This is a genomic window from Streptomyces sp. NPDC002446 (genome assembly GCF_053595675.1).
This window is the reverse complement of sequence record NZ_JBSFYC010000054.1, coordinates 1-53,580: the sequence shown is the minus strand read 5'-3', so window position 1 is coordinate 53,580 and position 53,580 is coordinate 1. Positions and strand designations below refer to the sequence as shown.

The window sequence follows — 53,580 nt, the reverse complement described above, 5'->3', positions numbered from 1 at the left end:
GCCGTGGCCGGGCCGACGCCCTTCGGCATACGTGTCGAGCCGGCCGAGCACCCGGAGATCCGCGACGTCGTCGAGGGGCAGGTCACGGTGCCGGTCCGCTCACCCGGTCCAGCGACAGCCCCAGCACCAACGGCGCGTCCACCGGGGCATCCTCCGTCCGTACGCCGGACAGCTCGTCCTCGGTCAGCGCCCGCCGGTAGACCCGTACCGCGTCGAGCGCCCCGGTGAACTGGGCGCGTGCGTCCGGCTTCTGGCCGAGGTGCACGCCGAAGACCGACCCGCGGCTGACCGAGCCGGGCACGTCGGGGACGACGGTGGTCTCCTCGCCGTCGACGGCGAGCAGCAGCCGGCCGCCGGTGCGGCGCAGCGCCAGATGGTGCCAGTCGCCGTCGTTGTAGGCGTCGTCGGTCGCGACCTGGGCGGTGGCGGCCGGGCGGGCGCCGTCGACGGCGGTGACGCGGGCGAGGATCCGGTCGTTGCGGGGGTCGCCCGCCACGGCGACCTGCGGGCTCCTGGTGCCCACACCGCCCATCCACAGCAGCGGCTGTTCGCCGGTCGTGGCGTCGTAGCGGAACCACAGACTGCAGGTGAAGTCGTGGGTTCCCAGGGGCAGGGAGTTGCGGAACGGGAGGCGTACCGCGTCGTCCCCGCCGTCGAAGGAGAGGGCCCCGCCGAAGCGGCCGCCGGTGGCGGCCGGGCTGCCCAGGACGAGGGCGGGCCGGGCGCCGGGAGCGGTGTCGTGGGTGGTGGGATCCGGGGCGCGGCGCGGGCCGAGCCAGTCCTCGGTGAAGCGGGCGAAGCGGATCTCGTCCCGGGCGTCGGCCGTGCCGCCCTCGTACATCAGGCCGGTGACATCGGGTGAGATGGCGACCAGGTCCGAGTAGCCGGACCAGTCGGTGGTGACCCGGGCGCCCCGGTCGACGCCCTCCCAGGTGCGGCCCTCGTCCCAGGAGGAGCGGATGGTCATGGTCCGCCGCCGGTCGGGGTCGGCGGGTGCCGCGAACAGGGTGCGGCCGCGGCCGGCCCGCGGGTGCGGCAGGCGCAGCGCCGAGCTCTGCACCATGGGCGCGTAGAGGTCGGGCAGGGCGCGGAACGGCGCGGCGAAGGAGTCGCCGCCGTCACGGCTGACCGCCGCGGTGCGGTGGCCCAGGTCGGTGCCGTCCTGTTCGCGGCCGTTGACGTAGATCGAGCCGTCGGAGCGCTCCAGGAGGGTCATCTCCGACGGCTTCTGACGAAACGTTCCATCGGTCGCGATGGGCCAGGTGTCCAGTGCGCCGACCTTCCAGGTGGCGCCGCCGTCGTCGCTGTGTACCAGTGCGGCGTGGTTGGCGGTGACCCGGTCGTCCGCATAGCTCTCGGAGTTGATGCCGAAGACCAGGCGGCCGGTGTGCCGCCCGTGGGCGAGCTGGATGCCGTGCACGGGACCGGTGGCGTACCAGGAGTTCCACTGCGCGGGGCGGATGCTGGGGGTCAGGTCCCGGGGCCGCGACCAGGTCGCGCCGTCGTCGTCGCTGTACTGGAGGTGCGGGGTGCGGTCGCAGGGGACATCGCAGCTGAGGCCGTCGTCGCGGCCCTTGTTGTAGGTCTCGGCGAGGACGATCCGGCCGGTGCGGCGGTCGACGACGGGTGCCGGGTTGCCGTGGGTGTCCCCGTTGCCGCGGTTGATGACCTGGAGCGGACCCCAGGTGCGGCCGCCGTCGGTGGAGCGCTTGAGGACGAGGTCGATGTCGCCCGAGTCACCGCAGTCGTGCCGGCGGCCCTCGGCGAAGGCGAGCAGGGTGCCGCGCGCGGACTGCACGACGGCCGGTATGCGGAAGCAGAAGTAGCCCTGTTCCTGGGAGGCCTTGAACAGGATCTGCTGCTCGAAGCCGCCCGCGGGGGACGGCGCCGCGGCGACCGGGCCGCCTGACGGCTCGTCAGGCGCGGCGTGCGCGGGGGCGGTCGGCAGCAGTGCGAAGGCCGAGGTGATCAGTGCGGCGAGCATGCCGGAGGCGCGGCGGCGCCGGGGTCTGCGGCGGGGGCTGGGGTGGTGTGCGCGGAGAACTGACGTCATGGTCCGGCCTGCCCTTCGAGGCATCGGCGGTCGGGTCATCAGGACATCCAACGTCCTATGTGCATCCCTGACGGAAGCTACTGCCGCGTGTGGACCGCGACAAGGAGCCTGCGTCGGTTCTCCGTGCCGCAGCCGGAATTCACCCGCCCGGCCCGCAGGTGCTGCGCCGGGTGCGCTGCGCGGGCCGGGTGTGGCGGGCGGGTCGTGCGGTGCGCGCCCGTCCGCGTCACGGCCGCAGCACCACCTTGCCGAGGTTCGCCCTGGCCTCGATGATCTCGTGTGCCTTCGCGGCCTCGTCCAGCGGAAGTTCGGCATGGACCACGGCCCGCAGCCGGCCGGCGCCGGCCAGCTCCCACAGCTGCGCGCGGTGCTGCTCGTACCGCTCCCGGTGGACGGTGGCGAACCGGCGCATCGTCAGCCCGGTGATGGTCTTGGAGCCCGCCAGCAGCGCGTACGCGGGGACCGTTCCGCCGCCCGAGTTGAAGAAGACCAGCCGCCCGCCCTCCGCCAGGGCGTCCAGCGCGCGCGGCAGCAGCTCCCCGCCGACGCCGTCCAGGACGATGTCGACCGGCTCGCCCCAGGACTCCTGGTCGTAGGTCACCACCTCATCGGCGCCCAGCGCCCGCAGGAACTCCGCCTTGGCGGCCGAGCCGACGGCGGCCACCACCCGTGGCACGCCCTGGAGTTTGGCCAGTTGGACGGCGAGATGCCCGGTGGCGCTGGCCGCGCCGGTGATCAGGACGGACTCGGCGCCCCGCGGTGCCGCGGTGCTGAGTGCGGCCAGCGCGACCTGCCCGCTGCGCACCAGCGCCACCGCCTCCACGGCGCTCGCCCCGTCGGGTATCCGGCTCGCCAGGAAAGCCGGTGCGAGGGCGAGTTCGCTGTAGGAGCCGTTGAGGGTGAGCGAGGTGACGCGGTCACCGACGGCGAAGCCGGTGACGTCCGGGCCGAGCGCGACGACCTCGCCGGCGATCTCCCCGCCCGGCGTGCCGGGCAGCGGATCGCCACCGCCGTTGCCGTCGCCGCGCACCCGCCGTACGCACGGCAGCGTCACACCGATCGCCTCGGTACGCACCAGGAGTTCACCGGGCCCGGGAACCGGCGCCTCGCCCTCCTCGACGCGCAGGACTTCCGGGCCGCCGTAGGCATGGAATCGGACTCGGCGCATGGGCCGGCACCTCCGGGAGGATCGAGCGGCCGGTGCACACCGGCCCGTTCATTGGTCCACCCAACGATAACCCAAACCATTGGGACCACCAATGGTTTTCTCGCTCGCGCGCCCACACTTTCGTTGGTGTGCCCAATGGATAGGGGGATTCTCGATACGGTGGCTCCATGGCCGACACCCCCCACGCCCCCTACACCCCCAGCCGTATCCGCGCGCTCCCCAGCTGGCTGCTGGGCCGCGCCGCCGCCCGCGGCCACCGCCTCGTTGCCGAAGCCCTCGCCGCCGAGGGCATGCGGATGATGCATCACGCCGTACTGTCGGCGGTCGCCGAACTCGGCCCCGTCTCCCAGGCGGAGCTCGGCCGCACCCTGGGCATCGACCCCAAGGACATGGTCGCGATCGTCACCGATCTGCAGAAGGACGGGCTGGTCACCCGCACGCCCGACCCCAAGGATCGGCGCAAGAACGCCGTAGAGATCTCCGCCGACGGCCGGCAGCGGTTGCGCCGCACCCAGCGGCTCGGCGACCAGGCCAACGCGGAGCTGACCGCGGCGCTGACCCCCGCCGAGCGCGAGCAGTTGATCGCCCTGCTGACCCGGATCGCGCTGCCGGGGGAGTGACGCCGCCGCTCAGTCCGCGTCGGCGGCCGCCGCGGGCAGGGCGAGACGGTGCTCGCCCGCGTAGACGTTCATGGAGGCGCCGCGCAGAAACCCGACCAGGGTCAGCCCGGTCTCCCGGGCCAGATCGACGGCGAGCGACGACGGGGCCGAGACCGCGGCCAGCACGGGGATGCCCGCCATCACGGCCTTCTGCGCCAGCTCGAACGACGCCCGCCCGGAAACCATCAGCACGCACGACGACAGCGGCAGCAGCCCCTGCTGCAGCGCCCGCCCGACGACCTTGTCCACCGCGTTGTGCCGCCCCACGTCCTCCCGGATGTCGAGCAGCTCCCCGTCCGTCGTGAACAGGGCCGCCGCATGCAGTCCCCCGGTCCGCTCGAACACCCGCTGGGCGGCGCGCAGCCGGTCGGGGAGGGCGGCGAGCACGGCGGGTTCGATGGGTGCCGGGCTGCCGGGGGAGGCGTCCAGCGTCCAGCGGGCGGTGGTGCGCACCGCGTCCAGGCTGGCCTTGCCGCACAGCCCGCACGACGACGTCGTATAGACATTGCGCTCCAGCGTGATGTCCGGGACCGGCACCCCGTCCGCGAGCCGCACGTCGACGACGTTGTAGGTGTTGCTTCCCTCGTCCGTCGCCCCCGCGCAGTAGACGATGTTCGCCAGCTCATCGGCGCTCGCCAGGACGCCCTCGCTGACGAGGAAGCCCGCCGCGAGCGCGAAGTCGTCACCTGGTGTACGCATCGTGATGGCCAGCGGCTTGCCGCCGAGCCGGATCTCCAGCGGCTCCTCGGCGACGAGGGTGTCCGGGCGGGTGCTCACGGCGCCGTCGCGGATCCGGATCACCCTGCGTCGCTCCGTGACTCGTCCCATGTCCGATCAGTCCCACTCATTCCGTCCAGCCGCTGCCGCACCCGCCGATGGTCCGCAGCGGCCCGTGCGAGCTCATTGTCCTGCACCTCACCACTGGCGCCCCCACCCGGCCCGTGAGCCACCGGGCGGCGGGGCGTCACCCCTTCAGCGTGCGGCCGCCGAACGCTCCCGACCCGTCGGCCGCGGCCCAGGCCGCCTCCAGCCCGGAGCGGTCCAGAGTCCGCCAGTCCGGGGTGTCCTGGACGAGCATCCGGCCCAGCCGCCGCCCCAGGTCGACCATGGTCCGGCCGGTCGCGCCGCGCGCCGTGCCGTACGCCTCCAGCGGGTCCGGCCGCCGCGGTCCCGCACGCAGCGCGGCCTCCAGGGCTGCGGCGTCCTGGAGCGCCTTGGCCGCGCCGGCGGCGGTGTGCGGACGGGCGACGGTGGCCGCGTCCCCCGCGAGCAGCAGCCGGCCCGTGGTGTAGCGGGGGGCCGTGAAGTCGTACATCGGCTGGATGAAGCGCTCCTGAGGCGCCGTCAGATGCAGCAGTCCGGCCCAGAACGGCGGCAGCAACTCCTCGGTCACATACGTGAGATGGGAGTGCAGCGCATCGGTGAGGGTGCCCGGCGGCAGACTGGTGGGGGTGTCCAGGTCCAGCGCGAGGCCGGCGGGCGGGGTCGTGTAGAGCACCCAGTTGGCGCGATGGCCGCCGCGGCCGTCCGGAATGCGGTAGATGATGACATGGCCGCCGGGGAAGACGACGTAGATGCAGTCCTCCTGCGCCCAGGGGCTCGACGGCAGGCCCGGGAAGTCGAGCGCCGCCATCCGCTCGGCGGGCACGGTGCCGCGCCAGGCGAGGTAGCCCGCGTACCGGGGCCGGATGCCGGGGAACGCGGCGGTACGGACCACCGAGCGGTAGCCGTCGGCGCCGATGACCAGGTCGAAGCGCTCCGGGCCGGCGCCCCCGTCGCCGTCGAGATGCAGCCGGGCGCCGTCCGCCGCGTCGGTGACCGCGCGGACCGTCACGCCCCACCGGAAGTCGGTGTGCGCCGGTAACCGACGCCGTAACTCCTGCCAGAGCGGCCCCCAGCAGTACGAGCGGAACGGAAAGGGCTGGGCGGCGATCTGCCGGCCGAGCGGAGCGGCGCCGTCGCGGACGTACCAGCGGCGGGTGGTCAGCTGCACCCACGGCATGGCCGTGTCCATGTACCCGGCCGCGGTCAGTTCCGCATACCGGTCGTTGTGCACCGCGAGGCCGACCCCGCGGTCCGCGAGCCGGCCGGCGGCGCGCTCGTGGACGGTGACCCGGCCCGCGCCGGACCGATGCGCGGCCAGCGCCATGGCGCACCCGGCGATGCTGCCGCCGACGACGGCGACCTCGGCCCCCTCGATCACCACGCGGTCCGTGCTCATGCGTCCTCCACCCCTGCGCACTCCGCGGCCGACGGTCGGCCGGCCGCTCTCAACCGGCGTCATTGTCACAGGAGTTGCCCGCCACCAGGCGCGGAACGCTCACCGCGACCTGATCGCGGCGGTCGCCGGGCGCGACGACCCTCGGCCCGTCCGGCGCCGACCGGCCCGGTTCCTCCCCCGGTCCGATCCGCGAGACCAGCCCCGGTCCAGGGCGCGCAGCCCGGTAACCTTCACCCGATCATGCACGAAGCACCGGATGACCGACCAAGAATGGCGAGAGGCACATGAGCGAAGGGACAGCACCGGCGGCCGGCGAAGCGGCCTCCGTCGCCGACCAGGCGGCCCGTGAGCGGCTGCTCTACCTGCGCAGCAGCATCGACAACCTCGACGCCGCCCTGGTGCATCTGCTCGCCGAGCGCTTCAAGTGCACCCAGCAGGTCGGCGAGCTCAAGGCCCGGCACAGCCTGCCGCCCGCCGACCCCGCCCGCGAGGCCGCCCAGATCGAGCGCCTGCGCCGACTGGCCGAAGACGCCCGGCTGGACCCGGCGTTCGCCGAGAAGTTCCTGAACTTCATCATCGACGAGGTGGTCCGCCACCATAAGGCGATCGCAAATCAGGGCGCTACCGGGGACGGATCTCGCGAGGCGGCGGACGCGGAATTCGAGAGCTGATCACTTGGGAGAATTAGCGCCCGGCGCATAGGAGAGGAATTCCCACTCCAGATGCGCTCGAATTCTTCCTGCCGCTATTCCGGGCTCGCGATCATCGACATCTAGGACTCCGACACATCGGGTGCCGCTCCTCGCATGCTTTCGATGATCCGCTCCGCATGCTCCAGGTCGGCCTCGTGTGCGGAAGTCAGAAGCTTCTTCTTATGCGAAGGGCTCTGGATGCTCTCGGCGAGCTTGATGAGCTGCTTCCTGCGGAGCATGTACTGCCAGTTCTTCAGTTTCGCGTCACCGACGTCCATCAGGACAGCGACGAGCCAGGGCAGGACGAGAACCAACCAGGGCGAAGACAACATGCAGATCCGCCCCGGCCATGTGCCGGCCCCCAAGTTGAAGCCGACCGTGGCGACAAGGGTCGCGATGCTCGCTCCACTGACGTCAGCCGACGTGATGACCGGCTTCCGCTTTTTCCTGTCACCCCCAGCCGCATTCCTCGACTCAGTCATTACGCCTCTCCCGTGGCTTTGGGGTGGCGTCGGGGCGAGTCGCCTTCCTCGCCCACTCAACCGAAGCGTCGAGCGACTTCTTCCTGGTGAGGAAGCGGTGAAGCAGCTCCCTGACCACCGGCACCACCGCCCCGCCCACAGCGATGACAGTGGCCAGGTGCCTCCAAAGGTCGTTCAACGCCTAGCTCCCGTCGCCCGGTACGCGATGCCAGCGACCCTGTCTCATGGCCATGTCCCTCTGCCGAGCCGGTTGTTCGGCTCCAGATCATGCCGCAGGTTGGTTCGTCACGTAGCCGGATAGGAAAGTCCGCGGCTCAGAAACTGCCGCGTCGCACATCCCCGGTCGCCTCATGGAACTGGCACACCTCGAATATGCACACAAATGCGAGGTTGGCTGTCCTGCGGGCCGCGCGACTCGGGGCCGCGGGGCCGGGCGCGTACTACTCGCTTCGCTCGGCCTCGCGCGGCCAGCGTGCAGTCGCGTCCCGCATCACCTGATACGACATGGCGAAGCGGTCCGCAGGCATCCGCGTCCGGTTGACCTCCACGACCTGATCGCCCACGCGCGACACGCGCGTGACCACGAGCACCGGCAGCCCAGCCCCTACACGCAACTGCTGCTGCTCGTGATCGTTCGCGGGCCGAGCCGACACCGTCTCCTCCCACGAGATCGGCGCGTCGTGATGCTCCTCGATGCGGTCGTAGATGCCGCCGGGTCCGGTGTCGGCCGCGCCGAGGACCGGGAGCTTCCCCACGAGGGACATGGGCAGGTACGAGGTGGCGAGCTGGAGGGGGTGCGCCGTGTCCGGCGGGCCCACGGCCCGGTCCCGGATCATGACGTGGTCGCCCTTGCCGACGCCGAGCAGCTCCGCCACGTCGGCCGGCGGCACGCCCACCTCCTGGGTCGGGGTGCCGACGCCGCGCCAGTCCTGCGCGCCGCGGTCGAAGTGGTAGCCGGTCTCGTCGCGATGGACCGTGCGCACACCGGCGACCATCGGCGCCGGGGCCGGCGGGCGGATGAAGGTCCCGCGTCGGCCTTCGCTGAAGAGCACCCCCTCTGCGACCAGGTGCTGAACGGCGCGATTGGCCGTCTGGCGAGCCACTTCGTAGCGGTCTTTGAGCCTGTCGATACCGGGGATCGGCCGGTCGGTCGGCCAGACGCCGGCCTCGACGTCACGACGAATGCGCGCCGCGACTTCCCTGTAGCCGCTCATCTCCGACTCCTCTCGACTCCTCTCGAACCCTCTCTCCACCTCCTATCCTATGCAGTGCCTGCTGCGTGGCGTCGTCAGTGCGCACCACACAAGTGGCCCCGAACCCACGCCGATTGCGCGGTACGGAACACCCACGCCGAGCACGCTGCCCGACTCCGCCTCGCCGCACGGGGGCAGGCTGAGCGCCCCACCCGCGTAGGCCCGTCACCGGCACCCGAACAGCCCCCCGCAGCGGAAACCAGCCCGCCGCGGGCGCAACGGCGCGGAAGCACCACGGTGGGCCGGCCGGCGACGTGGGGAGCCGGCCGAGCGGCCGGCGCCCCGGTGGCTGCTTCGCCCGCGAGGAGTGACACTCGCCGTGCACCGAGAGCGGAGACGATCGATGGCACCCACGCGCGACACCACCCCGACCCTCACCCTCAAGCCCGGTACGTCCTGGCAGGACGCCTGGCGGCGCAGCCTGGCGACCGCCCCCGAGGCGTTCCGCGACGATCAGGCCCTCAATCTCTGGGCCGCCACCTGGCACCCGGACGGCGATCCGCTGCCCGCCACCAGCCCGGTCGACGGCACCCCCATCGCGGGGCCGCCCCGCCTCGACGCGGACACCGCGCGGCAGGCCGTACGCGCCTCCCTCGACCAGCACCGCGCCTGGCGTCAGCTGCCCCTCGCCGAGCGCAGAGCCCGGGTCTCCGCCGCCCTCGACGCCCTCACCGAACACCGCGAACTGCTGGCCCTGCTCCTGGTCTGGGAGATCGGCAAGCCCTGGAAGCTCGCCCAGGCGGACGTCGACCGCGCCATCGACGGCGTCCGCTGGTACGTCTGCGAGATCGACCGGATGCTCGCCGGCCGTACGCCGCTGCCCGGCCCGGTCAGCAACATCGCCAGCTGGAACTACCCGATGTCGGTGCTCATCCACGCGATGCTGGTGCAGGCGCTGGCCGGCAACGCCGTGATCGCCAAGACGCCCACCGACGGCGGCCTGGTCTGTCTCACCCTCGCCTGCGCCCTGGCCGCGCGGGAGGGCGTCCCGGCCACCCTCGTCAGCGGCAGCGGCAGCGAACTCTCGCCCGCCCTCGTCCGCTCACCCGAGATCGGCTGTGTCTCCTTCGTCGGCGGCCGCGACACCGGCGCCCGGGTCGCCACCGCCGTCGCCGACCTCGGCAAACGCCACATCCTCGAACAAGAGGGCCTCAACACGTGGGGCATCTGGAACTACTCCGACTGGCCGGCGCTGACCCCGCTGCTGCGCAAGACCTTCGATTACGCCAAGCAGCGCTGCACCGCCTACCCCCGCTTCGTCGTCCAGCGCGACGCCTTCGCCGACTTCCTCGCCGCCTACCTGCCGGCCGTACGCAGCGTCCGCTTCGGCCACCCCCTGGCCGTCGCCGACCCCGCCGACCCCCTCCCGGAACTCGACTTCGGCCCCCTGATCAACGCGGCCAAGGTCAAGGAACTCGCCGACCTCACCACGGAGGCCATCTCCCGGGGCGCCGTCCCCCTGCACCGCGGCACCCTCGCCGACGGCCACTTCCTCCCCGGCCAGGACACCTCCGCCTACCTCCCCCCGACCACCCTCCTGGCCCCGCCCCCCTCCTCGCCGCTCCACCACGCCGAGCCCTTCGGCCCCGTCGACACCGTCGTCCTCGTCGACACCGAGGCCGAGCTGCTCGCCGCCATGAACGCCAGCAACGGCGCCCTGGTCGCCAGCCTCTCCTGCGACGACAAGGACACCTACGACCGCCTCGCCCCGCAGATCCGCGCCTTCAAGGTGGGCCACGGCAAGCCCCGCTCCCGCGGCGACCGCGACGAGCTCTTCGGTGGCTTCGGCAACTCCTGGAGCGGCGCCTTCGTCGGCGGTGAGCTCCTCGTCCGGGCGGTGACCGAGGGCCCGCCCGCCGAGCGCCTGCCGGGCAACTTCCCGGACTACCACCTGATGCCGTAACCGGCGCGGGGCAGGCCCGTCGGGGACGCCCGGGACGGGCCGACCTGCCCCCCTGGCCTGCACGTCCAACAAGATGGGGGATTTGTCCGACATTGCCCATAAGTGGTGGCTATGCCCTGTGTGGATACGCAGGTGAAGGGCGCTCCGAAACCTTGGTATTGTTATCCATGTCGCCGCGGGGAACGCCCCGCGAAGATCACACCTAGTCCGGGTGGCGGAATGGCAGACGCGCTAGCTTGAGGTGCTAGTGCCCTTTATCGGGCGTGGGGGTTCAAGTCCCCCCTCGGACACGTTTCATATGTACATGTTTGAGAGGGTTGTGACTCTACGGTCATGACCCTCTTTGGCATGTCAAGGGTCAGTGCGAGCCCGAAGCTCTCGTACAGGGGGCGCTTGCGTTCGGACGGGGCGGCGAGGAGTCGGTCGGTCATCGAGCCGAGCGCGGAGACCATGTGCGTGATCTGGTCTGTGGTGAGGGTCTCGGGCTGGGCTGTCGCTCAAGGAACGCTATGGGGCAGATCCCCGAGCACTCGAAGATGTGCTGCTCCTGACACCCATTGATCAGGTCGAAGACCGGCGGCAGGAGTTCCCCGGCATCGAAGTGCAGCCCCTGGCCTTCGCATCCAGCGAACTCCAGGCAGCCCACTGGCGATTCCTCGTGGGGGCAGTGGGTAACCAGTCCACCTACATCCGCCAGCTGACCCGCATCATGCGCGCCCACCGATGGCGAACACTTCAACAAACTGGTCGTATTTGACGAGGCGCATAAGTACATCGACAGCCCGGACCTCGTGGCCGGACTCGTCGAGACGGTACGCGAGATGCGGCACAAGGGCGTGAGCATTCTGGTCGCCAGTCAGGACCCGCCCTCCGTGCCGATCTCACTGATCGAGCTGTCCGACCACGTGATCCTGCACAAGTTCACGTCCCCGGCCTGGCTGAAGCACCTTCAGAAGGCGAACACCGCTTTCATCGGCCTTCGTCCGGAGCAACTGGCCCAACTCCAGCCCGGCGAGGCCTATGTGTGGGCGAGTGAAGCCACAGATCCCGCGTTCACCCACGGCGCAGTACGCGTCCGATGCCGCCCGCGCGTGACGAAGCACGGAGGTGCGACCAAGACGGCGAGTGGAAGCTGACTGAACGTGCGACGCACGGCTGCCACGCAGAGTGCCGGGGATGCGCTGACCGAACTGCGGCCACTTACGTCGGCCCGACGTCCAGCGTCGCCGTCTGTGGCCTGATCCGTGGGGTGTTGGTCCAAGTCCCCCTCGGACACTCACGCAAAAAGTGCACTGACCAGGCTTTTTGCGTGAGGAAGTCGGATGGGTGGTCGAAATGAGTGTGTGGGCTCTTGACGGAGCAGTGCGCTGACCTGGGGTTTCTCCCAAGCTCGGGTGTGGGGGTTTTCAGGCAGCGCCGACACGGGCCTGGCTACAGAGCGACCGGTAGGGCTTTGATTCCGCGCATCAGGCGTGTTTGTCGCCATTCCAGGTCTTCGCCGTTGGCGGCGAGGAGGATGCCGGGGAAGCGCTCGATGATCGCTCGGAGTGCGATCTCCGCTTCGGCTCGGGCGAGCGGCGCCCCCAGGCACCGGTGGATGCCGTGGCCGAAGGCCAGGTGGGCGTTGGCGTCCCGGTCGAGGTCGAGTTCATCGGGCTCGGTGAAGCGAGCAGGGTCACGGTTGGCGGCTCGCGGGGCGATGAGTACGGGCACGCCTGCGGGGATTTCGGTTCCGCCAAGGGTGAGCGGTTCGGTGCTGTAGCGGACGCGTCCGAGTGTTCCCACGTGCGCCGGTAGAACCCGACGATCTGATCGCGGGTCTCGTCCTCGGTCGCCCACGGATCGCTGCCGTTGTAGTCCTGCCACCGGGGCAGCGGTTCCGGGGAAGGGCGGTCGAAGACCTCGCCGAAGTACCTGGCCTCGACGGTGCCTTGCGGTCCCGCCGCAGTCTCCCGTGCAGGTTGTCTTTCGCGAATTCATCGATCGTGCAGCATGAGCCTGCCATGGGCTGCTCATGGCCTCAAGATCCCGTACGTGGTCCGCGACGACTGGCAGAGCCGAGGCCTGGCCATGGCCGCCGCCCTGACCTGCTACAAGAAGCTCGCGAAACGTGCCACGTGAGACAACCTCTTAGTCCTTTGAAACCATGGAGATGCCACCCGAGGCGATGGAGAACATTTTCGCAAGCGCCTTTCGAGTCTGCGGATCTCGATCAATTCTTTCCATTGATGCGAGCGCCTCTGGGGCGATGTCGATTGTGGTCACGCCTCCTGCGGCGTCCCCCTTCGCCGCCGGGAAGAGCACGAGGCATCGGTACGCGTGAACTTCGCCATTTCGCTCCTCCCGCAATATGGTGCAGAGAAATACGGTATTCTCCTTCACCTGTCCACGCAGAGATTTCTCAGAGGACCACCGCGTTGCCCATCCTTCCCTCTCTGCCCGCGACTGCAGTTCGAGCAGAGCTGCGAAGTGGACCTGGCACACGCGAAAATCAGGGTCTGAAGACCGGACGACTGACATAGGTGCTAATCCCCGCCAAGAACGTCGACACGGATGGGAGTTTCGGGATCGATACGGCCATCGCCCACCCTGGTCATGAGCTCATCCCATCGGTGGTGCCCACCGAGTACTTGCCCTCCCGGTGAAACAAAGAACCCATCCCCTAGTCCAGCATTGTTGAATGAAGCCACAAGCTCATCGTTACTCAGGTACTCGTGATACCACTGCGAACTCGGATCGCGAGTACTCTGTCCTTCAGTGTACCGGGCAAGATCACGCGCTGGTTCATGGTGGCTTGAGAATTCGTCATCGTCTTCGCAGCCGAACAGGCCAAGGGGATCCCGCCAGCGTGAGGGGTTCAGCACATAGCTGATCGGGTTGGGAGCCGGTCTGAGCCCGAGTGGGTCCGGGCTGGCGTACCGCCCGGTTTCCGGGTCGTAATGCCGGAAGAAGTTGTAGTGCAGTTCCGTCTCGGGGTCGGCGTACTGCCCGGGGTAGCGCAGGGGCGTGTACGCGGTGGCGTTGTGGTTCCAGGCGGTGGAACCCCAGGTGGTGGGGCGGGCTTGCCACGCGACGTCGCCGTCCTCGCTGATGAGCTCCGTCGGCATACCGGTGAGGTCGGTGGCGATGGCGAAGAAGCGGGCGTCGACTTCGTCCTGGGAGAGGTGTTTGCGTTCGTACTGGGCGAGAGGGGTGTGTCCCTTGTGGTCCCAGGTGATGGTCGTTTGTGTGGAGTGGCCGTGGATGATGCTGGTCTGCTCGCACAGCCTGGCGCCATCCCAGGTGAAGTTCACCTGCTCAGTGACGTTCTGGCCGTCGTCGGTCAGGCGTAGTTTGGCAGTGCGGCGGCCGAGGGGGTCATAGGTGTAGCGCCAGGTCGTACCGTCGGGGGTTGTGCAGGCCGTTAGCCGGTTCTCGGCATCCCAGGTGTAGCGCCAGGTGTCGGGCTTGCGCGACAGTCGGGTCTTCTGACGGAGGGTGGTGCGGCCGGCGGCGTCGTATTCGTAGCGGACGGTGCCGGCGCGGTTGAGGCGGGTCCCGGCGTAGGTGCGATCGCCGCGGGCTTCGGGGGCGGGGTGGCGGTCGGGCCAGGTGGCGTGGGTTTGGTTTCCGGCGGTGTCGTAGGCGTAGGTCTCGGTCCAGTTGTGGGCCGAGACGGTGGTGACCCGGCCGATGGTGTCGAGTTCGAAGCGACGCGGACCATTGAGGTGGTCGTCGATGCCGGTGAGGTAGCCGTCGGCGCGGTAGGTGTAGGCGCGGTGCTGGAGGGTTTCGGCGGCCGAGGTGACGTGTTGGTCGGTGAGGCGGCCGAGGGCGTCGTAGGCGTGGGTGAAGGTGATGTCGCCGATGGTGCGGGAGAGTTCCTGGCCGACTGCGTCGTGGGCGAAGGCCAGGGTGCGGCCGGAGGCATCGAGTCTGGTGCGCCGCCCCGCCACGTCGTAGGTCCAGGTGCTGACCGCGCCGGTGGGGGTGGTGCGGGATATTCGACGGCCCAGGACGTCGTAGGTGAAGGTGGTGGTGCGGCCGTTCACCGTCTCGGCGACGACCCGGCCGACCTCATCCCGGCTGTAAGCGAGTTCGCTGTCCGGTCCAGTGATCCGGGCCGGACGGCCCGCGTCGTCGTAGGCGAAGGTGGTGAGCTGGCCGTCGACGTCTTTGGTGACGATCCGGCCGAGCGCATCGTGCTGGAAACGGGTGGTGTGGCCCAGCGGGGTGGTGCGGGAGGTCAGTCTCCCGGCCGCATCGTGCGCATAGCTCTGAGTGCGGTTGTCGAAGTCCGTCTCGGCGATCAGACGCCCGGCCTCGTCGTACTCATATCGCCAGGTCAGGCCCTGCGGGTTGGTGACCTTCATGAGCTTGAGTTCGGTGTCGTGCACGAACTCGTGGCGTGCCCCGTCCGGGTCGGTGCGCGCCTTGAGCCGGTCGAAGTGGCCGTACTCGAAGGTGGTGACCTGGCCCAGCGGGTCGGTGTGGGCAGTGCAGTTGCCCTCACCGTCGTAAGCCCAGGATTCCTCAGTGCCGTCCGGATTCAGGCGGGTGGCAAGGTGCCCGTCGGGTGTCCACGTGTACCGGGTGGTGTTGCCGAGGGCGTCGATCACGGAGGTGGTGCGGCCAAATCGGTCGCGGCGGAAATGGGTGACGGCGCGGAGAGGGTCGGTGATCGTGAGCGGGAGACCGGCTTCGTCGCACTCGATTCGGGTGGTGTTTCCCAGCGGGTCGGTAACCGAGGTGAGGTGGCCGCGTCCGTCATGGGTGAAGCGGGTGGTCTGGCCGGCCGGGTCTGTGATGGAAGTACGGTTTCCCTTGGCGTCGTACTCCTGACGGAACGTCCGGCCATCAGGGCCGGTGACCTCCCGTGGCAGCCCCAGGTCAGAGTACGTGGCGGTGGTGCTGGTCCCATCCGGGCGGAGGATGGAAACCAGGTGCCCGTCCTCGTCGTAGGTGAGGTGTGTGGTGTTGCCGAGGGGGTCGGTGGTCTGGACGGGCCGGTCGTGCGGGTCGTAGGTGGTGCGGGTGGTGTTGCCGAGCGGGTCTGTGATCGCGATGACCTGGAGGCGGTCGTTGACGAGGTACCGGGTGGGGAAGCCTTCGCCGTTGGTGTGGGTGGTGGTGCGGTGCCCGGTCTCGGGGTCGACTTCGCCGTAGGTGAACCGGTTGGCCAGGTGGCCCTCGGCGCCGGACTGGGTGATGCAGCGGTGGCGGTCGTCGTAGGTGTATTCGTAGCGGGAGTTGTTGGAGTCGACCCAGGCGGTTATCCGGTGTTCGGTGTCGTACTCGAACCGGATCACCGCGCCGGTGAAGGTGGTGACGCTGGTCAGGTTTCCGGCCTCGTCGTGCCCGTATGACCGGATCAGCTGGTCGGAGCCGTCCTCGGCCGCGCCGGCCAGGTGCACGGCGGTCAGTCGTCCCTGCTCGTCGCAGGTCAGCTTGAGCTCGTAGCCGGCGCTGTGGCGGATCGCGTACGGGATGCCGGTCTCGTCTGCGTAGTCGAAGGTGATCCGGTGTCCGTTGCGGTCCGTGATCTCATCAGGCAGGGCGATGCCAGGAGCGTGCAGGGCGTCAGTGAAGTAGCGGGTCTGACCTGTGTCGGGGTCGTCGACGGCCCAGTCGCCCTGATCGGTGCGCGTCAGGGGCCAGCGCGGGCCGTTTTTCGGCAGTGCCCGCTCGCCGGTCTCCGGGATGGCGTAGCGCAGCAGCATCCCGGCCTCGGTCACGAAGACGACCTCGTCGCTGTCGATCTCCAGGCGCTGGTCGATGGTGGAGGACCACGATGGTCCAATGTGGCGTCCGATGCGGGTCGATGACTCGTATTTACGGGTGAAGACCAGCGGCAGGGCGCCGGGCAGTGCGATGTCGGTTTGGGTCAGGAACACCTTGCCCGTGGCGAGGTCGACCGGGTCCGTGCCGTCGGTGCATTTGCCCTCATCCTTACGGGTCTTGTCGTTGGCATGGTCGGCATCCGCCTGCTTGGCGGCCTCGCTCTTCGAGGGTCCCTTGGACTGGGGGCCCTTCGCGTTCGGTGACTTGCCGTCGCCGCTGCCACCCGGGCCTGAGCCACCCCGAATAGGGGGCTTGGGATCGCCCTTTCCATCCTTCCCAAGGCTTTTGAAGTGGTCGGCGAGGCCCTTGTCGTTCTCGTGGTGGTTCTTGGCCATCTGCTTGATGCCGCGGGTCATGTTGTCGTCGAGGTGCTTGGCGGTCTTCTTGACGGCGTTCTCGATGCCTTCGATGACCTTGTCGAGCATGGTGTTCGCCGCGTCGGCGATGAAGTCCTTGCCGCGGGTTCGGCCGTGGTGGCTCTTGGCGCGGCTGATCTTGCCACCGGCCTTGTTGCGGAAGGTGCCGCCGGCGCTCTCCAGGCTGGTCACAGCGCGGTCGTGCTCGTCCTTGTCGAAGCTGAACCCGTCACCGCCGCCGGAACTGCTGCCCCCACCGCCACCGTGGGAGCCGCCTCCGCCGAGCCCGCCCCCGCCTCCGCGGCGGCCACCAGCGCTGAGGAGTTCCATGGGGTTATCGGCGGCTGATTTGGCGGAGTCCTTGGCGTCCTTGACGCCCTGATTGAACCCGTCCTTGCCGGCCTTGGCCGCGTGCCCGAGGTCCACTCCGTCCTGCACGCCGAGGGCGTTGGCGCCGAGCTGGACGACGAGGTCGCCGACCATCGCGGCGAGGGCTTCCTCGACGGGTGTGAGCGCGATGCTGATGACCTGCTCGACGACCTGTTGGCATACCTCTTTGAAGAGGCGTTTGACGATCATTCGGGTCGCCTGGGTGGCACCGAGCGCGCCGACCTCGGAAAGTCCCAGAGTGAACGGGGCCGCCGCCTGGGCGGCGATGACCTCGGCCGCGAGGATGCCGAGTTGGACGAGCGCAGCGATCTTGGCGCCCTCGATGAGGATCGCGACGCCGTCCATCGCAGTGCCTGCCATGCGGCCGCAGTCGGCCAGGCCCTTGAGATGCTGGCCGTTGATCTTCCCCCAGTGGGCGTTCAGCGCCTCAACGGCCAGGGAACCGCCTGCCGACCCGACCAGGCTCTGGATCGCGGTGTGGGCCTCGTTCGCGCCTTCGTCGATGTCGTCGGCGAACTCCCGCATGGCATTGGCCATTTCGCGGTAGTCATCCTCGTCCACGTTCGGCCACGAGACACCGATCAGGTCGAGCAGTTCATCCGCCCAGCCCGGCAGCACAACACCCATGCGAAACACGCCCCCCGTAAAACACGTGCTAGATGATCGGACTATTCCAGCGGGGCGAACGGCTCCTCAAGTGCACTATGAGCCGCATGCGGGACCGTACCCGGCCAGGCCGCCGCTTTGTCTACCAGTACCAGGACGCTCACGATCACCTCGGGCCATTCGGCGATCAGCCACTGCGGGCTGGTGACGCCGTTGACGCGGACGGGCTTCAGGCGCTGTTCATCCGGGAGCGCGCGTCTGGGTGTCGTGATCATTGGGCAGCCGGTTCCGCCTTCCTGCTGACCCTCGGGACCCACGACGCTGGTGCCGGGTGAGTGGGGAAGTCTTTGGTGTCGCCAACGATCCAGCGTAGAAACCCGATGCCGAACCCGAACCCGTAGACCCGCGCGGTGTCGAAGACAGTTTCGGCGCGGTCCAGTTCATCAGTCCTACGTTCGCGTGACGAGTTGGGGCAGTGCCAGGCTTGTGACTGGGCATGGGTTCGGGGTTGGGGGTTGGGGGTTCGAGTCAACGCCCAGGTCTGGGAGGGGGTGGACGAGGCGCGTTGCGGGTCTATGTGGCGGAACTGGTAGGCGGGGCCGATCTGGCGGAGGACGCCGCGGTGTTCGTGGGCGTCAGCTTTCATCAGGTCGCGGGGGAGGTAGTCGAAGACGTCGGTGATATCCGCGCCGGTGCCCGAGAGGGCGGAGGCGTCGGCGTCGGGTCGGTAGACGGGCTCGGCTGGGCCCCCTGTCCCCTGGTCGCCAGCCTCGTTGCCGGAGTTCGGGACGCTCCTCGGGTGGGGAGAGGAGGGCAGCGCGGTGCCGGCTCCGGACCACCACCGCACCGAGGGGGCAGAGGCCGTGCGGGGCGCGACGGTCCTGCAGCAGTTCCCGCCGCCTGTTCGACCTGTCGGCTGCCCTCAACCGCCGAGCGGCGCGGCGACGCGCTACGGGCAGGGTGACCGAGGCCGATGCAACTCCGCTGTGGTGCGGGTCGGTTGATGCGCTCGCGCGCGTGTGCTCAGATGGGAAGCCCGCTGAAGCCCACCACCTCGCCACCGCTTCCCCATGCGCGCACCACGCTGCGCTGCCCGGCAAACCGCGTCGACCGCACCCGCCGGCCGACCAGCGGAGGCCAAGATCGCGAGCACATGAAGGCCGTCCGGAGCGCCCCGGCGGCCTTCACGCATTTAATTCATTTTGAACCTTTGTTGCGGTCAGTCGTCGGCGCTGTGGGTGAGGCCGTCGTCCAGGACGATGCGGATGGTCTCACCCTGGCCGGCGACATCGGCGAGTTCGGCCGCGATGCGCTGGTAGGCGGTCGTCGCCAGCGCCCAATCGGCCTCCAGCGGGGTGGCGGTGGAGCGGGTTTTCCACAGCTCGATCAGCAGGGCGATGAGAGAGCGTCCGGACAGGACGGTCTGTACGCGGCCCTCCTTGATGTCCGCCACCGCGGGCGGGGTCCGGAAGTGGCCGTGGTCGACGGCCAGGGCGGCGAGCCACTCCCAGGTGTCCCGGTGCGCGATGAGCTCGGCGGAGGCGACACCAGCGGCCTTCAGCAGCAGGACGCCGTGGGCGACCCTCGCATCCTCGGGTCGGTTCCCGGAGGCCTGCGGCGCGGCGGGCGCGGCCGGCGTGGGGACGTCTGTGCTGTGGTAGGCGGCCTCGATCGCGCTCTTGAGGGCGAGATCCTGGTCGTCGCTCCCGGCCTCGGGCCGCGACTGCCGCTGGGTGTTGTCCATGCTCTCCCCCTGCTGGTTGCTGCCGGGCTCGGTGTGCTGGTGCGGTGCGGTGACGGCGAGGACGGGCTCAGGCCCGTGGTCTGCCGGCGCCCCGGAATCCGCGGACGGCTCATGACGGGCGCCTTCTGGAGGCTCCGGCGACCCATCGCTCCGCTCCGGACCCTCGACCCGGTCCAGAGCGGCTACACGAAGGACCTCGGCGAGGTCCAAAAGCTGCCGGAGCTCGCCCCGGGTATCGTTCAGGTCGTTGATCATCCGGTCCTGGCGCCGGCGTACTTCGCGGTTCTCCTCGCGCAGCCCGGTGACGCCCGCCTGGACGGCCTCCTGGATCTTCAGACGGCTCTGCGTGATCTCCCCGTGCAGTGCGGACAGCCCGACCGTCGGATCGTCGAGGCGCTCCAGCTGTCTGCGGGCCTCCCGCAGCTCGCCCATCGCGTCATCGAACGCCCGTTTCCACCCCACGTGACCCCCTGGTTACTCTAAGTTGACGATCGCTCGTATCTCCCCACAAGAGCTTCGTATGACGCGGTGATTTCCAGCCCTTTGCCGGCTGGAGTCCGCCTCGCAGGGGGCGGCCGGGCAGCGGAGTGCAGGGGCGGGGTGGCATCGAAGCCGTAACGAGTCACGCCGCTGGTCGGAGGCGCTACGCCTACGGCAACCGCAGCTTTCCCCGCATCACCGGCATGTGCGTATGGTTCAACTCGGACCTCGAGCACCAGCGAAAACCCCTGTTGATCAGGGGTTTTCTTCGTTTTGGGTGGCGGTGCGGAGGCGTGCGGGCGCCCCTCACCGCCCCCGTCGGGTAAATCTGAGAACTTGCCCGATTTGACTGTTCCATTCCCTTTGTTCGGGAGTATCCTGAAGACCGGCCTACGGGGCGAGCGAGGGAGTTCGACCGGACTGGCCTCGGGGAAGGGAGCTCTGGCTCTCGCCGAGGATGTGAAGGAAAGTCGGGCTGAGAGGCTGAAAGGTCGTGAGACCGGACGGCGACCCCCAAGCACCTGATCCGGACAATGCCGGCGAAGGGAGCCCACCTCGTAGGTCTTTGTTGTGCCGTGATCCCGCCTGTGCGTCCCGCGGTCAGGGCGTCCGGATCATGTCTGCGCACTTCTCGCCGATCATCATGGTCGTGATGCAGGGGTTCACCGTCGTCAGGAACGGCATCACCGAGCCGTCGGCCACCCGCAGGCCCGTGACGCCCTCGACGCGGAGTTGCGGGTCGAGCGGGGTGGTGGGGTCGCCGGCGGCGCCCATCTGGACCGTGCAGGCCGGGTGGTAGACGGTGTTGTGGGTGTCGCGGATGTAGGCGAGCAGGTCGGCGTCGGAGGTGGCGGAGGGGCCGGGGGCGAGTTCGGTGCCCGCCCAGTCGGTCATCGGGGGCTGGGAGATGATCTCGCGGGCGAGGCGGAGGCCGTGGGTCATGACCCGTACGTCGTGCTCATGGGTGAAGTAGCGCGGGTCGACCTGGGGCTTGTCGCGGAAGTCGCGGGTGCGCAGGCGGACGGTGCCGCGGGAGCGGGCGCGGGTGACGTTCGGGGTGAGGCAGAAGGCGTTCTCCGAGGTCGGGTAGCCGCGGCGGTAGGTGTTCATGTCGAAGGGCACGGAGCCGTAGTGGAACATCAGGTCCGGGCGGTCCAGGCCGGGCTCGGTGTCGGCGAAGATGCCGATCTCCCACCACTGGGTGGACGAGGTGACCATGGGCTGTCTGGCCTCCCACATGATCACGCCCTCGGGGTGGTCCTGGAGGTGGGAGCCGACGCCCGGGGAGTCGACGAGCGGTTCGATGCCGACCTCGCGGAGGTGGTCGGCCGGGCCGATGCCGGAGAGCATCAGCAGCTTCGGCGAGTCGATCGCGCCGCAGGAGACGATGACCTCGCGGCGGGCGTTGACGGTACGGCTGTGGAACAGGTCGGGGGAGAGGTAGTCCACCCCGGTGCAGCGCCGGGAGGAGTCGAAGTTGAGGCGCTTGGCCTGGAGGCCGGTGCGTACGTCGAGGTTGCTCCGGGTGTGCATGACGGGGTGGAGATAGGATACCGACGCGGAGGAACGGGTGCCGTCCGGGCGGCAGTTGATCTGGAACCAGTGCGCGCCGCGGATGACGGTCTTGCCGGTGTTGAACGGGGTGGTGGGGATGCCGGCCGCCGCGCAGGCCTCGAGGAGGGCCACCCCGCACGGGTCGTCGGGCGGGATGGTGCGCAGGGTGACCGGGCCCGAGCGGCCGTGGTGGTCGCCCGGGGCGTCGTTGGACTCCAGGCGCTGGTAGAGCGGGAAGCAGTCGTCCGAGCTCCAGCCCGTACAGCCCCTGGCGGCCCACTCGTCGAGATCCTCGGCGGGGGCCCAGAAGGCGATGCAGGAGTTGTGGGAGGAGCAGCCGCCGAGGACCTTGGCGCGGGCGTGCCGCATGAAGCTGTTGCCGTTCTCCTGGGGCTCGACGGGGTAGTCCCAGTCGTAGCCGGACTCCAGGAGGCCCATCCAGCGGTCCAGGCGCAGCACGTTGTCGTCGCCGACGTCGGAGGGGCCCGCCTCCAGGAGGCAGACGGTGACCGAGGGGTCCTCGCTGAGCCGGGCCGCCACGACGGCGCCGGCCGTGCCGCCGCCGACCACGACATAGTCGAACTCGTCCACGGGGGTCTCTTGGGGCATCGCGCCGTCTCCAGTCAGGTGGTGGGGGACCCCGGGCCGCCCGGGGTGTCGTCGTCGGGGCGGACGGCGGCGTGCATGGCCAGGACGCCCGTCCGCTTGCGCTGGACGAACCAGTAGTAGGCGAAGCCGCCGACTGCCACGATGCCGATGAACAGGAACGCTCCCCAGCGCAGATACCAGTGCTGGGGGCCGGTCGCGTTGTAGACCGCGGCGCGCGGCCAGGCGAGGTTGAGGGACATTCCCAGGCCCCACAGGACGGCGAGGATGTTCACCGGGAGGCCGAGTCTGCCGAGCGAGAACTTTCCTTCGAGCGGGGTCCAGTTGCCGCGCAGCCGCTGGATGAGCATCGGCAGGGTGACCGACAGATACGCCAGATAGATCATGATGATCGCGATGCTGGTGATCACCGAGAAGATCTGCGGCTGATTGACGTTGATGAGCAGGATGCCGATCGCCACCAGCCCGATGACGACGGCGGGCAGCACCGGCGTCTGGAAGCGCGGGCTGACCTTGGCGAGCAGCGAGGCGGCCGGCAGGTTGTTGTCCCGGGCCATCGCGAACGCCAGCCGGATGCCCGCGGTGTGCACCGCCAGCTCGCAGACGGTGATCGCGATGACCACGCACCAGAGCACGACCTGCCCCACCGTCGAGCCGAGGGTGGCGAGCACGACGTACTGCAGACCGTCCACGGACAGCCGCTCGTCGTGCAGGTCGGGCACCGAGAGCAGGGCGAAGAGCAGGATCAGCCCGCCGATGAGGAAGGACGCGATCAGCGCGCGCAGGATCGCCCGGGGTGCGTTGCGGCCGGGGTCCTTGGACTCCTCGCCGAGCGACGAGGCCGTGTCGAATCCGTACATGACATACGCGGAGGCCAGCGACGCGGTCAGAAACGCGCCCAGGTAGCCGAGGTTCTCGCCCTTGCCCAGGCCGAAGGTGTCGGTGACGGCGTCCGGGCCGCGGGTGATGTGGGCGGCGAGCAGCACGACCAGGACGATCGCGGCGATCAGCTCGATGGCCACGCCGGCCGAGTTGATCCGCGCCATCAGCTTGACGCCGAAGGCGTTGACCAGGGTGGTGAAGGTGACGAGGACGGTGCCGAGCACCACCGCGTTGGCGGCCGCCGACTGCCCGGTGCCGTCACCGATGAACTGGAACCACGAGGAGATCTGCGGCAGCGTCACCTGGTACGCCAGCGCCACCGCGGACAGCGAGACCATGGTCGCGGTCAGCATCATCCAGCCGCCGAGCCAGCCGATGTGCGGGCCGCCGAGCTTCTTGGCCCAGTTGTAGATCGAGCCGGCCACCGGGTAGCGGGCGGCCAGCTCGCAGAAGCACAGCGCCACCATCAGCTGCCCGAGGAAGACCATCGGCCAGGACCACCAGTACGCCGGGCCGCCGTGCGCGACACCGAAGTAGAACAGCTGGAAGGTGCCGGTGAGGATCGAGATGTAGCTGATGCCGGCGGCGAAGGTGTGGAAGTTGCCGAGGGTGCGTTTGAGTTCGGGCTTGTAGCCGAGTTCGGCGAGCGAGGCGTCGTCGTGCGCGTGGTCTTCCCCGCCGCCGGGGTGGGAGGCTCCGGGATCCGTCACTCGAACCACCTCTGCGGCCGTGGCGCGGTATTGCGCCAGACGTGCTTGGCCTCCTGGTACTCCGACAGCCCCGCGGGCCCCAGCTCACGCCCGACGCCCGACTGCTTCATCCCGCCCCACTCCGCCTGCGGCACGTACGGATGGAAGTCATTGATCCACACCGTTCCCGCGCGCATCCGGGCCGCCACCCGGTGGGCGCGCTCGGCGTCCTGCGTCCACACCGCCCCGGCCAGCCCGTACACCGTGTCATTGGCGAGCGAGACCGCCTCGTCCTCGTCCCGGAACCGCTCGACGGTCAGCACCGGACCGAACGACTCGTCGCGCACCACGGACATGTCCGGGGTGCACTCGTCCAGCACGGTCGGCAGGTAGTAGAAGCCGTTCGCCAGCGACGGGTCGTCGGGCGCCGAGCCGCCGCAGAGCAGTACGGCACCCTCGTCGAGCCCGGCCGCCACATACGCCTCGACCTTCGCGCGGTGCGCGGCGGAGATCAGCGGTCCGGTACGGGCATGCTCGTCGAACGGCCCGCCGAGCCGGATCCGCTGGGCGCGGGAGACCAGCTCGTCGACGAACTCGTCGTGCAGCTCTTCCTGGACCAGGAGGCGGGCGCCGGCCGAGCAGACCTGCCCGGAGTGCAGGAAGACCGCCGTCAGCGCGTAGTCGACCGCGGTGTCGAAGTCGGCGTCCGCGAAGACGATGTTCGGGTTCTTTCCGCCCAGCTCCAGGGCGATCTTCTTCACCGTGGGCGCGGCCGCGGCCATGATCCGCCGGCCGGTGACCAGACCGCCGGTGAACGACACCATGTCCACCCGCGGGTCCTCGGTCAGCGGCGCGCCCACCTCCGGGCCGGTGCCCAGCACCAGGTTGGCGGCGCCGGCCGGCAGCCCGGCCTCGGCCAGCAGCCGCATCAGGTGGATGGCGGTGTGCGGGGTCAGCTCGCTGGGCTTCAGGATGAACGTGTTGCCGGTGACGAGGGCGGGCGCGACCTTCCAGGCTGTCTGCAGCAGCGGATAGTTCCACGGGGTGATCAGCGCGCAGACGCCGACCGGCTCGTGCCGCACCGTGCTGTCGGTCTCCGCGATACCGGTGTCCACCACCCGGTCGGTACCGCCGGCCGCGCCCAGGTTGCCGAAGTAGCGGAAGCAGTTGGCGATGTCGTCCATGTCGTAGGCGCTCTCGACCAGCCGCTTGCCGGTGTCCAGGGACTCCGCCCGGGCCAGCGCGTCCTTGTCGCGCTCCAGCAGCTCGGCGACGCGCAGCACCAGCCGGCCGCGCTCGGCCGCCGGGGTCCGCGGCCAGGGCCCGTCGTCGAAGGCCAGCCGGGCCGCGGTGATCGCCGCCGCGGCGTCCTTCGGGCCGCCCTCGTCGACGGTCGCGACCATCGTGCCGTCCGCCGGGCAGCGGATCTCCCGCACCTGCCCGTTGGCCGCTGCGGTCCACTGACCGCCGATGAACAGCTCCGGCATGGGGGTGCCTCCGGTCTCCGGGCTCGTACGAGGCGGCAGCGAGCAGGCGCGGCGCCTGGCTGACGGCACGGCCACCGGCCCTCGGTGACGATCACTGCACCGAGCGTAAGGCGGGCGCTGCGGCTCCGCACGGTACGAGGGGCCGGGGGACGCGGGAGTGCCGCGCGGGTGGGGCCGATGGGGTGACGGTGGGGCGGGAGAATGCCGGTGGGAGCGGGCGGGAGAATGCCGGGTGAGGAGAGGGAAGGAAAGAGGGGCCATGTCGGGGATGTCGTCGCAGGAGCGGGTGACGGAGGCGGGGGCGGGCCGCGCGCCGGAGGCGGACCCGTACCCGGTCGCCGATGTCGCCGCCTACCTCGCCGGCCGCTGGAGCATCGAGCGCACCGTGTGCGACCTGCGGGCCGGCGCCGAGGGACGCTTCCGCGGGACCGCCGGGTTCCGGCCGGACGCGGCCGGGGAGCCGTCGGCGGGGGAGGGGCTGCTGCACAGCGAGGAGGGGTTGCTGACGTGGGGCGGTACGACGTCCCCGGCGAGCCGCACCCTGCGCCTGCGGCCCCGCCCCGACGGCACCGCCGAGATCGACTTCGCCGACGGCCGGCCCTTCCACGACCTCGACCTGAGGACCGGACGGTGGACCGCCGTCCACCCCTGCTCCCAGGACCGCTACGCGGGGACCTTCACCGCCGTCGCACAGGACGAGTGGCACCTGGAGTGGCGGGTCACCGGACCGGCCAAGGACCAGCTGCTGCGTTCGGTCTACCGGCGGATCCAGCGCCTGTCCGATGAGCCATAGCGCCTTCCCTGCGGATCACCCCGGGCGTATGGCGTTCCGGGTGGCCGGCCACCGCCTCCTGGCCAACGGCTCGCTCTCCCACGCGAGTTGGACGGAGGGCGGGCCTGCGCGCGGCCGGCCCGTCCCGGTGATTCCCTCGTCGCTCGTCTGCAACATCCGCCACTCGGTGGGTATGTTGGACGCTGCGCCGCGTGGTCGTTCCGACACGGAGCGGCTTCGTGCGGCGGCATGGCCGATGGCTGTCGAAGCGACGGGAAAGTGTGGAATGAGCCAGGAAACCCAACCGCAGTCCAGCGCCGTCGATGTCACCATCCCGAGCGTTGCGCGGATGTACGACTACTACCTGGGCGGCAAGGACAACTACGCCGTCGACCGCGAGGCCTGCGAAGAGCTCAGCAAGGTGGTGCCGAGCACACAGGTGCTGGCGATCAACAACCGGCGCTTTCTGCAGAGGGTGGTCCGCTGGCTGGCCACCGAGCACGGCATCCGGCAGTTCATCGACCACGGATCAGGCCTGCCGACGCAGGACAACGTCCATCAGGTCGCGCAGCGGGTCGATCCGCAGTCGCGTGTGGTGTACGTCGACAACGACCCGATCGTGCTGGCGCATGGGCGGGCGCTGCTGGAGGAGAACGCCCACACCGCCGTCATCCAGGCGGACATGCGGGACACCGACGGCATCTTCGGCAGCCCCGAGGTGGAGCGGCTGATCGACTTCGACCAGCCGGTCGCCGCGTTGTTCGTCTCCGTACTGCACTGCATCCCGGACTCCGACGACCCGGCCGGACTGATCAAGCGGGTCGCCGACCGGCTGGCGCCCGGCAGCTTCCTGGTGGTGTGTCAGCTGGTGAGCGAGGACGCCGCGACGCGTGACTTCGTCACCGAGTTCATGCGGGTCCAGACGCACGGGCAGTGGGGACGCGTGCGGCAGGCGCACGAGCTGGCCGGCTTCCTGGAGGGGCTGGAGGTGCTGGAGCCGGGGCTGGTGGAGGTCTCCACCTGGAAGCCGGACGCGGACATCGGCCCCAAACAGCTCACCCTGGAGTGGATCGAGTACGGGGGCGTCGCCCGCAAGTCGTAGGCGCGGGGCCTCAGTTCTCCTTGAGGAGCCGCTCCAGCATCGCCAGAGACTCGCGCGGTGACTCCGACTGCGCGCTGAGCCGGTCCATCACGGCGAGGTAGTGATCGACGTCATCGCGCTTGTCCAGATAGAGCGCGCTGGTCAGCTGCTCCAGGTAGACGATGTCCGGCAGGTCCGGCTCCAGGAACCGCAGGATCGTGATCGGACCACCGGCCGCCGCCAGACCGCCGAGGCTGAACGGGGCGATCTGCAGGGTGACATTGGGCAGCTCGGAGAGTTTCAGCAGATGTCTGAGCTGCCCCGCCATCACCTCTCGGCCGCCCAGCGGACGGCGCAGCGACGCCTCGTCGATCACGGCCCACACCCGCGGCGCGTCCGGGGTGGTCAGCAGCTCCTGGCGGTGGATGCGCAGCTGGACCCGTCGCTCGATCTCGTCGGGCGTGGACCGCGGATGGCCGAGCTGCGCCACCGCGCGGGCGTAGTCCGCCGTCTGCAACAGCCCGGGGACGAACTGGACTTCGTAGGTGCGGATCACCGAGGCGGCCTCTTCGAGACCGAGGTGCGTCTCGAACCATGCGGGCAGTACATCGCCGTACTGGTGCCACCAGCCGGGGCTGCTGGTGCGGCCGGCGAGTTTGAGGAAGTCGGAGCGGACCGCGTCGTCCGTGACGTTGTAGAGCGTCAGCAGGTCGGCGACGTCCCGCTCCTTGCAGCTCACCCGGCCGAGCTCCAGGCGGCTGATCTTCGCATGGGAGCCGCGGATCGCGTCCCCGGCGGCCTCGCGGGTGATGCCTGCCGCTTCCCGCAACCGGCGCAGCTGTGTGCCCAGCACGATGCGCAGAACGGTCGGGCCGCCCCGCGGGTGCTCCAGATAGCGGCGCAGGGACGGTTCGCTGCTCGGCTGCGCGGCAGGCATGCTGACTCCCCTGAGTGGTCGGGCGAACGCCCAGTGTCCCATCGCCGCGAGTCCTCGTACAGGCGCGGCGACTATACGGACGACATATGCGCCAATCGCGGCGGCATATGCCTCCGGTTTTCTCAGTCGCGGGCGACGAGGTCGTCGAAGTCGCCGTCCTTGGCGCCCTGGACGAAGGCCGCCATCTCGTCACGGGTGTAGATCAACGCCGGCCCCGAGGCGAATCGGGAGTTGCGCACCGCCACCCCGCCGTCCGAAAGGACGGCCAGCTCAACGCAGTTGCCGCTGGGGTTGCTACGACGGCTCTTGCGCCAGACGGCGCCCTCGATGCTGGTCGCCTGCATGCCGTTGGTCACCGGCTCCATAACAGCTGCTCCCTTGCTGGAGGAGAGTCCTCCGACCGATCCCGGGCCCGCGATCACGTTGGCGTGAACGGGCCCCTGTGCGGCCGTACTTGCCGATGTAATTGCAGATGCACTTGCATCAGCGGACGGCCGACGAGGATATTAGCTCTCCGAGGCAGTCCGGCCCAGACCCGAAGTCCCTTGCGGAGATGGTGATGACCGCACATCCGGCAGAGACCGTGCACGACGCCCTCCGGGAGGAACCGTGTGAGGAGACCTGGTGGATGCCCGGCCCCGACGGCTTCGCCGCCTGCGCGCTCAGCAGCTCCGCGCACACCGTCGCGGAGGCCCGGAAGTTCACCAGGGCGACCCTGACGAACTGGCGGCTGTGTGCCGGGGTCACCGAGGACGCGGCGCTGGTCGTCTCCGAACTCGTCAGCAATGCGCTGCGCTACGGCACCCGTCGCGCCGAGCGGGGTGGCGCCCCCGCCGTCCCGGACGCCCAGGACGGCCCCGCCGACGACGAGCGCTTCTGCCCCGCGTGGCTCGCGCTGACCCGGCAGGAAAGCGCCGTGCTGTGCGCGGTCTCCGATGCCGGTACCAGCGCCCCCGTCGTCCGGCCCCAGGACCCGCTGGCCGAGTCCGGGCGCGGGCTGCACATCGTCGACCGGCTGAGCGAAGCCTGGGGGTGGACGCCGCCGGACCCCATGGGGAAGACGGTGTGGGCGACGGTGTCGCTGCGCGGCTGAGCAGGTATGTGACGATTCCCGGGTCGCCGACGTCCGAGCGGGAGGCCCGAGAAGCCGATGGATCTGCTGTCCCTGCGCTACTTCCGGGTGGTCGCGCGCCGTGAGCACATCAGCCGGGCCGCCGAGGAACTACGGGTGGCCCAGCCCTCGGTGAGCCGTACGGTCGCCCGCCTGGAGGCCGAGCTCGGTGTGCCGCTGTTCGACCGGCAGGGACGGGCCATCCGGCTCAACCGCTACGGCGCCGCGTTCCTGACCCGCGTCGAGCGTGCGCTGGACGAACTCGACGACGCCCGCCGGGAGGTCGCCGACGCCGCCGGACTCGATGACGGCAGCGTCGCCGTCGCCGCGGAGACGCTGCTGCCGCTCACCGAGCTGCTGGCCGGATTCCGGGCCGCGCACCCCGGGGTGACCGTCCGCTGCCTCCAGGCCACACCGGAGGTGATGCTGGAGCGACTCCGCGCGCGGGAGGTGGACTTCTGTGTGGCCTCGCAGCCGCTGGCCGGGCCCGGGCTCGGTGCGGTGCGGCTGCTGCGCGAAGAGGTGCTGCTCTGTGTGCCGGCCGGGCATCCGCTGGCCGGGCGGGGACGGCTCGCGGTGACCGACATCGCGGAGGAACCGTTCATCACCACCCGGCCCGGCCACTGGCAACGCACCTTGCTGGACCGGCTGTTCGCGGGGATCGGGCGCCGCCCGGTCATCTCCTGCGAGGGCGACGAGCCCGGCGCCACCCACCATCTGATCGGTGCCGGCCTCGGCATCGGCCTGATGCCCTCGCTCGCCCGTCCCGATCTGGACCGGGCACCACTGGCCTGGCTGAGGCTGGATGCCCCCGACTGCGTACGGACCCTGAGCCTGGTCCGCCGCGAGGACAGCTACCTCTCCACGGCCGCCGGGCGGTTCCGTGAGATGGCCGTCGCGCACTTCGCCCAGCGAAGGCATGTGGAACGGCGTGACGAGGCGGGCTAGTTGGGGGCCCGCGGGTGAGTGGCACGCATCCGGTCACTCCTGGGATTCGGCGAGCAGCCGCAGGGCCAGTTCCCTGAGCCGGGGGTCGGCTTCGGCCGCGTTGCCGGAGTCGAAAGGGGGCTGCGGGTCGTATTCGACGGCCAGTTGGATCGCCTTCGCCGTGGTGTCCCCGGCGATCCGGGCGGCCAGGTAGAGGGCCATGTCGATGCCCGCCGAGACCCCCGCCGCCGTGATGATCTTCCCCGACCGCACATAGCGCTCGGGCAGGTAGGTCACCGGGAACTCGGACTCCAGGTAGTCGGCGGAGGCCCAGTACGTCGTCGCCCGCCGGCCGTCCAGCAGCCCCGCCGCGGCGAGCACCAGCGACCCGGTGCACACGGAGGTGGTCCAGCGGCTGCGCCGGTCGATCCGCCGGATCCAGCTCAGCAGCGCCTCGTTGCGCATCGCCCCGGTCGTGCCGCGGTTGCCCGCGCCCGGCACCAGCAGGACGTCCAGGTGCTCGACCTCGGAGATCGCACGCTCGGCGAGCACCGCCACGTCCCCGGTGTCCGTACGGACCGGACCGCGCCGCTCGGCGATCATCGTCACCCTGGCGCCCGGCAACCGCGACAGCACCTCCGCGGGCCCGGTGGGGTCGAGCAGGCTGTAGCCGTCGTAGAGGAGGATGCCGATGTCCGGTCCCGGGCGGGGCGGCCGCTCGGCGTGGGCGACGCCGGTCTGGGTGCTGCCCGCGGTGGCGAGCGCGGCGGTGGCCACGGTCCCGCGGAGCAGCGTGCGCCGGGTGGTCGAAGGGGTGCCGGATGTCGTCGGATGCGTCATGGCAAGGGAGTCTGCGCCGCCGACGCCCCGCGTGCCCGCGGCATGTCCGGCATCCTGCGAATCCTGTCCCCGCTGACGCCGTAGTGGTCCAGGAACGCCTGCCGCAGGGTCTGCGCGGACCGGAAGCCGCAGCGACGGGCGATCACGGCCAGCGACAGCTCGCTGGAGCGCACCAGATGCGCCGCCGCCTCCGTGCGCGCCGCCCGCACCGCACGCGCCGGGGTCGTCCCGAGATGCGCGGAGAACAGGCGGGTCAGATGACGGGTGCTCACTCCCGCCCGCGCCGCCAGCGCCGCCGGCGTCAGATCCTCGGAGAGATGGCCGGCGATATGGCCGGCGAGGTCCCGCACCAGCCGGTCGCCCGGCGGCGGGGCGGCCAGGAACATGCTGATCTGCGCCTGGTCGGCGGGGCGGTGGAGGTAGGAGACCAGCTCCCGGGCGACCGAGCGGGCCAGCGTCGGCCCGTGGTCGTCCTCGATCAGCGACAGGGTCAGGTCGAGCGCGCTGGTGACCCCGGCGGAGGTGTACACATTGCCGTCGCGGATGTAGAGCGGCCCGACGTCGACGGCCACGGCGGGGTGGCGCAGGGCGAGCTGCTCGCCGTACGCCCAGTGCGTGGTCACCCGCCGGTGGTCCAGCAGCCCGGCCGCGGCGAGTACGTAGGTGCCGGTGCACACCGAGGCGATGCGGCGGCTGCGTGCGGCCAGCCGCCGTACCTGGGCCAGCAGTTGCTCGTCGGCCGACGCGCCCTCGTACCCGACGCCGCCCACGACGATCAGCGTGTCCAGCGCTCCGGTCACCGCCGCCAGATCGCGCCCCGCCCCGAGCACGATGCCGGCCGAACTGCGGGCCGCACGGCGGCCGAGGGTGCCCAGCTCGATGGCGTACGCAGGAGCCGCGCCGTAGCGGTTGGCGATGTCCAGAGCACCGCTGGGCGAGGCGATGTCGAGGATCTGCGCGTCGTCGTAGGCCACGATCAGGACGCGCCGCCGGTCGTCAGGCCTGCGCACCGTCCGCCGGCCCGAACGCCGCCAGCAGCCGCTCCGCCGCCAGCGTCGCGGTGATCTCGCCCTCGCGGACCGCACGTTCGACGTCCGGGCCCAGCCGCCGGACCTCCGGGTGTTCCTGGAGGCGGTCGATGAGCCGTTCGCGGACCATCGACCAGGTCCAGTCGACCTGCTGGGTACGGCGGCGCTCGGCCAGCGCGCCGGTGGAGTCGAGGAGGGCGCGGTGCTGCTCGACGCGCTCCCAGAGGGCCTTCAGGCCGGTGCCCTCGCGGGCGCTGCAGGTCAGCACGGGCGGCGTCCAGGCCGCGTCCGCCGGCTGCAGCAGCCGCAGCGCACCGGCCAGTTCGCGGGCCGCGGAGCGGGCGTCCTTCTCGTGCGGACCGTCGGCCTTGTTGACGGAGACCAGGTCGGCCAGCTCCAGTACGCCCTTCTTGATGCCCTGGAGCTGGTCGCCGGTGCGCGCCAGGGTCAGCAGCAGGAAGGTGTCGACCATATTGGCCACGGTCGTCTCGGACTGTCCCACGCCGACCGTCTCCACCAGGACGACGTCATAGCCGGCGGCCTCCATGACGACGATGGACTCGCGGGTCGCGCGCGCCACGCCGCCCAGCGTGCCGGACGTGGGGGAGGGCCGGACGAACGCCGCCGGGTCGGTCGCCAGCCGCTCCATCCGGGTCTTGTCGCCCAGGATGGAGCCGCCGGTGCGGCTGGAGGACGGGTCGACGGCGAGCACCGCCACCCGGTGCCCCATGCCGGTCAGCAGCGTGCCGAGCGCATCGATGAAGGTCGACTTGCCGACGCCCGGCACCCCGCTGATGCCCACCCGGCGCGCCGAACCGGAGTACGGCAGCAGCTCGACCAGCAGCCGCTGGGCTGCCGCCCGGTGGTCGGGCCGGGTCGACTCGACGAGGGTGACGGCGCGGGCGATCCAGGCCCGGGAGCCCGCCCGGACCCCCTCGGCGTACCGTTCGACATCGATCGTCGCAGGCATGACCCCCCGCTCTACAGCTCGTGGCCGAGGACCGACGCCAGGTCCCGCACCAGGTCGTGGGCGGCCTCGGGGATGACCGTGCCAGGCAGGAAGACCGCGGCGGCGCCCATGTCGCGCAGCGGCTGTACGTCCTGCGGCGGGATCACCCCGCCCACCACGATGGTGATGTCGTCGCGCTCCTCAGCGGCCAGCGCCTCCTTCAGCGCGGGCACCAGCGTCAGATGCCCGGCCGCCAGCGACGACACCCCGACGATGTGCACATCCGCCTCGACCGCCTGGCGGGCCACCTCCGCCGGCGTCTGGAACAGCGGGCCGACGTCCACGTCGAAGCCCAGGTCGGCGAAGGCCGTGGCGATCACCTTCTGGCCGCGGTCATGGCCGTCCTGGCCCATCTTGGCCACCAGGATGCGCGGCCGGCGCCCCTCGGCGCGCTCGAACTCGGCCACCAGCGCCCGGGTGCGCTCCACACCGGAGGAGGGGCCCGCTTCGTCTCGGTACACACCGGAGATCGTACGGATCTGGCCGGAGTGCCGCCCGTAGACCGACTCCAGTGCGTCCGAGATCTCGCCGACGGTCGCCATCGCGCGGGCCGCGTCCACCGCCAGCGCCAGCAGATTGCCCTCAAGTCCCGTGCCGGGACCGGCCTTCGCCGCCGCGGTGAGCGCCCGCAGCGCGTCCTGGCAGGCGGCCTCGTCCCGCTCGGCCCGCAGCCGCTTGAGCTTCTCGATCTGCTGGGCGCGCACCGCGGAGTTGTCGACCTTGAGGACCTCGATCTCCTCGTCGGTCTCCACCCGGTACTTGTTGACCCCGATCAGCGCCTGCCGCCCCGAGTCGATCCGGGCCTGGGTACGGGCCGCGGCCTCCTCCACGCGCAGCTTCGGGATACCCGCGTCGATCGCCTTGGCCATCCCGCCGGCCGCCTCGACCTCCTCGATGTGCTGCCAGGCCCGCCGCGCCAGATCGTGGGTGAGCTTCTCGACGTATGCGCTGCCGCCCCACGGGTCGATGACCCGGCAGGTGCCCGACTCCTGCTGGAGGAAGAGCTGGGTGTTGCGGGCGATGCGGGCGGAGAAGTCCGTGGGCAGGGCCAGCGCCTCGTCCAGCGCGTTGGTGTGCAGGGACTGGGTGTGGCCCTGGGTGGCGGCCATCGCCTCCACGCAGGTGCGGGTGACGTTGTTGAAGACGTCCTGCGCGGTCAGCGACCAGCCCGAGGTCTGCGAATGGGTGCGCAGGGAGAGGGACTTGGGGTTCTTCGGGTCGAAGCGCTGGACCAGGCGCGCCCACAGCAGGCGGGCCGCGCGCAGCTTGGCGATCTCCATGAAGAAGTTCATGCCGATCGCCCAGAAGAAGGAGAGGCGCGGGGCGAAGGAGTCCACGTCCATCCCGGCCGCCATGCCCGCGCGCAGGTACTCCACCCCGTCGGCGAGGGTGTAGGCCAGCTCCAGGTCGGCCGTCGCGCCCGCCTCCTGGATGTGGTAGCCGGAGATCGAGATGGAGTTGTAGCGCGGCATCTTCTGCGAGGTGTACGCGAAGATGTCGGAGATGATCCGCATCGAGGGCTGCGGCGGGTAGATGTAGGTGTTGCGGACCATGAACTCCTTGAGGATGTCGTTCTGAATGGTCCCGGCCAGCTTCTCGGGCGGTACGCCCTGCTCCTCGGCGGCCACGATGTAGAGGGCGAGTACGGGCAGCACCGCGCCGTTCATCGTCATCGACACGGTCATCTTGTCCAGCGGAATGCCCTCGAAGAGCTGCCGCATGTCGTAGATCGAGTCGATGGCGACGCCCGCCATGCCGACATCGCCGGTGACCCGCGGGTGGTCGCTGTCGTAACCGCGGTGCGTGGGCAGGTCGAAGGCGACGGACAGGCCCTTCTGGCCGGCCGCGAGATTGCGCCGGTAGAAGGCGTTGGACTCCTCGGCGGTGGAGAAGCCGGCGTACTGCCGGATCGTCCAGGGCTGGTTGACGTACATCGTCGGGTACGGACCGCGCAGATACGGCGTGACCCCCGGGTACGTCCCCAGGAAGTCCAGGCCCGCCAGGTCCGCCTCGGTGTACAGCGGTTTGACGTCGATGCCCTCCGGCGTCTCCCAGGTCAGGTCCTCGACGCCCTTGCCGGTGGCCTGCTGGACGGCCTCGGCCCACTGTCCGGCGTCGACCGGGGCGGCTGCTTCGATGGGGTCTTCCAGCTCGATCCCGCTGAAGTCCGGGATGTTCACCATCACGCCACCTCCATGACGTCCAGGGCCGAGGACAGCACCTCGACCGCGTCGCAGCCCGCGAAGACGAAACCGTCCACCCCGGCAGCCGCGAATTCCTCCCGGCGCTCACCGGGCTTGCCGGCCAGATGCACCCGCAGCGCGCCGGCGGCCTTCAGCGCGTGTGCCACCGGCGCCGCCTGCTCGGCGTACACCGCGTCGGCGGAGCACAGACAGGCGATCTGGGCGCCGCTGCGGGCGAACGCCTCGGCCACGGAGTGGGCGTCCACGGTCTCCTGCACCGTCTCGACGCCGCCCGCCTGGAAGAGGTTGGCCGCGAAGGTCACCCGGGCGGTGTGCGCCGCCACGGGGCCCAGCGCGGCCAGGAACACCTTCGGGCGGGACCCGGTCGCCGCCAGGTGCGCGTCGGAGCGCGACCGCAGCCGCTCGTACGCATCGTCCCTGCGCACCCGCGGCAGCCCTCCGCCGATCGGCGCGGGGGCCGGCTCGCGCTGCACGGGCGGCTCGGCGAGGTGCGGGAACTCGCTGACACCGGTGATCGGTTCACGGCGGTGCGCCAGGTCCTCGGTGCGGCGCGCCCAGGTGCGCGCGAGGCGCTCGCCGAGCATCCCGGAGCGCAGCGCCGCGGCCTGGCCGCCCGCCGCCTCGATCTCCTGGAAGAACGCCCAGGCCGCACGGGCCAGCTCGTCGGTGAGCTGCTCCACGTACCAGGAGCCGCCCGCCGGGTCGATCACCTTCGACAGATGCGACTCCTCCAGCAGCACCGACTGGGTGTTGCGGGCGATCCGCCGGGCGAAGGCATCGGACAGGCCCAGCGCCGCGTCGAACGGCAGCACCGTCACCGCGTCCGCGCCGCCCACGCCGGCGGACAGCCCGGCGACCGTGGTGCGCAGCATGTTCACCCACGGGTCCCGACGGGTCATCATCACCGTGGAGGTGACCGCGTGCTGGCGCTGCGCGGACGCGCCGGGCGAGGCCCCGCACACCGTGGCGACCCGCGCCCACAGCCGGCGGGCGGCGCGCAGCTTGGCGATGGTCAGGAACTGGTCCGCGGTCGCGGCATAGCGGAACTCCAGCTGCCGGCAGGCGTCGTCGACGCCGAGGCCGTCGCCGGTCAGCTGCCGCAGATACGCGACGCCGGTGGCCAGCGAGGCCCCCAGCTCCTCGGCGGCCGAGCCGCCGGCCTCGTGGTAGGGGAGTGCGTCCACCGACAGCGCACGCATCCCGGGCGCCTGGTCGGTGCACCGCCGCGCCAGCCGGGCCGCCGCCTCCAGCTGGACGCGGAGCTTGCTGTCGTCGCCCGTACGGGCCAGCAGGCCGAGCGGATCGGCGCCCAGAGCGCCGGCGGCCTCCCGCAGCGGCGCGCCCGACGCGGTGTACAGCCGCAGCAACTCCTCGGCGGCCGGGGCGAAATCGGCCCCCGCGTCCAGGACGACCGCGGCCAGGTCCAGATAGACACCCCGGAGCGCCTCTTCGAGACCGGCCACCGGCACCCCGCCGTCCCCGACGGTCAGCCAGACCGAGGTGACGCCGTTCTCCAGGTCGGCGAGCACCGCCTCATTGGCGCGCCGCGGATCGCTCTGGACGTGGCGCTGACGTACGTCCCACCCGGCGACGGTCGTGCCCTCGGGGCGGCCGGCCCGTACGAAGGGCGGGAACCCGGGGTGGCCGGGGGCGGCCGGCCCGTTCTCGGCGGTGTAGAGCGGGCGGATGCGGATCCCGTCCTGGAGATCCGTGGCGAGCGCGTCCTCGGCGGCGGCGCCCGTTGCCTCTGTGACGCCCGATTTGCGCAGCACGCCTTCGACGAGGCGCTGCCACTGCGCTCGGTCGGCATCCGGGAAGGCGGCAGCCAGGGGGAGTTCGGGGGACTCGGCGGTCATAGCAGCAGGCTAGGCGAACGACCGTTAGCCGGAGCAGGGGATCCAGCTGTGACGTTGCACTCGTTGACCTCTCATGGATGTTCATATCTATGCGCGGGTGACCGGTTCGCTACGGTGGGCGCGGCACCCGAGCGAGGAGCGCGATGTCCAAGGCGCCGACGATCCGCACCACGGCCGCCGCCGCCCTGCTCCTGGCCGCCGCCACGCTCCTCTGGGCCCTGCCGAGGACGTCCGCCCCGGACCGCGCGGCGGACTGCGCCGGGCGCCGGATCGCCTCCTGGACCGTAGATTCCCGGCATACCGCCGAATTCGCCCGTTATGGCGAGGACAACGCCCGGGTGGACGACTGGACCGGCGGCGACGGCACCCACTCGGTACGCCTCCCCGACGGCCGTACGCTCTGGCTCTTCTCCGACACCTTCCTCGACCGGATCCAGCCACCGCCCAACCCCCAAGGGGAGAACCACGGTTGGCGCACCGCCGACCGCGGCGGCACCCCCTTCCTCCGGCACAACTCCGCCGTGGTGATGTCCCGTTCGGGCCGGCTGGAGCGCACCCTGACCGGCGGCACCGCGGCCGCCCCCGGGCCGTTCTTCCCCGACCCGGCGGGCGGCGGCTGGCGCTGGCCCGTCCACGCGAGCGTGGAGCCCCGCAGGCCCGGGGCGATCGAGCAGGTCGTCCGCGTCCTGCTGTGGAACCGCGCGCCCGGGACCGGGCCGTGGATCTTCGGGGTGCCGCGCAGCACCGAGGTCGCCACGCTCTCGCTGCCCGACCTGCGCCTGGAGGGCATCGAGGAGACCGTCGCCCCGGGCGCCACGGACCCGGGGCGGCGGGTCCTGTACGGTGCCGCGGCGGTGCGGGACGGCGGCTGGACCTATGTCTTCGGCGGTGACGACCCGCCGTCCGCCCCCGGCTCCAGCGCCTATCTCGCCCGGGTCCCGGCCGGGCGGCTCACGGACCGGAGCGGCTGGCGGTTCTGGGACGGTGCGCGCTGGCAGCGGCGGGCCGAGCGGGCCCGGCCGGTGCTGGCGGACGGCGGCCGGCGCGGCGTGGGCAGCGCCTTCACCGTCGTACGGGACGACGGGGGGACCTGGGTGCTGTTCACCATGGACACCGGGGCAGGCGGCGCGGCCGCCCTGCGGACGATCACCGGCTACTGGTCCTGCTCCCCCCAGGGCCCCTGGCACGGCCCGGCCGGCCGCCTCACCCCGCCCCGCCCACCCGCGCCCGACCCGCAGCACATCGCCGCCTACAACCCCCAGGCGCACCCGGAATTCACCGCGGACGGGGGCCTGCTGCTCAGTTACGACATCAACTGGCTGGGGCCGCCCGGAGTCCCGGCCGATCCCCGGGTCAACGGCGATGTGGAGCTGTACCGGCCGCGGTTCGTGCGGGTCCGGATGTCGGCCGCGGGAGAGTGACGGCGGCCCGTCCGGTGCAGCTCAACTGCCGTGCCGTTCCCGCCACTTGGCGGCCTGCTCGTCGATGTCGAACGGGATGAGGTTCAGCGGGGGGCCTTCGAGCGGGGTGCGCAGCGCGGCACGGATCCGCTCGTTGACCGCCGTCAGGATGCGGCGCAGCGCGGCCTCGGTGGGCGCGTCCGCCGCGGCCTTGAGCGCGTCCTCAGCATCCTTGCGCAGGGCGAGGCTCGGCGGCAGATAGGAGAGGTGCTCCCGGCTCATCTTCTCCTTGATCCACCACATCTCGTCATAGGGCTGGTCGAGGTGGCGCAGCGGCTTGCCGGCCCCGGGGAGGTCGGCGAAGTCGCCGCGCTCGGCCGCCTCGCGGATCTGCTTGTCGACCCAGGTCTCGAAGGTGACACCAGGTGGCTTGCGGTCGGTCATCGCATCTCCCCAGGAAGCGGCCGCTCGGTCTGCGCTGTCAGCCTACGCTGCTGTCGTCCCCCTCGCCGGTGCCGCTGCCCTGCCCCCCGCCCGTGGGGGTGGGCTGGACCACCGGGAAGGCGTTGTTGCCGCCGCACACCATGGGGCCGACGCGGACCGTGTCGCCCACCAGGGTCACGCTGACCTGCCCCGGCGGCTTGTCCCCGGGCACCCGGGCATTGGCCGCGGTGCACACCAGCTGGTTCAGCGAGGCGGAGTCCAGCAGCTTGGCGTTCATCGGCAGGGTGATCACGACCGTGCCCTGGCCGGTGGCGGCGGTGAGCGGGCCGGGGAACTTCGGCAGCACGCTCGACAGGCCGCGCATCCGCTCGGCGTGGTTGGGCCCCTCCATCAGCAGCTGGATGGCCTGCTCCGGATCGACCGGCGCCTTCGCCGGCCGGGTCGCGGAGCGCAGTCCGGACGGCCCGTAGAAGAACAGCTGGACATCGGCCACCGTCTGGCCCGGCGACTTCACACCGCTGGCGGGCTCACCGGCGTCGATCACATCGGTGGGCGCGATACCGCAGCCGCTCAGCGCACCGGACAGCACACCGGCCAGCGCACAGGCGAGCGCGCCGGTGATCACACCGCCCAGCACCCGCCGCCGGACCCGCACTGCGCGCAGGGCGTTTCGGTCATTCGTCGCGCTCATCCGTCGTTCTCTCTCCCGGCGCCGGCGGTCCGCCCGGCGCCCGTCTCGCCCGTCTCGCCCGTCTCGCCCGTCTCGCCGGGCTCGGTGTGGCGCAGCGGCAGATCCACCGTGAACACCGCACCCCCGTCGGGGGAGTTGGCGGCGCGCAGAGTGCCGCCGTGCAGCCGTACGTTCTCCATCGCGATGGCCAGCCCCAGACCGCTGCCCTCCGAGCGGGCGCGGGCGGAGTCCGCCTTGTAGAAGCGCTCGAAGACATGCGGCAGGACCTCCGGATCGATGCCGGGGCCACTGTCGGAGATCTCGATCAGCAGCCGGCCGGCGCCCGGCTCCGGGGCGTGCAGCACCACCCGGACCGGCTCGCCGCCGTGGTGCAGCGCATTGCCGACCAGATTGGCGACGACCACATCGAGCCGCCGCGGGTCGACCCGGGCCCGCACATCCGCCGGCAGGTCCGCCGTCACCCGCTTCTGCCAGGCCCTGGCCTGCAGCGTCTTGCGGATGGTCTCGGCGACGTCGACCTCGTCCGGATGGAGCGCGGCGGCGCCCGCGTCGAACCGCGAGACCTCCATCAGGTCCTCCACCATCCGCGCCAGCTTGCCGGTCTCCTGGCTGATCAGCCGGACCGCGGAGGCGGTGTCGGGGTCGAGCGACTCGGCGTCCTCGTCGAGCACGTCGGTGACCGCGGTCATCGCCGCCAGCGGCGTGCGCAGCTCGTGCGAGACGTCGGCGGCGAACCGCCGGGAGTTGGCCTCCAGGCGGCGCAGCTCGGCCATGCTCTCCTCCAGCCGGGCCGCCATGTCGTTGAAGCTACGGGACAGATCGGCGAGCTCGTCGGCGCCCTTGACCTCCAGCCGGGTGTCCAGCTTTCCCTCGGCGATCCGTCCGGCGGCCTGCCGCAGACCCCGTACGGGCCGCAGCACCCCGCGCGCGGCGAGCAGCGCCGGGATCACGGCGAGGATGAGCACCGGCAGCGCGCCCCGCTGTGCGGCGCTCACCAGCGCCTCGACATTGGACTCCTCGGCGTTCAGCGGCAGCTGGGCGTAGACGGACAGCGCGGAGGCCTCGCCGTCGGACTGCCGGACCGGCATCCCGATCAGCAGCCAGGGGTCACCGGCCCGGTCGATGCGCTGGAACGCGGGCACATGGCGCTTCTCGACCGTCGCCTTGAGGTCGGCCGGGACCGTCACGCTGCGCCGCAGCCCGCCCTCCTCACTGTCCGGGACACCGCGATAGTGCACGGAAATGTCCCATTCGCGGGACTTTCCGGAGCGCTCCAGCTGGACCCGGAAGTTGTCCAGGTCCGCCTGGGCGGGCGGCACCGTGAGCTCCGGCGCCAGCGAATTGACCTGCGCCCGCAGATCGTTGACGGCGATGTCCTGGGAGCGCTGGAGGATCGCGTTACGGGCTTCGCGGTAGGTCAGCAGCGCGGTCGTCAGCGCGCTGATCACGGCCACCACCAGGAACGCCACCACGAGCCGGGCCCGCAGACCGCGCAGCAGGGTGCGGGAGGGCACCCGGCGGCCGAGGCGGTTCACAGGGGCCCGAAGCGGTAACCGAAGCCGCGCACGGTCTGGACGTAACGGGGGCTGCGCGGGGTGTCCTCTATCTTCGTCCGCAGCCGCATGACACAGGCGTCGACCAGCCGCGCGTCGCCGTGGTAGCTGTGCTCCCACACATGCTCCAGCAGCTGCTGCCGGCTGAAGACCTGCCCGGGGGTGGCGGACAGGAACAGCAGCAGCTTCATCTCCGAAGGAGCCAGCGCCAGGTCCTGGCCGCCCTTGGCGACGACCAGCCCGGCCCGGTCGATGGCCAGTTCGCCGTAGGTCTCGACCGGGGCGGGGCCCGGTTCCGGGGCGGCAGGCGCACCGTCCGCGGGCAGCGCGGTACGGCGCAGCACGGCGCGGATGCGCGCTTCGAGGACCTCACCGCGGGCCGGCTTGACGATGTAGTCGTCGGCCCCCGCCTCCAACCCGAGCACCACGTCCAGATCGTCGCCACGTGCCGTGAGCATGATGATCGGCAGCTGCCGCTCGGCCCGGATCAGCCGGCAGACCTGGAAGCCGTCCTTCCCGGGGAGCATCAGATCCAGCAGCACGATGTCGGGGCGGAAGACCGGCAGGGTCGCCAGGCCCTCCTCGCCGCTGGCCGCGGCCGCCACTTCATGGCCGCGCCGCCGTAGCGCGAGGGTCACTCCGTCCCGTACGGCGGCATCGTCCTCGATCAGAAGTACACGTGGCATGGGTTCAGTATCAATAACTTTCATGATGGATCCGTAACAGGAGCAGCCTGCCCGGCCCGGGGCGCATCTGTCGTGGTGGAAGGCGACGGGCCGAGGCACCGCCCGTCGCCGTCCGACACGGACACCGGCACGGTATGAGGGACGGGATCGGCATGGCACGGCGCTTCGGCATCGAGGGCGGGATCATCGGAGTGGCCGCGGCGGCAGTGGTGTCGCTGGCGGTGGCGGGCGCGCTGGCCTTCGCCCAGCCAGGGGCCTCCGAGGCCGAGGCGGACAGCCCCGGCTCCGCGCAGCAACAGCCCAAGCGGGCGCCCCGGATCACACCGGTCGACCCGTCCATCGTGCACGCCTCGGACCGCCCCGGCCGCAGCCTGAACATCACCATCGACGACGGGCCGGACCCGGTCTGGACCCCGAAGGTGCTGGAGGTGCTGAAGAAGCACGACGTCAAGGCGGTCTTCTGCATGATCGGCCCGCAGGCGAAGGCCCATCCGGACCTGGTGAAGCAGGTGGTGGCCGCGGGGCACAAGCTCTGCGACCACACCACCAGCCACAACACCGGCATGGACCACCAGCCGCAGGGCTACCAGTCCCAGCAGATACTCGACGCCCAGAAGATGATCGAGGAAGCGGCGGGCGGCGCGCCGGTCGAGTACTACCGCGCCCCCGGCGGCGCGTTCACGCCCTACAGCCGGCAGCTCGCCGCCGAGCACGGCATGCGCCCGCTGGGCTGGAACGTCGACAGCAAGGACTTCGAGGGCGGCAGCGTCGAGATGATCGAGGCGACGGTGCGCGGGGAGCTCCCCAACGGGCCGACGGTCCTCTTCCACGACGGCGGCGGCAACCGCGCCCGGACCGTCGAGTCGCTGGACCGGCTGCTGCCGTGGATGAAGCAGCAGGGCTACGGCTTCGGGTTCCCCAAGCGGTAGGAGTCCGGCTGCCGCGGAGGGGAAGCGACGGAGCGGGCCCGCAGGGGACCCGCTCCCTCGTGTTTCCCGGCTCGTGTTTCCCGTTCGCGCTTCCCGGCCTGTGCCTCACGCCGCGCCGAACAGCTCCGCCAGACCGCGCTCCAGCCCCAGGTACGCCGCCTCGTCGCCCGCGGGCACGGCCGCATAGGACCGGGCGAGGAACCGCCGCACCTCCGCGGTCCTCAACTGGACCATCGCCACGCCCTCGTCCGCATGGAACTCCATCACCGTGCGGTCCGGGCCGCACGGCCGTACCCGCACATCGCCCCGCCCGGCCGGTGTCCGCAGCCCCTCGTCCAGCAGTTCGCGGGCGAACGCCCAGTCCACCGCCGAGCCGTCCAGCGAGATCTCCGGCGGGAAGGACATCCGCACCGCCAGCGGATCGGCCGGCTGGTAGTGCAGTACGGCGGGGACCGCATGCGGGCCGGCGGTGGCAGCGAGGAGGCGGACCTGGACGGCTTGGTCGATGACGGGGTTCATCGCGCTGCTCCCTCATGGCTGCCGGGCGTGGGCACGGGCATGGGCAATGGCTCGTCCAGTAGGACGCTGTGCCCACGCCCGCCGTGCATACGACGGGCGTGTGAGGTGCCTCACGTTTGGCGGGCGGCTTGAGCGGTCGCCACCCGTCCGTCCGTACCCCTTACGGCAGTTGCCCCCCTCCGTGCCACCGCTCACCGGGCCGGACCAGGAACTCGTCGAGGATCCCCGGCGCCGCCACCGCGGCGAACGCCGGCGCGTCGCCGGCCGCGAGGTCCCGGACGCGGTAGCCGTCCTCGCCCGCCGCGACCGCCGCGGTGAGCGTGACCAGCCCCGACCGGCGGGTGAACGGCGAGGTCGAGAACGTCCAGGCGGCGACCGCCGTGCGCTGGAGGGCGACGGTGTCACGGCTGAAGGTCCCCGAACGCGCCACCAGATACGGCCCCTGGACGGCGTGCCCCAGACTGCGGTACGCGTCCCCGGCCAGCCACAGCACCATCGGCGTGCTGAGCACCGCGTAGATCCAGGCACCGTGCAGCAGTACGGGCGTGAACGCCGCTCCGAGACCCGCGAGGACCGCGGTGCCCGGCAGCACCACGCACAGCAGACCGCGCACCCGGCGCCGGCGCAGTGCGGCCCGCGGATGCGGCACCAGCGGCGCCGGTGACACGCTGCCGGGGAACGGCGCGCGCAGTGTCCCGCTCGCCACCCGCAGCGCCTCCGCGCGGGGCGCCGGCGGCAGCAGCCCGCTGCGCTTGCGGTTCTCCTCGCGGTTGCCCAGTCCGCCGGCCACCGCGCGGACCAGCGCGCCTCCGCCGGCCCGCAGCAGCAGCGGCTCCCGCAGCACCACACCGCGCAGCCGGTCCCGTTCGATGGTGACCGAGCGGGTGGTGAACAGCCCCCGGCGGACCCGCAGTGTGCGCGCGTCGGTCCACTCCAGGCTGTAGTTCCACCAGTTCTCGACGTACAGCGCGACCGCGCCGGCCGAGCCGAGGGCGAGGACGGCCAGCAGCGCCGCCGGGATCGTCAGCCACAGCGCGCTCGCGCCGAACTCGGCGAACGCCTCCCGGACGAAGCCGATCTTCCACGGCTCGATGCCGATGCCGTCCAGCACCCGGTAGACCGATCCGGCCACCACGAACACCCCGCCGACGACCCAGAAGGTGAGCGGTGCGTAGCGCAGCCAGCGCCAGCTGATGCGGGCCAGCACCGGGTCCTTCGCGGCCCCCTCGGCGTCCGCGCGGGCGAGCAACTCCGCGCGCAGCCGGTGCGCTTCAACGACCGTGAGCGCCTCCAGGGACAGCTCGCCGCCGCCGTCCGCCGAGCCCGCCGTGCCGGCCCGCAGCACGGTGACGCCCAGCAGCCGGTGCAGCGGCGACGCCGTCAGATCGACGGTGCGGATCCGGCGCAGCGGCACACTGCGCAGCCGCCGGTTCAGCAGACCGCTCCGTACGTCGAGGGTGTCGGCGGTGACCCGGAACTCCGTACGGGCCCAGCGGATCAGCCCGATCACGGTGACGACGGCGAACGAGGCGGCGATGGCGGCCAGCGTGATCCAGGCCCTGGCGGTGATCCGGCCCCCGGTGGCCAGCGCGGTCAGCGCCATCGAAGCGAGCGGCGCGCCCATCCAGCCGCAGTGCACCAGAAGGGTGCGCGGATCCAGCCGCCGCCACTCGGGCGCGGTGGAGGGGGCGGCGCCCGGTACGGCGAGGGCTTCGCCGTACCCGCCGGACACGCCGTACTCGCCGGACACGCCGGGCACCTCGGGAGGCAGTGGCGCGCTCATGTGGCATCACCCGGCACGTCCTGCGCGGCCTCGCCGATCAGCCGGGACAGCTCCTCGGCGTCGGCGTCGGAGAGCCCCGCGATCTTGATGTCGCCCGCGGTCGAGGCGGTGGTGACGGTCACCGTCGCCAGTCCGTAGCGCCGCTGGAGCGGGCCGCGCACCGTGTCCACCGTCTGCACCCGGGACAGCGGCGCGATCCGCCGCTTCTGCCAGAACCAGCCGCCCGCGGCGTAGACCGCGCGGCCGCCCAGCTCCCAGGCGTGCACCGCGTACCGCCACCGTGGCATCAGCACGAGATAGCAGAGCGCCGGCAGTACGAGCACCACCAGCAGCAGCGGCCCCAGCCAGGGCAGCGCACCGGGGAAGAACAGCAGGGACAGCACCGCCATGACGAGGGCGGTGAGCAGCATCGGGCCGCTGAGCGTCAGCAGGGCCTGCAGGGTCCACCAGCTGCGGGCCCGGGGATCGACGCGGTGGCGGGGTGGGCGCAGGAGCGGGGCGGCGTGCTCGGGCATGAGGGAGTCACCGTTTTCCAAGTCAAGCGTATTGAGTAGCGATACGTTATAACGGTACAAGCGACTTGTAAAAACCGGCAGAGGCCCCGAAAACAGGGCCATGCGCGAGGAACCGCGCACGGTGAACAGTGGTCGCGCAGCCCGATAGGAAGGTCTCGTCCGTGCCGAAGAAGGTCGATCACGAAGCCAGGCGCCGGGAGATCTCCGAGGCGCTCTGGCGGATCACGGGCAGCCGCGGCCTCGACGCCGCGAGCCTGCGCGATGTCGCCGCGGAGGCCGGCATCTCGCTCGGCCGGCTCCAGCACTACTTCCGCACCAGGGACGAGATGCTGGTCTTCGCCCTACGGCACATCAACGAGCTCGCCGCCCTCCGCATCCGCGAGCGGATCGAGGCGCTCACCGACGAGCCGACCCCGCGCGAGGTGCTGCGCGCCTGTCTGACGGGCATGCTGCCGCTGGACGACAAGAGCCGCATCGGCCTGCTCGTCGGCGCCGCCTACTACGCCCGCGCCGTACACGACGCGACCCTGCGCGCCGAGGCCCGCAACGGCATTCCCCAGCTCCGCGCCTTCTTCGCCGACCAGCTCCGCCGGGCCGCGGAACGGGGCGAGCTGCCCCCGGAGCGCGCCACCGAGGACGAGGCGATGCTGCTGATCAGCGTCGCCGACGGACTCGCCACCTACGTCCTGCTCGAAGTACACGAGCCGCAGACCGCGCTGCGGCTGCTGGACCTGCACCTGGCGAACCTCTTCGCACCGGGGGCGGCGGCGACGGCGCGGGCGGCGACGGCGACGGCGCGGGCGGCGGCTCCGGGTCGGGGGGCGGACGTGGCTCGGGGGGTGGATGCGGCTCGGAGGGGGGATTTGGGTGGGGCGCCGGGTGTGGAGCCCGGCGACTAGCGGAGCGGCCTATGCCTCCCGCAGGAGGGCGGCGAGGTCGGCCTCGACGTCCAGATGCTGTGCCTCGTCGCCCTTCGGGACGATCTCGTACGACCGGATCAGGAAGCTCCGCAGATCCCGCATGTCGAACTGCACCACCGCCATCCCGCCGACGGTATGGAGCTCCACCACGACGGCGTCGCGCTCACCGGCCGGGTCGCCCGGCCAGATCTGCACATCGCCGGCCCCGGCCGGCCCGTACAGGCCCTCCTCCAGCAGCTCCCGCCCGAACATCCAGGTCACCTCCGCACCGTCCAGGGACGCGGCAGGCGGAAAGACCAAGCGCACCGCGAACGGGTCGGCGCGGTCGTAACGCAGGTTCGCCGGAATCACCCGCGACCGGGGAGCGGTCGCGATGAGACGGGCCGAAACGGCTTGGTCGATGACGCTGGACATCGCCGGCTCCCTTGTAATCGATGCGGATCCCTGGGGTGACAACCACTAGGACGGCCAGGTCATTGCCTCAGGTGCATTGGATTCCCATGAATTCCCATGGATTCCCGCGTGACCTGCGTCACGGGGGAAGCCGAATGTGCGCCTATGGACGGCCATATCGCGTCATTCACGCGGCACCAGTGGTGGTGACGGCCCGTCAAGAAGGATGCCCGTCCGTCAACTTGCCCTCGGTGGCGGCCGGATGGCGGCCCGATGGCCTGGACGGGGTCGCCGCGCTGGACTAGCTTCCAGCGGACAACACGAGCGGGGTGGGGCGAATGCGGCGCTTGTTGCACAGCGGGTTGCACTGGGACAGGACCACGAGCGGGCTTCCGCTCAGGCCTCGGGCCGTGCACCGGGTGGCCGTCACGGCGGTGGCGGTGATGGCGGTGGCGGCGGCGGTGGCATCCGTGGTGGCCGTAGCGCCTGGACCGTCGGGGGTGGACGGCTCCAGCCGACCCCTCGGCGTCGATGGGGGGCTGGTCGCCGCCGACCGGCAGGCCCCAGACGTCGGTGTCGGTCCGCGTTCCCAAGGTGTCGGTGTCGGTCCGCGTTCCCCAGACATTGGCGTCGGTGTTGGTCCGCACTCCCCAGACATGGGTGTCAGCCGAGACTCCCAAGGCATCAGTGTCGGCTGGCAGCTCAAGGACAGCGGCAGTACCGCCCGCTTCCGCGGTCTGGCGGCCGTCAGCCGTAGCACCGCCTGGGTCGCCGGCACCGGCGGCACCGTGCTGCGCACCCACGACGGCGGCAAGCGCTGGAGCGACATCTCCCCGCCCGGCGCGGAGGCGCTGGAGTTCCGCGACATCGAGGCGTTCGATGCGCGCCGCGCGGTCGTCCTCGCCATCGGTGAGGGAGAGGCCTCACGCGTCTTCCGCACCGACGACGCCGGCGCCACCTGGACCGAAAGCTTCCGCAACACCGACCCACGCGCCTTCTACGACTGCCTGACCTTCTTCGACCAGCGGCACGGCATCGCGCTCAGCGACCCCGTGGACGGCAGGTACCGCATCCTGTCCACCGGGGACGGCGGCCGCACTTGGCGCGTACTGCCGTCGGACGGCATGCCCCCGGCGCAGAACGGCGAGGCCGCGTTCGCCGCCAGCGGCCAGTGCCTGGTCTCCGCCGGCAGCCGCGACGCCTGGATCGCGACCGGCGGCGGCGCCACCGCCCGCGTCCTGCACACGGCCGACCGCGGGCGCACCTGGTCGGTCACCGACGCCCCCCTTCCGGCGGGCGACCCGGCGCGCGGCGTCTTCGCCCTCGCCTTCCGCGACCGGGCCCACGGCCTCGCGGTCGGCGGCGACTTCCGCCCCGACCAGCCCTCGCCCCGCGCCGCCGCCCTCAGTGACGACGCCGGCGCCAGCTGGACCCCGTCCACCGCACCCCCGAAGGCGTACCGCTCCGGCGCCGCCTGGCTCCCGCACTTCCGGCGGCTCGCCCTGGCGGTCGGCCCGTCCGGCAGCGACCTCACCCTCGACGGCGGCCGCACCTGGCACCCGTTCGACCAGGGCTCGTACGACACCGTCGACTGCGCCCCCGACCTGGGCTGCTGGGCAGCGGGCGAGCGGGGCCGGATCGCGCGACTGGGACTGGGACGGTGAGGCGGTGCGACTGAGGCTGGAATGGACTGAGGCTGGAATGGTGAGGCGGGTGCATCTGGAGCCGTGACTCCCACCCTTGCCCTCTCACTCCATGAGACTGCCGAGCCGCCCCTCCAACACGACGAGCAACTCGCCCAGCGCCGCGGAGAGTTCTTCCTGCCGCTGATCACCGATGCCGTCGAGCAGCGCCGCCTCGTACCTCAGCTGTTCGGGCAGCAGCCGGTCGATGGTTTCGCGACCCTCATCGGTGAGCGAGAGGTGCGCGACACGGCGGTCCCGGTCGTCGGGCCGCCGGGCGATCAGCCCCCGCTCCTCCAGCTGCCGTACGCGCTTGGTCACCGCCGCACCGGAGGCGAAGGTCTCGCGGGCGACCCGGCCGGGGGTCAGCTCACGGTCCATCCGGCGCAGAGTGCCGAGGATGTCGAACTCGGGCCGGGTGAGTCCGGCCCGCCGCAGCGGCGCATCAGCCGCCTGCTGCAGCAGAGCGGAACAGCGGTTGAGCCGCCCGATCACCGCCATCGGGCCGGTGTCCAGCCCGGGGTGCACCTGCTGCCACTGGCGCAGCACCCCTGCGACGATGTCCTCGGTCACCCGCACTCTCCTCTCGGCCATGCCGTACGCCCGCTCGGTCCGGTCCGGTCCAGTCCAGTCCAGTCCGGGCGATCGGGGCGCCGCCGCGGCGGACGGCGCAACAACCCGTCCGGCGCCTGAGCACATGAGCACCTGAGCACTGGGCACCGAGCCCCCGAGCACTGGGCACCTGAGCACTGGGCCTCCGAGCACTGGGCTCCTGATCGCTTGGACGGGACCTCTCTGATCTGATCGCTTGGACAGGACTTCATTGTGCCTGCCGGGCGGCGCCGTCCGCCGCGCGGGCGGGCGTACGGGTCAGGCGGCCAGCGCCGGTGCCGAGAGCCGCCGGACGAGCCCGGCCAGCGCACGGTGACCTTGTTGCTCGGCGATGGCGATCCGCTCCTCCGGGACGGTGCGCTGCCACCACTCGCCGGCCGCCACCTCCACGGCCTCCCGCAGCTCGACCAGACAGCCGGCCAGCCGGTCACGCGCCTGGTACGTCTCCCGGGCGTCGTCCGCCCCGGGCGCCGCCCCCGCCGTGAGCAGCCGGACCGCGGCGGTCTCCGCCTCCGCCAGCCGCTCCAGCGCGACGTCGATACGGTCCGCCGCCCGCCGGTTGGTGACCACGACACAGCAGGCCAGGCCCACCGCGGCGCCCACCACGGTGTCGATCCAGCGGTCCGTGATCAGGGTCGCGGCCGGCAGATGACTGCCGAACTCCGTCAGCAGCAGCGCCATCGGCGTGACGCATACGGAGCCCAGCCAGTAGTTGCGGGTGATGCACGCCTCCGCCCCGAGCTGGAAGCCCAGCGCCAGCACGATCATCGCGAGCTGCCCGGTGTGGATCAGCGGCAGCAGCGCGGTGAAGAGCAGCAGACCGAGCAGATTGCCGAGGGTGCGCTGCAGTGCACGCTGCCAGGAGAGAGTGGTGTTCGCCTGGTAGATCGAGGCCGCGGTCACCACGGCCCAGTACGGATGCCCGACCCCGACCGCCATCGAGACCCAGCCCGCCAGCACACATCCGGCGGCGACCCGCGCACCGATGGGCAGCAACGGCGACCCCGGCGCCAGCCGGGCGACCACCGCACGCATCCCGCTCGGATGCCCGTGCCCGGGAGCGGACCACCCCGGACGAGCGGCCGGGGCCCCGGCAACCTGCGGCAGGGGCCGCCCGCCGCGCAGCTCACGAGCCCAGAGGAGGAGCAGATCGACGACGGCTTCGCCCTCGGCAGCGCTTCTGCCGCAATCGGCACGGATACCGGGTCCGGCACTGGATCCGGCACTGGATCCGCCCCCGGACCCGGTGCTGGTGGTGACGTCGGCGCAGACGGCGACGGGGCCGGACTCCTGACCTCCGCCGACCGCCACCCCATCGCTGCAGCTCGGCACCGCATCGCTGCAGCTAGGCACCGCATCTGTGCCGCTCGGCACCGCATCGCTGCCGCCCAGCACCGCCTCCGCCCGCACCAACAGCCGTTCGAGCCCGGCCCGTGCCGCGGCCTTCTCCGGGGTCCGGGCTGCCGGGACCAGGGACAACGTGTGCCAGGCTGCGTTCACAGCGGTCGCGGCGGCATGCCGGACGTGCGCCACCCCGGCCCCCCGCGCAGCGCCCGCCCCCGCTTCCGTACGCAGCAGCGCGGCCGCGGCCTCCAGCGCGCGGGCGGTCGCGATCCGCTCCGGGCCGTGCGGACGGACCAGTGCCGGCGCCATGCACACCAGCCACGCGAGCACACCGGCGCCGAGCGCCAGCGCCATATGCAACGGCACCTGCCCCAGGCGCTGCGGCACGAAGAACGCCGACGCAGCGATAAACGTCAGGATGAGGTTCCCCGGCGGACCGATACGCGTCGCATCGCAGACCATCTTGTGGACGGCGGCGAGCAGCGAGGCGAGTACCACGAGCACTGCGGCCGAGGCGATCAACGAGGCAGCGGTCAGCGCCACACCCAGACTCGCCACCATGCCGAGCACGATCCAGCACAGGGTGCGGGCGCGGGCGCCGTACGGCAGACCGTGCGCGTACAGGGCACACATCGCCCCGGCCGAGGTGTAGAGGATCAGATCCAGCCGGCCGAGGGCGAACAGCGTGAGGTCGGGAATCGCCATGGCAACGACCGCGCTGAGTGCCGGCTTGTGCCAGATATCGACCGGGCGGCGCAGCCGAACAGTGCTCCTGAACGGCAACGGCCGTGCACGCACCACGCCCGTAGGCCCAGCGCTCCCTCTCTCCCCGCGCTTCCCCGCAGGCCTGGCGTGCTTCCCCATACCGAGAAGATTAACAGGTGTTTTACTAGTAAAACTATCCCGCTCGGGAGCCCGACGTCCTCGGCCCGAAGGGCTCAGGGTGCACCGAAGGCTCGGGGTGAGACGGAGGGCTCGGGGTGGACGGAGGAGGCTTCGCGCTGCATCCGCCCGCCGAAACGTACTGCGTCTGCGTCCGCCCGCCGATATGCGCCGCACGCTTGAGAGCGACAATGGCCGGGTGCCAGCCGCCAAGAAGAAGACGACCCCCGCGAATGCCTCCCCGGAGCGCCGCCGCGAACTGCTCAACACCGCGGCCGAGGTCTTCGCCGCACAGGGCTACAACGCCACCACCGTCCGCCGGATCGCGGACGAGGTCGGCATCCTCGCGGGCAGCCTCTACTACCACTTCGATTCCAAGGAATCGATGCTGGACGAGATCCTCTCCACCTTCCTGACCGAACTATGGGACGGCTACGACGCAGTGCTCGCCGCGCGGCTCGGCCCGCGCGAGACCATCGAGGCCCTGGTCACGGAGTCCTTCCGGGAGATCGACCGGCACCGCGCGGCCGTCGCCATCTATCAGAAAGAGGCCAGGCACCTGGCTGCCCAGCCCCGCTTCGCCTACCTCGCCGACTCCCAGCAGAAATTCGAAAAGGCCTGGCTGGGAACCCTGGAACGAGGCGTGACCGACGGAGTCTTCCGCGCCGACCTCGACATCCGGCTCACCTATCGCTTCGTCCGCGACACCGTCTGGGTCGCGGCGAGCTGGTACCGGCCGGGCGGCCTGCACAGCCCCGAGGAGATCGCCCGCCAGTACCTCTCGATGGTCCTGGACGGCATCGCTGTACGCGACGCCCGATCCGCCCGGTGATCCACCCGGCCCGGCAGGCCACTCAGCAGGTCGTGTTCTTCACATACAGCGCCCGCGGCGTCCGCGTCGTGCCGTAGCGGAATTCCTTGGTGTCGCCCTTGGAAAGCTGGCCGTGCCGGTCCTTGTGATGGGGGACGACGATGGTGAAGCACGCGATGCGCCGGCCGCACAGATTCGTCAGGCGGACGTACCGAGAGCTGCCCTTGTTGAGGTACTTCCGCACCTTCACACACTGAGGCGGCCGCTCGGCGGCTGCCGCCTCCGCAGCGGTGGTCACGGTCAGTGAGGCGCTGCACGCCACTGCTGCCAGCGCTATGGCCAGTATCTTCCGCACGTCATCTCCCCCGAGAGAAATTCAGACTCAGACTCCCCCTGCGAAACCCCTATCCGGCTTCGCACGTTCATTCCCCATTGTCCATACCTGCCTCAGTAAAATCAGCCCCAGGCGCCGCATGGGGACACAAGTGCTACACAAGAGCGACCTTTTCGATACCGGTCCGGACGACCTTAATTCGTCCACTACCGTGCATATCGCTCGAAATCCACCCACATAGCGTCAACCTGTACCGATCCCGACGGCCGCGCCGCCCCCCCATCCCTGTGTACGCCGTCGCCCCGACCACAGCTCACCAATCGCGCAAACGCCCAGGTGAACCGTGGGATATCAGCCACCCAAGGAACGCGACGAACGCCGACCACGATCGACCACAGGACGCAGTACGCCACCCCGCCCCACGCTGTATCCCGCCCATGCACAGCCAGCCAGTCCCACCCCCGACGGGTGACCCTGCCCATAACCTCCGGCGCGCCCTCCCACTCCCAGTGCTCCTCGGCAATGCCACTCCCGATCACCCTGATCACCTTGATCGCCTTGATCGGCACCCAGCCCGGCAACCGCGCCTCCATGCCCCTCCGGGGCCCCGCCCCCGCCCCCACCCCGCCCCTCCGCTCTCTCGCATGCCCCGCGCACGGCACATCTGCTCGCGCCCACCCCGCCCCGCGGCGAGCAACCACGTCTGGCGAGCCGCCCCGAAGCCATGACACGCACCAGCCACCGGGCTTGCCGGGCCCGGCCCATGAGACGCCGGGCGGAGGCGCTTCCTGCCCGGGGACGCGAGCCGCGGCGCGAGGGCCGTACCTGCCCAGGGGCGTGAGCCGCCGGGCCGGCCCGCGATTCGCTGGCCCAAGGCGCCCACCCGGATCCGCGTGCTGACGGGCCGGTGTCCGGGCCTGCTCGGATCCGCGAGCCGACGGTCCTGCCCGCGAGCCGCCGGACGGAGGCGCTTGTCCTGGCACACGAGCCGAGGTGCCGAGATCCGGGCCTGGCCGGATCCGCGAGTTGCCAGACCGAGGCGCTTCCTCGGGTATCCGAGTCGCCGGGCCTTCCCGCGAGCCGTCGGACGGCAGCCGAGCGTGCTCGGGGTCGCGAGCCGCCAGGTCTGCTCAAGTTCGCAGGCCGCGGGCTGCCCGCAGCCTTCCCGCGAGCTGCCCGGCGGAGGCTGGGCCCGCCCGCGGCATACGAGCCGCCGGGCCTGGTCGGGTGCGTGGGCCGCCGGGGCGAGACCCGGGCCTGGTCAGGCCCGCG

The 53,580-nt window shown here is 71.1% G+C and carries 46 protein-coding genes, 1 tRNA gene and 2 pseudogenes; 16 read left to right on the top strand and 33 right to left on the bottom strand.

Annotated features, from left to right (window positions below; all coding sequences use genetic code 11):
* Nucleotides 1-82: 82 nt before the first annotated feature.
* Nucleotides 83-2,053 carry an exo-alpha-sialidase gene (locus ACWD6P_RS26510; RefSeq protein WP_451446660.1) on the bottom strand — a complete coding sequence of 657 codons (1,971 nt, stop codon included), beginning with the start codon at nt 2,051-2,053 and terminating at the stop codon, nt 83-85.
* Nucleotides 2,054-2,279: 226 nt separating this feature from the next.
* Nucleotides 2,280-3,221 (bottom strand): quinone oxidoreductase family protein, encoded by a 942-nt coding sequence (locus ACWD6P_RS26505; protein ID WP_451446659.1) that lies wholly within the window; start codon nt 3,219-3,221, stop codon nt 2,280-2,282.
* A gap of 167 nt (nt 3,222-3,388) precedes the next feature.
* Between ACWD6P_RS26505 and ACWD6P_RS26500 the strand changes: the two genes are divergently transcribed.
* Entirely contained in the window at nt 3,389-3,841 is a 453-nt protein-coding gene (locus tag ACWD6P_RS26500) for a MarR family winged helix-turn-helix transcriptional regulator (protein WP_451446658.1), read from the top strand.
* Between the two features lie 9 nt (nt 3,842-3,850).
* Here ACWD6P_RS26500 and fdhD read toward each other — a convergent pair whose 3' ends face one another.
* Entirely contained in the window at nt 3,851-4,708 is an 858-nt protein-coding gene (gene fdhD / locus ACWD6P_RS26495; protein WP_451446657.1) for a formate dehydrogenase accessory sulfurtransferase FdhD, read from the bottom strand.
* Between the two features lie 136 nt (nt 4,709-4,844).
* Nucleotides 4,845-6,101 (bottom strand): FAD-dependent monooxygenase, encoded by a 1,257-nt coding sequence (locus tag ACWD6P_RS26490; RefSeq protein WP_451446656.1) that lies wholly within the window; start codon nt 6,099-6,101, stop codon nt 4,845-4,847.
* A gap of 284 nt (nt 6,102-6,385) precedes the next feature.
* Here ACWD6P_RS26490 and ACWD6P_RS26485 point away from each other — a divergent pair, with 284 nt between their 5' ends.
* Nucleotides 6,386-6,772 (top strand): chorismate mutase, encoded by a 387-nt coding sequence (locus tag ACWD6P_RS26485; RefSeq protein ID WP_451446655.1) that lies wholly within the window; start codon nt 6,386-6,388, stop codon nt 6,770-6,772.
* A gap of 101 nt (nt 6,773-6,873) precedes the next feature.
* Here ACWD6P_RS26485 and ACWD6P_RS26480 read toward each other — a convergent pair whose 3' ends face one another.
* Together ACWD6P_RS26480 and ACWD6P_RS26475 are read right to left on the bottom strand one after the other, a co-directional pair.
* A complete protein-coding gene (locus ACWD6P_RS26480; protein ID WP_451446654.1) occupies nt 6,874-7,275 on the bottom strand; it encodes a hypothetical protein in 402 nt (133 codons plus the stop codon).
* 440 nt (nt 7,276-7,715) lie between these two features.
* Entirely contained in the window at nt 7,716-8,489 is a 774-nt protein-coding gene (locus tag ACWD6P_RS26475; RefSeq protein WP_451446653.1) for a GntR family transcriptional regulator, read from the bottom strand.
* Nucleotides 8,490-8,871: 382 nt separating this feature from the next.
* Here ACWD6P_RS26475 and ACWD6P_RS26470 point away from each other — a divergent pair, with 382 nt between their 5' ends.
* From ACWD6P_RS26470 to ACWD6P_RS26455, 4 genes are all read left to right on the top strand, one after another.
* Nucleotides 8,872-10,431, top strand: coding sequence for an aldehyde dehydrogenase family protein (locus ACWD6P_RS26470; protein ID WP_451446652.1), 1,560 nt, complete (start codon nt 8,872-8,874; stop codon nt 10,429-10,431).
* 205 nt (nt 10,432-10,636) lie between these two features.
* Nucleotides 10,637-10,721, top strand: a tRNA-Leu gene (locus ACWD6P_RS26465).
* A 248-nt stretch (nt 10,722-10,969) separates the two neighbouring features.
* Complete coding sequence (locus ACWD6P_RS26460) at nt 10,970-11,188, top strand: hypothetical protein (RefSeq protein ID WP_451446651.1); 219 nt, start codon at nt 10,970-10,972, stop codon at nt 11,186-11,188.
* A gap of 34 nt (nt 11,189-11,222) precedes the next feature.
* On the top strand, nt 11,223-11,567 hold the full coding sequence (locus tag ACWD6P_RS26455) for a hypothetical protein (RefSeq protein WP_451446650.1): 345 nt from the start codon (nt 11,223-11,225) through the stop codon (nt 11,565-11,567).
* A 295-nt stretch (nt 11,568-11,862) separates the two neighbouring features.
* Here the strand turns inward: ACWD6P_RS26455 and ACWD6P_RS26450 are convergent.
* Nucleotides 11,863-12,195, bottom strand: a pseudogene (locus tag ACWD6P_RS26450) (cytochrome P450); the annotation flags it as partial.
* Nucleotides 12,159-12,436: pseudogene (locus tag ACWD6P_RS26445) on the bottom strand (mycothiol transferase); the annotation flags it as partial. The pseudogenes ACWD6P_RS26445 and ACWD6P_RS26450, both read right to left, overlap by 37 nt.
* On the opposite strand from ACWD6P_RS26445, the gene ACWD6P_RS26440 reads away from it, so the two are divergent.
* Nucleotides 12,424-12,552 carry a hypothetical protein gene (locus ACWD6P_RS26440; RefSeq protein ID WP_451446649.1) on the top strand — a complete coding sequence of 43 codons (129 nt, stop codon included), beginning with the start codon at nt 12,424-12,426 and terminating at the stop codon, nt 12,550-12,552. The pseudogene ACWD6P_RS26445 and the gene ACWD6P_RS26440 overlap by 13 nt on opposite strands.
* Before the next feature lie 9 nt (nt 12,553-12,561).
* Here ACWD6P_RS26440 and ACWD6P_RS26435 read toward each other — a convergent pair whose 3' ends face one another.
* From ACWD6P_RS26435 to ACWD6P_RS26405, 7 genes are all read right to left on the bottom strand, one after another.
* On the bottom strand, nt 12,562-12,696 hold the full coding sequence (locus ACWD6P_RS26435) for a hypothetical protein (protein WP_451446648.1): 135 nt from the start codon (nt 12,694-12,696) through the stop codon (nt 12,562-12,564).
* Nucleotides 12,697-12,956: 260 nt separating this feature from the next.
* Entirely contained in the window at nt 12,957-17,624 is a 4,668-nt protein-coding gene (locus ACWD6P_RS26430) for a DUF6531 domain-containing protein (RefSeq protein ID WP_451446647.1), read from the bottom strand.
* Nucleotides 17,625-17,665: 41 nt separating this feature from the next.
* Nucleotides 17,666-17,878: a hypothetical protein gene (locus ACWD6P_RS26425; protein WP_451446646.1), complete on the bottom strand. Its 213-nt coding sequence runs from the start codon at nt 17,876-17,878 to the stop codon at nt 17,666-17,668.
* 944 nt (nt 17,879-18,822) lie between these two features.
* Complete coding sequence (locus ACWD6P_RS26420; protein ID WP_451446645.1) at nt 18,823-19,809, bottom strand: hypothetical protein; 987 nt, start codon at nt 19,807-19,809, stop codon at nt 18,823-18,825.
* Between the two features lie 618 nt (nt 19,810-20,427).
* A complete protein-coding gene (locus ACWD6P_RS26415) occupies nt 20,428-21,990 on the bottom strand; it encodes a GMC family oxidoreductase (RefSeq protein ID WP_451446644.1) in 1,563 nt (520 codons plus the stop codon).
* Between the two features lie 14 nt (nt 21,991-22,004).
* A complete protein-coding gene (locus ACWD6P_RS26410) occupies nt 22,005-23,579 on the bottom strand; it encodes an APC family permease (protein WP_451446643.1) in 1,575 nt (524 codons plus the stop codon).
* Nucleotides 23,576-25,045 carry an aldehyde dehydrogenase family protein gene (locus ACWD6P_RS26405; RefSeq protein ID WP_451446642.1) on the bottom strand — a complete coding sequence of 490 codons (1,470 nt, stop codon included), beginning with the start codon at nt 25,043-25,045 and terminating at the stop codon, nt 23,576-23,578. The genes ACWD6P_RS26410 and ACWD6P_RS26405 overlap by 4 nt, the downstream gene beginning before the upstream one ends.
* Nucleotides 25,046-25,313: 268 nt before the next feature.
* Between ACWD6P_RS26405 and ACWD6P_RS26400 the strand changes: the two genes are divergently transcribed.
* On the top strand, nt 25,314-25,838 hold the full coding sequence (locus ACWD6P_RS26400; RefSeq protein WP_451446661.1) for a DUF6314 family protein: 525 nt from the start codon (nt 25,314-25,316) through the stop codon (nt 25,836-25,838).
* Nucleotides 25,839-26,103: 265 nt separating this feature from the next.
* Nucleotides 26,104-26,919, top strand: coding sequence for an SAM-dependent methyltransferase (locus ACWD6P_RS26395; RefSeq protein ID WP_451446641.1), 816 nt, complete (start codon nt 26,104-26,106; stop codon nt 26,917-26,919).
* 10 nt (nt 26,920-26,929) lie between these two features.
* Here the strand turns inward: ACWD6P_RS26395 and ACWD6P_RS26390 are convergent, their stop codons facing one another.
* Both ACWD6P_RS26390 and ACWD6P_RS26385 read right to left on the bottom strand, forming a co-directional pair.
* Nucleotides 26,930-27,835, bottom strand: coding sequence for a helix-turn-helix domain-containing protein (locus ACWD6P_RS26390; protein ID WP_451446640.1), 906 nt, complete (start codon nt 27,833-27,835; stop codon nt 26,930-26,932).
* Nucleotides 27,836-27,957: 122 nt separating this feature from the next.
* Entirely contained in the window at nt 27,958-28,200 is a 243-nt protein-coding gene (locus ACWD6P_RS26385) for a DUF397 domain-containing protein (RefSeq protein ID WP_451446639.1), read from the bottom strand.
* A gap of 194 nt (nt 28,201-28,394) precedes the next feature.
* Here ACWD6P_RS26385 and ACWD6P_RS26380 point away from each other — a divergent pair, with 194 nt between their 5' ends.
* The gene (locus tag ACWD6P_RS26380) at nt 28,395-28,928 is read left to right on the top strand and encodes an ATP-binding protein (protein ID WP_451446638.1); all 534 of its coding nucleotides are present in this window, start codon (nt 28,395-28,397) and stop codon (nt 28,926-28,928) included.
* A 57-nt stretch (nt 28,929-28,985) separates the two neighbouring features.
* On the top strand, nt 28,986-29,894 hold the full coding sequence (locus ACWD6P_RS26375) for a LysR family transcriptional regulator (RefSeq protein ID WP_451446637.1): 909 nt from the start codon (nt 28,986-28,988) through the stop codon (nt 29,892-29,894).
* Between the two features lie 33 nt (nt 29,895-29,927).
* On the opposite strand, the gene ACWD6P_RS26370 is transcribed toward ACWD6P_RS26375, so the two are convergent.
* From ACWD6P_RS26370 to mutA, 5 genes are read right to left on the bottom strand one after another with little or no spacing between them, the layout of a single operon-like run.
* Entirely contained in the window at nt 29,928-30,713 is a 786-nt protein-coding gene (locus tag ACWD6P_RS26370) for a DJ-1/PfpI family protein (protein WP_451446636.1), read from the bottom strand.
* Nucleotides 30,710-31,723, bottom strand: a complete 1,014-nt coding sequence (locus ACWD6P_RS26365; RefSeq protein ID WP_451446635.1) for a GlxA family transcriptional regulator — start codon at nt 31,721-31,723, stop codon at nt 30,710-30,712. Before ACWD6P_RS26365 ends, ACWD6P_RS26370 begins: the two co-directional genes overlap by 4 nt.
* Nucleotides 31,710-32,711, bottom strand: coding sequence for a methylmalonyl Co-A mutase-associated GTPase MeaB (gene meaB / locus ACWD6P_RS26360; protein WP_451446634.1), 1,002 nt, complete (start codon nt 32,709-32,711; stop codon nt 31,710-31,712). Before meaB ends, ACWD6P_RS26365 begins: the two co-directional genes overlap by 14 nt.
* An 11-nt stretch (nt 32,712-32,722) precedes the next feature.
* Nucleotides 32,723-34,933 carry a methylmalonyl-CoA mutase gene (gene scpA / locus ACWD6P_RS26355; protein ID WP_451446633.1) on the bottom strand — a complete coding sequence of 737 codons (2,211 nt, stop codon included), beginning with the start codon at nt 34,931-34,933 and terminating at the stop codon, nt 32,723-32,725.
* Complete coding sequence (gene mutA / locus ACWD6P_RS26350; protein ID WP_451446632.1) at nt 34,933-36,810, bottom strand: methylmalonyl-CoA mutase small subunit; 1,878 nt, start codon at nt 36,808-36,810, stop codon at nt 34,933-34,935. Before mutA ends, scpA begins: the two co-directional genes overlap by 1 nt.
* Nucleotides 36,811-36,953: 143 nt before the next feature.
* Between mutA and ACWD6P_RS26345 the strand changes: the two genes are divergently transcribed.
* Nucleotides 36,954-38,231 carry a DUF4185 domain-containing protein gene (locus ACWD6P_RS26345; RefSeq protein WP_451446631.1) on the top strand — a complete coding sequence of 426 codons (1,278 nt, stop codon included), beginning with the start codon at nt 36,954-36,956 and terminating at the stop codon, nt 38,229-38,231.
* Nucleotides 38,232-38,252: 21 nt separating this feature from the next.
* Here the strand turns inward: ACWD6P_RS26345 and ACWD6P_RS26340 are convergent, their stop codons facing one another.
* From ACWD6P_RS26340 to ACWD6P_RS26325, 4 genes are read right to left on the bottom strand one after another with little or no spacing between them, the layout of a single operon-like run.
* Entirely contained in the window at nt 38,253-38,654 is a 402-nt protein-coding gene (locus tag ACWD6P_RS26340; protein WP_451446630.1) for a DnaJ family domain-containing protein, read from the bottom strand.
* A 37-nt stretch (nt 38,655-38,691) separates the two neighbouring features.
* The gene (locus ACWD6P_RS26335; protein WP_451446629.1) at nt 38,692-39,345 is read right to left on the bottom strand and encodes a hypothetical protein; all 654 of its coding nucleotides are present in this window, start codon (nt 39,343-39,345) and stop codon (nt 38,692-38,694) included.
* Nucleotides 39,342-40,880: an ATP-binding protein gene (locus tag ACWD6P_RS26330; RefSeq protein ID WP_451446628.1), complete on the bottom strand. Its 1,539-nt coding sequence runs from the start codon at nt 40,878-40,880 to the stop codon at nt 39,342-39,344. Before ACWD6P_RS26330 ends, ACWD6P_RS26335 begins: the two co-directional genes overlap by 4 nt.
* Nucleotides 40,877-41,584 (bottom strand): response regulator, encoded by a 708-nt coding sequence (locus ACWD6P_RS26325; RefSeq protein ID WP_451446627.1) that lies wholly within the window; start codon nt 41,582-41,584, stop codon nt 40,877-40,879. Before ACWD6P_RS26325 ends, ACWD6P_RS26330 begins: the two co-directional genes overlap by 4 nt.
* 152 nt (nt 41,585-41,736) lie before the next feature.
* On the opposite strand from ACWD6P_RS26325, the gene ACWD6P_RS26320 reads away from it, so the two are divergent.
* Nucleotides 41,737-42,513 carry a polysaccharide deacetylase family protein gene (locus ACWD6P_RS26320; protein ID WP_451446626.1) on the top strand — a complete coding sequence of 259 codons (777 nt, stop codon included), beginning with the start codon at nt 41,737-41,739 and terminating at the stop codon, nt 42,511-42,513.
* Nucleotides 42,514-42,618: 105 nt separating this feature from the next.
* Here the strand turns inward: ACWD6P_RS26320 and ACWD6P_RS26315 are convergent, their stop codons facing one another.
* The 3 genes from ACWD6P_RS26315 to ACWD6P_RS26305 form a co-directional block, all read right to left on the bottom strand.
* Nucleotides 42,619-43,032 (bottom strand): SsgA family sporulation/cell division regulator, encoded by a 414-nt coding sequence (locus tag ACWD6P_RS26315; RefSeq protein WP_451446625.1) that lies wholly within the window; start codon nt 43,030-43,032, stop codon nt 42,619-42,621.
* Nucleotides 43,033-43,192: 160 nt separating this feature from the next.
* Nucleotides 43,193-44,815 (bottom strand): PH domain-containing protein, encoded by a 1,623-nt coding sequence (locus ACWD6P_RS26310; RefSeq protein WP_451446624.1) that lies wholly within the window; start codon nt 44,813-44,815, stop codon nt 43,193-43,195.
* Nucleotides 44,812-45,330: a PH domain-containing protein gene (locus tag ACWD6P_RS26305; protein WP_451446623.1), complete on the bottom strand. Its 519-nt coding sequence runs from the start codon at nt 45,328-45,330 to the stop codon at nt 44,812-44,814. The genes ACWD6P_RS26310 and ACWD6P_RS26305 overlap by 4 nt, the downstream gene beginning before the upstream one ends.
* A gap of 161 nt (nt 45,331-45,491) precedes the next feature.
* On the opposite strand from ACWD6P_RS26305, the gene ACWD6P_RS26300 reads away from it, so the two are divergent.
* On the top strand, nt 45,492-46,229 hold the full coding sequence (locus tag ACWD6P_RS26300) for a TetR/AcrR family transcriptional regulator (protein ID WP_451446622.1): 738 nt from the start codon (nt 45,492-45,494) through the stop codon (nt 46,227-46,229).
* A 9-nt stretch (nt 46,230-46,238) separates the two neighbouring features.
* On the opposite strand, the gene ACWD6P_RS26295 is transcribed toward ACWD6P_RS26300, so the two are convergent.
* Nucleotides 46,239-46,664: an SsgA family sporulation/cell division regulator gene (locus ACWD6P_RS26295; RefSeq protein ID WP_451446621.1), complete on the bottom strand. Its 426-nt coding sequence runs from the start codon at nt 46,662-46,664 to the stop codon at nt 46,239-46,241.
* 635 nt (nt 46,665-47,299) lie between these two features.
* Between ACWD6P_RS26295 and ACWD6P_RS26290 the strand changes: the two genes are divergently transcribed.
* Nucleotides 47,300-48,307 (top strand): WD40/YVTN/BNR-like repeat-containing protein, encoded by a 1,008-nt coding sequence (locus ACWD6P_RS26290; protein ID WP_451446620.1) that lies wholly within the window; start codon nt 47,300-47,302, stop codon nt 48,305-48,307.
* Nucleotides 48,308-48,391: 84 nt separating this feature from the next.
* On the opposite strand, the gene ACWD6P_RS26285 is transcribed toward ACWD6P_RS26290, so the two are convergent.
* Together ACWD6P_RS26285 and ACWD6P_RS26280 are read right to left on the bottom strand one after the other, a co-directional pair.
* Nucleotides 48,392-48,898 carry a MarR family winged helix-turn-helix transcriptional regulator gene (locus tag ACWD6P_RS26285; RefSeq protein ID WP_384432695.1) on the bottom strand — a complete coding sequence of 169 codons (507 nt, stop codon included), beginning with the start codon at nt 48,896-48,898 and terminating at the stop codon, nt 48,392-48,394.
* Between the two features lie 297 nt (nt 48,899-49,195).
* The gene (locus tag ACWD6P_RS26280) at nt 49,196-50,986 is read right to left on the bottom strand and encodes an FUSC family protein (RefSeq protein WP_451446619.1); all 1,791 of its coding nucleotides are present in this window, start codon (nt 50,984-50,986) and stop codon (nt 49,196-49,198) included.
* Between the two features lie 376 nt (nt 50,987-51,362).
* Here ACWD6P_RS26280 and ACWD6P_RS26275 point away from each other — a divergent pair, with 376 nt between their 5' ends.
* Nucleotides 51,363-51,995 (top strand): TetR/AcrR family transcriptional regulator, encoded by a 633-nt coding sequence (locus ACWD6P_RS26275; protein ID WP_451446618.1) that lies wholly within the window; start codon nt 51,363-51,365, stop codon nt 51,993-51,995.
* Between the two features lie 22 nt (nt 51,996-52,017).
* Here the strand turns inward: ACWD6P_RS26275 and ACWD6P_RS26270 are convergent, their stop codons facing one another.
* Nucleotides 52,018-52,329: a hypothetical protein gene (locus tag ACWD6P_RS26270; protein WP_451446617.1), complete on the bottom strand. Its 312-nt coding sequence runs from the start codon at nt 52,327-52,329 to the stop codon at nt 52,018-52,020.
* Nucleotides 52,330-53,580: the final 1,251 nt, after the last annotated feature.

Excerpts from the sequence above, each read along its gene's own strand:
- ACWD6P_RS26510 (WP_451446660.1), bottom strand. The coding sequence starts at position 2,053 with ATGACGTCAGTTCTCCGCGCACACCACCCCAGCCCCCGCCGCAGACCC.
- ACWD6P_RS26505 (WP_451446659.1), bottom strand. The coding sequence starts at position 3,221 with ATGCGCCGAGTCCGATTCCATGCCTACGGCGGCCCGGAAGTCCTGCGC.
- ACWD6P_RS26500 (WP_451446658.1), top strand. The coding sequence starts at position 3,389 with ATGGCCGACACCCCCCACGCCCCCTACACCCCCAGCCGTATCCGCGCG.
- fdhD (WP_451446657.1), bottom strand. The coding sequence starts at position 4,708 with ATGGGACGAGTCACGGAGCGACGCAGGGTGATCCGGATCCGCGACGGC.
- ACWD6P_RS26490 (WP_451446656.1), bottom strand. The coding sequence starts at position 6,101 with ATGAGCACGGACCGCGTGGTGATCGAGGGGGCCGAGGTCGCCGTCGTC.
- ACWD6P_RS26485 (WP_451446655.1), top strand. The coding sequence starts at position 6,386 with ATGAGCGAAGGGACAGCACCGGCGGCCGGCGAAGCGGCCTCCGTCGCC.
- ACWD6P_RS26480 (WP_451446654.1), bottom strand. The coding sequence starts at position 7,275 with ATGACTGAGTCGAGGAATGCGGCTGGGGGTGACAGGAAAAAGCGGAAG.
- ACWD6P_RS26475 (WP_451446653.1), bottom strand. The coding sequence starts at position 8,489 with ATGAGCGGCTACAGGGAAGTCGCGGCGCGCATTCGTCGTGACGTCGAG.
- ACWD6P_RS26470 (WP_451446652.1), top strand. The coding sequence starts at position 8,872 with ATGGCACCCACGCGCGACACCACCCCGACCCTCACCCTCAAGCCCGGT.
- ACWD6P_RS26440 (WP_451446649.1), top strand. The coding sequence starts at position 12,424 with ATGAGCCTGCCATGGGCTGCTCATGGCCTCAAGATCCCGTACGTGGTC.
- ACWD6P_RS26430 (WP_451446647.1), bottom strand. The coding sequence starts at position 17,624 with ATGGGTGTTGTGCTGCCGGGCTGGGCGGATGAACTGCTCGACCTGATC.
- ACWD6P_RS26425 (WP_451446646.1), bottom strand. The coding sequence starts at position 17,878 with ATGATCACGACACCCAGACGCGCGCTCCCGGATGAACAGCGCCTGAAG.
- ACWD6P_RS26415 (WP_451446644.1), bottom strand. The coding sequence starts at position 21,990 with ATGCCCCAAGAGACCCCCGTGGACGAGTTCGACTATGTCGTGGTCGGC.
- ACWD6P_RS26405 (WP_451446642.1), bottom strand. The coding sequence starts at position 25,045 with ATGCCGGAGCTGTTCATCGGCGGTCAGTGGACCGCAGCGGCCAACGGG.
- ACWD6P_RS26400 (WP_451446661.1), top strand. The coding sequence starts at position 25,314 with ATGTCGTCGCAGGAGCGGGTGACGGAGGCGGGGGCGGGCCGCGCGCCG.
- ACWD6P_RS26395 (WP_451446641.1), top strand. The coding sequence starts at position 26,104 with ATGAGCCAGGAAACCCAACCGCAGTCCAGCGCCGTCGATGTCACCATC.
- ACWD6P_RS26390 (WP_451446640.1), bottom strand. The coding sequence starts at position 27,835 with ATGCCTGCCGCGCAGCCGAGCAGCGAACCGTCCCTGCGCCGCTATCTG.
- ACWD6P_RS26385 (WP_451446639.1), bottom strand. The coding sequence starts at position 28,200 with ATGGAGCCGGTGACCAACGGCATGCAGGCGACCAGCATCGAGGGCGCC.
- ACWD6P_RS26380 (WP_451446638.1), top strand. The coding sequence starts at position 28,395 with ATGACCGCACATCCGGCAGAGACCGTGCACGACGCCCTCCGGGAGGAA.
- ACWD6P_RS26375 (WP_451446637.1), top strand. The coding sequence starts at position 28,986 with ATGGATCTGCTGTCCCTGCGCTACTTCCGGGTGGTCGCGCGCCGTGAG.
- ACWD6P_RS26370 (WP_451446636.1), bottom strand. The coding sequence starts at position 30,713 with ATGACGCATCCGACGACATCCGGCACCCCTTCGACCACCCGGCGCACG.
- meaB (WP_451446634.1), bottom strand. The coding sequence starts at position 32,711 with ATGCCTGCGACGATCGATGTCGAACGGTACGCCGAGGGGGTCCGGGCG.
- scpA (WP_451446633.1), bottom strand. The coding sequence starts at position 34,933 with ATGGTGAACATCCCGGACTTCAGCGGGATCGAGCTGGAAGACCCCATC.
- mutA (WP_451446632.1), bottom strand. The coding sequence starts at position 36,810 with ATGACCGCCGAGTCCCCCGAACTCCCCCTGGCTGCCGCCTTCCCGGAT.
- ACWD6P_RS26345 (WP_451446631.1), top strand. The coding sequence starts at position 36,954 with ATGTCCAAGGCGCCGACGATCCGCACCACGGCCGCCGCCGCCCTGCTC.
- ACWD6P_RS26340 (WP_451446630.1), bottom strand. The coding sequence starts at position 38,654 with ATGACCGACCGCAAGCCACCTGGTGTCACCTTCGAGACCTGGGTCGAC.
- ACWD6P_RS26335 (WP_451446629.1), bottom strand. The coding sequence starts at position 39,345 with ATGAGCGCGACGAATGACCGAAACGCCCTGCGCGCAGTGCGGGTCCGG.
- ACWD6P_RS26325 (WP_451446627.1), bottom strand. The coding sequence starts at position 41,584 with ATGCCACGTGTACTTCTGATCGAGGACGATGCCGCCGTACGGGACGGA.
- ACWD6P_RS26320 (WP_451446626.1), top strand. The coding sequence starts at position 41,737 with ATGGCACGGCGCTTCGGCATCGAGGGCGGGATCATCGGAGTGGCCGCG.
- ACWD6P_RS26315 (WP_451446625.1), bottom strand. The coding sequence starts at position 43,032 with ATGAACCCCGTCATCGACCAAGCCGTCCAGGTCCGCCTCCTCGCTGCC.
- ACWD6P_RS26310 (WP_451446624.1), bottom strand. The coding sequence starts at position 44,815 with ATGAGCGCGCCACTGCCTCCCGAGGTGCCCGGCGTGTCCGGCGAGTAC.
- ACWD6P_RS26305 (WP_451446623.1), bottom strand. The coding sequence starts at position 45,330 with ATGCCCGAGCACGCCGCCCCGCTCCTGCGCCCACCCCGCCACCGCGTC.
- ACWD6P_RS26295 (WP_451446621.1), bottom strand. The coding sequence starts at position 46,664 with ATGTCCAGCGTCATCGACCAAGCCGTTTCGGCCCGTCTCATCGCGACC.
- ACWD6P_RS26290 (WP_451446620.1), top strand. The coding sequence starts at position 47,300 with ATGGGTGTCAGCCGAGACTCCCAAGGCATCAGTGTCGGCTGGCAGCTC.
- ACWD6P_RS26280 (WP_451446619.1), bottom strand. The coding sequence starts at position 50,986 with ATGGCGATTCCCGACCTCACGCTGTTCGCCCTCGGCCGGCTGGATCTG.